The organism is Anatilimnocola floriformis (genome assembly GCF_024256385.1).
In the GTDB taxonomy this organism is placed as follows: Bacteria; Planctomycetota; Planctomycetia; order Pirellulales; family Pirellulaceae; genus Anatilimnocola; species Anatilimnocola floriformis.
On sequence record NZ_JAMLFW010000001.1, the window covers coordinates 2,017,658 to 2,075,328 of the forward strand.

Annotated in this window: 32 protein-coding genes (2 of these 32 running past the window's edge); 17 read left to right on the top strand and 15 right to left on the bottom strand. The window is 58.7% G+C overall.

The features are described from left to right. Both M9Q49_RS08060 and M9Q49_RS08065 read right to left on the bottom strand, forming a co-directional pair. On the bottom strand, window positions 1-99 hold the beginning of the coding sequence (locus M9Q49_RS08060) for a hypothetical protein (protein WP_254508205.1). 321 nt of this gene lie to the left of the window's left edge; 99 of the gene's 420 nt are visible here — the first part of the coding sequence; the start codon lies at window positions 97-99; its stop codon lies off the left edge, out of view. 63 nt (window positions 100-162) lie between these two features. Continuing rightward, window positions 163-522, bottom strand: coding sequence for a hypothetical protein (locus M9Q49_RS08065; RefSeq protein WP_254508206.1), 360 nt, complete (start codon window positions 520-522; stop codon window positions 163-165). 388 nt (window positions 523-910) lie between these two features. On the opposite strand from M9Q49_RS08065, the gene M9Q49_RS35385 reads away from it, so the two are divergent. The 6 genes from M9Q49_RS35385 (at window position 911) to M9Q49_RS08090 (ending at window position 4,041) form a co-directional block, all read left to right on the top strand. Then, window positions 911-1,039: a hypothetical protein gene (locus tag M9Q49_RS35385; protein ID WP_261365033.1), complete on the top strand. Its 129-nt coding sequence runs from the start codon at window positions 911-913 to the stop codon at window positions 1,037-1,039. Between the two features lie 100 nt (window positions 1,040-1,139). Next, window positions 1,140-1,625 (top strand): DUF2924 domain-containing protein, encoded by a 486-nt coding sequence (locus M9Q49_RS08070; protein ID WP_254508207.1) that lies wholly within the window; start codon window positions 1,140-1,142, stop codon window positions 1,623-1,625. Then, a complete protein-coding gene (locus M9Q49_RS08075; protein ID WP_254508208.1) occupies window positions 1,622-2,677 on the top strand; it encodes a recombinase family protein in 1,056 nt (351 codons plus the stop codon). The genes M9Q49_RS08070 and M9Q49_RS08075 overlap by 4 nt, the downstream gene beginning before the upstream one ends. Next, window positions 2,629-3,102, top strand: coding sequence for a hypothetical protein (locus tag M9Q49_RS08080; protein WP_254508209.1), 474 nt, complete (start codon window positions 2,629-2,631; stop codon window positions 3,100-3,102). The genes M9Q49_RS08075 and M9Q49_RS08080 overlap by 49 nt, the downstream gene beginning before the upstream one ends. Further along, window positions 3,099-3,458: a hypothetical protein gene (locus tag M9Q49_RS08085; RefSeq protein WP_254508210.1), complete on the top strand. Its 360-nt coding sequence runs from the start codon at window positions 3,099-3,101 to the stop codon at window positions 3,456-3,458. The genes M9Q49_RS08080 and M9Q49_RS08085 overlap by 4 nt, the downstream gene beginning before the upstream one ends. Before the next feature lie 55 nt (window positions 3,459-3,513). Further along, window positions 3,514-4,041: an ankyrin repeat domain-containing protein gene (locus tag M9Q49_RS08090; protein ID WP_254508211.1), complete on the top strand. Its 528-nt coding sequence runs from the start codon at window positions 3,514-3,516 to the stop codon at window positions 4,039-4,041. 208 nt (window positions 4,042-4,249) lie between these two features. On the opposite strand, the gene M9Q49_RS08095 is transcribed toward M9Q49_RS08090, so the two are convergent. Next, entirely contained in the window at window positions 4,250-4,831 is a 582-nt protein-coding gene (locus M9Q49_RS08095; RefSeq protein ID WP_254508212.1) for a hypothetical protein, read from the bottom strand. A gap of 177 nt (window positions 4,832-5,008) precedes the next feature. Between M9Q49_RS08095 and M9Q49_RS08100 the strand changes: the two genes are divergently transcribed. After that, window positions 5,009-5,272: a hypothetical protein gene (locus tag M9Q49_RS08100; protein ID WP_254508213.1), complete on the top strand. Its 264-nt coding sequence runs from the start codon at window positions 5,009-5,011 to the stop codon at window positions 5,270-5,272. A 576-nt stretch (window positions 5,273-5,848) separates the two neighbouring features. On the opposite strand, the gene M9Q49_RS08105 is transcribed toward M9Q49_RS08100, so the two are convergent. Further along, entirely contained in the window at window positions 5,849-6,136 is a 288-nt protein-coding gene (locus M9Q49_RS08105) for a GTPase (RefSeq protein WP_254508214.1), read from the bottom strand. A gap of 156 nt (window positions 6,137-6,292) precedes the next feature. Here M9Q49_RS08105 and M9Q49_RS08110 point away from each other — a divergent pair, with 156 nt between their 5' ends. After that, window positions 6,293-6,964, top strand: coding sequence for a hypothetical protein (locus M9Q49_RS08110; protein WP_254508215.1), 672 nt, complete (start codon window positions 6,293-6,295; stop codon window positions 6,962-6,964). Window positions 6,965-7,618: 654 nt separating this feature from the next. On the opposite strand, the gene M9Q49_RS08115 is transcribed toward M9Q49_RS08110, so the two are convergent. After that, on the bottom strand, window positions 7,619-8,302 hold the full coding sequence (locus M9Q49_RS08115; protein ID WP_254508216.1) for a hypothetical protein: 684 nt from the start codon (window positions 8,300-8,302) through the stop codon (window positions 7,619-7,621). A 125-nt stretch (window positions 8,303-8,427) separates the two neighbouring features. Beyond that, window positions 8,428-8,967 carry a hypothetical protein gene (locus M9Q49_RS08120; protein WP_254508217.1) on the bottom strand — a complete coding sequence of 180 codons (540 nt, stop codon included), beginning with the start codon at window positions 8,965-8,967 and terminating at the stop codon, window positions 8,428-8,430. Between the two features lie 270 nt (window positions 8,968-9,237). On the opposite strand from M9Q49_RS08120, the gene M9Q49_RS08125 reads away from it, so the two are divergent. Together M9Q49_RS08125 and M9Q49_RS08130 are read left to right on the top strand one after the other, a co-directional pair. Continuing rightward, window positions 9,238-10,122: an RNA polymerase sigma factor gene (locus tag M9Q49_RS08125; protein ID WP_254508218.1), complete on the top strand. Its 885-nt coding sequence runs from the start codon at window positions 9,238-9,240 to the stop codon at window positions 10,120-10,122. Between the two features lie 96 nt (window positions 10,123-10,218). Then, a complete protein-coding gene (locus M9Q49_RS08130) occupies window positions 10,219-10,545 on the top strand; it encodes a nuclear transport factor 2 family protein (RefSeq protein ID WP_254508219.1) in 327 nt (108 codons plus the stop codon). Between the two features lie 999 nt (window positions 10,546-11,544). On the opposite strand, the gene M9Q49_RS08135 is transcribed toward M9Q49_RS08130, so the two are convergent. The 5 genes from M9Q49_RS08135 to M9Q49_RS08155 form a co-directional block, all read right to left on the bottom strand. Next, window positions 11,545-13,023 carry a hypothetical protein gene (locus tag M9Q49_RS08135; RefSeq protein WP_254508220.1) on the bottom strand — a complete coding sequence of 493 codons (1,479 nt, stop codon included), beginning with the start codon at window positions 13,021-13,023 and terminating at the stop codon, window positions 11,545-11,547. A gap of 367 nt (window positions 13,024-13,390) precedes the next feature. Next, on the bottom strand, window positions 13,391-16,081 hold the full coding sequence (locus M9Q49_RS08140) for a FixH family protein (RefSeq protein WP_254508221.1): 2,691 nt from the start codon (window positions 16,079-16,081) through the stop codon (window positions 13,391-13,393). Between the two features lie 5 nt (window positions 16,082-16,086). Next, a complete protein-coding gene (locus M9Q49_RS08145; protein WP_254508222.1) occupies window positions 16,087-17,937 on the bottom strand; it encodes a vWA domain-containing protein in 1,851 nt (616 codons plus the stop codon). Next, complete coding sequence (locus M9Q49_RS08150; RefSeq protein ID WP_254508223.1) at window positions 17,937-18,815, bottom strand: DUF58 domain-containing protein; 879 nt, start codon at window positions 18,813-18,815, stop codon at window positions 17,937-17,939. The genes M9Q49_RS08145 and M9Q49_RS08150 overlap by 1 nt, the downstream gene beginning before the upstream one ends. 41 nt (window positions 18,816-18,856) lie before the next feature. Next, complete coding sequence (locus M9Q49_RS08155; RefSeq protein ID WP_254508224.1) at window positions 18,857-19,870, bottom strand: AAA family ATPase; 1,014 nt, start codon at window positions 19,868-19,870, stop codon at window positions 18,857-18,859. 108 nt (window positions 19,871-19,978) lie between these two features. Here M9Q49_RS08155 and M9Q49_RS08160 point away from each other — a divergent pair, with 108 nt between their 5' ends. Next, entirely contained in the window at window positions 19,979-31,204 is an 11,226-nt protein-coding gene (locus tag M9Q49_RS08160) for a DUF1583 domain-containing protein (RefSeq protein ID WP_254508225.1), read from the top strand. A gap of 9 nt (window positions 31,205-31,213) precedes the next feature. On the opposite strand, the gene M9Q49_RS08165 is transcribed toward M9Q49_RS08160, so the two are convergent. The 3 genes from M9Q49_RS08165 to M9Q49_RS08175 are packed head-to-tail and all read right to left on the bottom strand — an operon-like array spanning window position 31,214 to window position 36,277. Then, window positions 31,214-32,413, bottom strand: a complete 1,200-nt coding sequence (locus M9Q49_RS08165; RefSeq protein WP_254508226.1) for a hypothetical protein — start codon at window positions 32,411-32,413, stop codon at window positions 31,214-31,216. Window positions 32,414-32,430: 17 nt separating this feature from the next. Then, the gene (locus tag M9Q49_RS08170) at window positions 32,431-33,810 is read right to left on the bottom strand and encodes a DUF1552 domain-containing protein (RefSeq protein WP_254508227.1); all 1,380 of its coding nucleotides are present in this window, start codon (window positions 33,808-33,810) and stop codon (window positions 32,431-32,433) included. A 37-nt stretch (window positions 33,811-33,847) separates the two neighbouring features. Continuing rightward, complete coding sequence (locus M9Q49_RS08175) at window positions 33,848-36,277, bottom strand: DUF1592 domain-containing protein (RefSeq protein WP_254508228.1); 2,430 nt, start codon at window positions 36,275-36,277, stop codon at window positions 33,848-33,850. A 488-nt stretch (window positions 36,278-36,765) separates the two neighbouring features. Between M9Q49_RS08175 and M9Q49_RS08180 the strand changes: the two genes are divergently transcribed. The 6 genes from M9Q49_RS08180 (at window position 36,766) to M9Q49_RS08205 (ending at window position 55,530) form a co-directional block, all read left to right on the top strand. Next, complete coding sequence (locus M9Q49_RS08180) at window positions 36,766-49,491, top strand: autotransporter-associated beta strand repeat-containing protein (protein ID WP_254508229.1); 12,726 nt, start codon at window positions 36,766-36,768, stop codon at window positions 49,489-49,491. A gap of 181 nt (window positions 49,492-49,672) precedes the next feature. Beyond that, complete coding sequence (locus M9Q49_RS08185; RefSeq protein WP_254508230.1) at window positions 49,673-51,103, top strand: HlyD family secretion protein; 1,431 nt, start codon at window positions 49,673-49,675, stop codon at window positions 51,101-51,103. Between the two features lie 40 nt (window positions 51,104-51,143). Next, window positions 51,144-52,754, top strand: a complete 1,611-nt coding sequence (locus M9Q49_RS08190; RefSeq protein ID WP_254508231.1) for a DHA2 family efflux MFS transporter permease subunit — start codon at window positions 51,144-51,146, stop codon at window positions 52,752-52,754. A gap of 41 nt (window positions 52,755-52,795) precedes the next feature. After that, complete coding sequence (locus M9Q49_RS08195) at window positions 52,796-53,470, top strand: type 1 glutamine amidotransferase domain-containing protein (protein WP_254508232.1); 675 nt, start codon at window positions 52,796-52,798, stop codon at window positions 53,468-53,470. A gap of 204 nt (window positions 53,471-53,674) precedes the next feature. Continuing rightward, window positions 53,675-54,643: a catalase family peroxidase gene (locus tag M9Q49_RS08200; protein ID WP_254508233.1), complete on the top strand. Its 969-nt coding sequence runs from the start codon at window positions 53,675-53,677 to the stop codon at window positions 54,641-54,643. A gap of 44 nt (window positions 54,644-54,687) precedes the next feature. Then, window positions 54,688-55,530 (top strand): enoyl-CoA hydratase/isomerase family protein, encoded by an 843-nt coding sequence (locus tag M9Q49_RS08205; protein WP_254508234.1) that lies wholly within the window; start codon window positions 54,688-54,690, stop codon window positions 55,528-55,530. A 35-nt stretch (window positions 55,531-55,565) separates the two neighbouring features. On the opposite strand, the gene M9Q49_RS08210 is transcribed toward M9Q49_RS08205, so the two are convergent. Beyond that, window positions 55,566-57,671: the end of a trifunctional serine/threonine-protein kinase/ATP-binding protein/sensor histidine kinase gene (locus M9Q49_RS08210; RefSeq protein WP_254508235.1), read on the bottom strand. Its footprint extends 3,429 nt past the window's final position; 2,106 of the gene's 5,535 nt are visible here — the last part of the coding sequence; its start codon lies beyond the right edge, outside the window; it ends in the stop codon at window positions 55,566-55,568.

Below are 57,671 nucleotides of genomic sequence, written 5' to 3' on the forward strand. Positions count from 1 at the left end.
AGCGAAAAAGTAAGTTGCGCTGTCGCGTGTCATGATCTCGACGGTGCACTTCCTACCCCGTCCCTGCTTCTTGAACAGCTTTGAGATCTCGTCAGCCAACTTCGCTGTCTTAGTCTCAGGAGCAACCGGGGCCTTTCTGGGCAAGTCATCTCGTTGCCGCCATCAGGCGAGACGATCTACGTGGTGTATCACTTGTGCTCGATCGAAGACGCGGCGGTGCTCCAGCCAGACTTGGATCGCTCGCCCCCATGTGCCAAGTTCTTCTGGCAGGATCGCTTCGAAATCGTAAACGTTGCATAGAGGGGCGGCCGCGAAGATGGCTCGGATGCCGGAATCGCAGGCTAAGTCGGAAATGCTGCGAAGTACGCTCTCGATCTGATTCCGTTGCTCTTGTTGCAGTCCGTTCAGATACTCCATGGCGCGCTCTACTCGCTCGTTGCGTTCCAAGAGCATCCATGGAATCTGGCATTCCGAGTGCCCTAGCTCCGCGAAAACTTGCGCAAGCATTTCTTTTGGAGCCATTCGCAGTACCGTCGGTAACGTCCGAGTCATCTGATCTCCCTTTCACTACTTAGTTAGAAACGACCACCTTTCCGGTTTCGAAGAAGGAAATGCGCGCAACGCGACCACGCGTTGCCTCGATGAGAAAACGCTGGGTGAGTTGCACGCAACGATGCCAGAAACGCTCTCGTCAGTGAAAGCTCGGCATTTCAAGATCCCGCACGCCTGGCCAGTCATGGGCTCGGCTGTTAACCAGCGGGTCAGTTCAGGGACAAGTGCAGTGGACAGAATGCCAGACGCAAGATGCGACGCTAGCATTTTTCCGGAATTGTTTCCGCAGCGTCGTCAGTTCGCCGCGCGACCGGGTTTTTAACAAGGAGAGAACTCACTTCTTCCGCACGGAGGCCCTATGCTTTTCCTCGACCCGCCCCACGAACTCACGCCGGAGCAGCGTCTCGAAATCATCGCCGCCATCTTCGCCCGCGGCGTCCTACGCCTGGCTGAACTCGATCTCATTGACGAGTCCGAAGAATCCTGACCAGACCGCTTGATTGATGTTCCCGACAGAGCGTCACTGTGTCACCGGTTAACGGGCGGAGAGGTTCCGCCGTGCTGGAACTCAAAAGGAGACTACTTATATGGTGCGTGGAATCGAGGCCGAGTTGGCGGAGTTGCCGTCGCTGACGGTCGGCCAGCTCAGAGAGAAGTTCGTCGAGGTCTTTGGCGAGCCAACCAACAGCAGGCACAAGGACTGGCTGGTGAAACGGATCGCTTGGCGGATTCAAGCGAACGCATTCGGCGGCTTGTCGGAACGGGCGCTGGCGCGAGCGAAGGAACTTGCTAACGAAGCCGATCTGCGGATCATGGCGCCGAAACAAGCGAAGGCATCGGCGGGGTCGGTGACGAAGGTGGTGGCGTGCCCGGTCGACTCTCGCGTGCCGCCGCCGGGTTCGGTTATCTCGCGCGACTACAAGGGCAAGAAGCTGCTCGTCACCGTGCTGGTCGATGGCTTCGAGTTCGAAGGCGAGAAGTTCACGTCACTCACGGCGATCGCCAAGAAGGCTACAGGGCAGCATTGGAACGGCTTCGGATTCTTCGGTTTGCTCAAGGAGGGTAAGAAATGAAGAAGGTTCAAACGAAACCCGCGGTGATCCGATGTGCGATCTATACCCGTAAGAGCACCGAAGAAGGGCTCGAACAGGAATTCAACACGCTCGATGCCCAGCGTGAAGGTGGCGAAGCATTCATCAAGAGCCAGCAGCATGAAGGCTGGGTCTGTGCACCTGACCGATACGACGACGGTGGTTTCACTGGCGGGAACATGGAACGCCCCGCGCTGAAACGGCTGATGGCGGACATCGAAGCCGGGAAGGTCAACGTCGTCGTCGTTTACAAGGTCGACCGTTTAAGTCGTAGCTTGCTCGACTTCGCCCGAATGATAGAAGTGTTCGACAAGAAGAAGGTGGCGTTCGTCTCGGTCACTCAGCAGTTCAACACCGCGACATCCATGGGCCGGCTCGTGCTGAACGTGCTTCTTTCCTTCGCCCAGTTCGAGCGTGAGATGATCTCGGAACGAACGCGCGACAAGATCGCCGCGGCACGCCGAAAGGGAAAATGGGTCGGTGGCATGCCGCTACTCGGCTTCGACGTCGAGAACTCGAAGCTCGTGCCCAATCCTGCCGAGGTCGAGATGGTCCGCGAGATCTTCGGTCTGTACGCCGAGCAACAAGCGATGACGAAAGTTGCTCGCCAATTGAACGAGCGTGGCTGGCGCACGAAAACCTGGACCACGAAGAAGGGGCGCACCATCGGCGGTCTGCCATTCACGAAAGGGCGATTGTGGCAACTGCTCACCAACCCGGCCTACATCGGCAAGGTGAAGTACAAGGACGAAGTGCATCCCGGCGAGCATAAAGGGATCGTCGACGAGGGGCTGTTTCTGAAAGTACAGACGGCGCTGACGCGCGGCAAGCAAGATGGTGGTGCGTGCAGCCGGAATCGTCACGGCGCGCTCCTACGCGGGATCCTCCGCTGCAGCTGTTGCGACGCCCCGATGCACCACGTCTACACGAAGAAGGGTCCGAAGCAATATCGGTACTATGTCTGTGCTAAGGCGCAGCGGGATGGGTGGGATACGCGGCTGGCGAGATCGAGGGATTCGTCGTCGAGCAACTGAAGTCGCTGGCGGAATCCCCAGAACTGCTGGAGGCGACGCTGGCCCAGGCCCGGGCGCAGCAGGCCGCCGAAGTCGTCGACCGTCTGGGTGGCGAACTCCAGAAACTCAATCGCCAGCGGATCTCGGTAGAACAGGCGGTACGACGTAGCCCCAGTGACGGCGCAGCGGCGGAGAAACTCGCCGGGATCAAGGACACGATTCTCGCGAAGGAAACCGCCCTGTCGCGCGCCACCGCGGCCACGATCGACGAGGCTAGGGTTCGGGCCGCGCTGGGCGACTTTGACCGCCTCTGGCACGCGCTACCTACCCGCGAGCAGGTCCGCGTGATCGAGCTACTCGTAGAAACGGTGGGCCACGATGGGCGTGACGGCACCCTGGCGATTTCGTTCCGGTCAGTTCGCATCAACGAGGAGTCGGTGGCATGAAGGTGAAAGTGCAGTTCAAACGGCTGGCGAAGGGTAAGAAGAAGCTGGAGACGGTGCAAGAAACCAAACCTGTCGTTCGCGTTCCCCGGATCGCCAAGCTGATGGCGCTCTCGATTCACTTTGATCAGTTGATTCGCGACGGGAAGGTACAAGACCAGGCGCAGATCGCGGAGCTCGGACACGTGTGCAGGCCTCGTCTCACTCAGATCATGAACCTGTTGGCGCTTGCACCAAACATCCAGGAACAAATACTCACGGAGCCCGGCGCAATCACTGAGCGGCAACTTCGCCCGATCGCCGCAATGCCTTGCTGGAAAGAACAGTGCCGATTGTGGTCGTTGCTAAACTCAACCTAGTCACGAAAACTTCGGCATTCTCTTTGCAGCCAAAACTACCCAAAGGAGCAATGCCATGACCGATGAAACACCAGTTCCCGAGCGGATGTACAACGCGATTCAAGAAGGTGACTTGCTAACGTTCAAGTCCCTGTTCGAGCTGCATCCCGAACAGCGCCATTTACCTGATGGCCGAAGCATGTGGTTCTCCGACGCTGCTTCTGCCGGGAATCTGGATGTCATCAAGTTTCTGATAAGCACTGGCGTCGACATCAACGAGCCCGCCAATAGCGATTCGGTGGCGAGCCCAGAAGGTGTGGTCTATCGCGCCGCGGCTGATGGTCACTTGGAAGTAGTGCGGTGGATGCTGGACCAAGGGGCGAAGATCAACTTCAATGTCCATGGCAAAACACGGTGCTACGCCTTGATTCATGCAGCACGAGAGGGAAATTTGCCGATGGTCCAACTTCTGTTGGAGAAGGGAGCCGCGACCAATTCATGTTGGGCGGAAATGACCCCTCTCGACCACGCGATCGATAGCGGCAGCGATGAAGTAATCCAGATTCTTCGCTCAAATGGAGCTAAGCAGGCGAAAGAGCTCTAGTCGTTAGCGGGACCACCAAGCGGGCACCAAATTTCCAGGATGAAAATAGGCTTTTTGCCACTGTCCGCAAATGTCCGAAGTCGTTTGTTTTCAATGGGTTGCAGTCCACGGCCGTCCGCCTGTTTTTGCCCACTTTCAGGAATTTGGCGGTAAATTGGAGGATTTGAAAATGCTCTCATTTCGCAACCACCACGGGACTGCAATGTCGCTACGTTTCGTATCCGGGCAAAGGCTCGAAGCCTAACCCGGTCAGTTTTGCCGCTTCGATCGCTTCGCGAAATTCTGCTGAGACGATTGTCTCGGTGTAGCAAAAGAAGAAGTGCTTGCCAGCAATCTCGCGTGCCGAGAATGCGTACTCATCCACGTACATCACTCCGCCAGAATCATAGCGAGTGACTTGTGCATCCTTTGAAAGTTTCGCCGTCACCAGTGAGTGAAGCAGGTAGACCACATCTAGCCCTGGACCTCCTTTCACATTCACCGGCAAGGCTTCCACGGCGTCACCCAAAAATTCGGTGACGGTAGACAACGCCGCTGGCGTTGCAAAGTAGTTCCCCCCACCGAACATGAAGTCTCCTTGCTTCTTTTCCTTTTCAAATTTCGCGGAGAACCTTTTCCAAGTTTTCGCGAGCGGAGCGGTTTCAGTGAGTTGTGCGTACCGTTTGGGGCCAGTCGCGTCTTCGAGCGCGTGCCACGGGCTTTTGCCTCGCTTGTCGTAGCCAGGCGTCAGAAGTAACAAACGGGAACGCGAAGAGCTTTGTTTTGCCATTGTGTCGATCTCTTTCACCATAGATGCGAGGCGCAAAAGCGTACCACGAAACTCAACTCAACGTCTCAGGCCTTCGCGTTCAGTGCGATGACTGCCATACCGGCTAAGCAAAGCGCCGCGCCGGTGACGTCCCACAACGATGCCCGATCAAGAAGAGTAGCGAGCGACCAGTCTCAGCGAAATGGTTAGAATGCAGCCATGAAACGCGAGACCCGCGCACCCCTGATCGTCGCAATCGTACTGCTGCTCCTGCCGGTGCTGTACGTCGGCAGTTACTTCGCGCTGGTGGTGCCGGGCGGGGTTCCCGTCGCGGGGTCGATCGGCGGCGGTGCAATTACGTTTATTGAACACTATCGCGGGCAAAGCGGGTTCTGCAGTCGGATCTTCTGGCCCCTGGAGCAAATCGACCGGAGGGTGAGGCCGGTGGCGTGGGAGCCGTTGCCAGTCCTTGACCCTCGCTAAACCATTCCCCTTAATTCGGCCTTAATTTGGGGTTTCGCGTCTACGTCCACTTAATCCAGCACTGCCATTGCCCCGCTTTCGCATGACTCCGCTCGCTTCTCGGGCGCGGGTGACGCAGATCATGAATCTGCTGAACCTGGCTCCTGAAATTCAGGAGAACCTCCTTTTCTCAATCGAGAAATGCGGACTCACGGAACGGTGTGTTCGGGCAGCTAGTTGCCTGCCCAGACTGGAGTATGCAGCGGAAGCAAGCGGTTCGCCGCGTATCGAGTTCGGGCGATTCGTTTTCCGTCGCGCGTTACTGAATCACTCCCCGCCTTCGTGTGGCTTATCTCGTCAGCTTTGAAGCGAAAGCTGCTGGTGACAGAATCTGTCATAGCCTATCCCGCGATCCCTTCGACTTGCTGTCTGATGATTAAACTGAACCCGACTGATTTTCCACGCGCCAGCGCCCAACAGATCGAACGTTTCAAGCTGTTTCTCGACCGCAACTTTCCAGGATGGCGTGACGCATTGGTCGAAGAAACCGACACCGTGTGCATTTGGTCAGCCGCTGAGAATTGGCGACACGCGAAGCTATGGGGCGACTTCGTTGAGCTTTGGGACGATACCGACCACGTCGAAGGCCCAGACAACCTGCTGATGCATCGCATATGCAACGTGGATGGCGATATTACGCAAGTCGCAACCTGGCGCCGCGGCGATTGAGAAGCGGCGCGGCGGATTGCCCTGAAAAACACTGTTGATCAGCGTACTTTTGCCAACTCCCGTTCGCCCGGCGATGAGCACGTTGGCGTGTCCTCGCTCTCGCAGCGCTTCTTCGAGCGCATTCTTAGCGAGTCCGCCAAAGTTGATCATGTCCATCGTCGTAATCCAATGAAACGAAATTGAGGCCAGACTTCATTAGACTCGCCCGCCCCGAAAAAAGCACCAAGACTGTCGCCGAGGATCCGGAGCGCAGCGGCCACTCGCTCAGCTAAACTGAAAAGTGGTCGAACTGAATCAGACAGGAGCACTCACATGCGGCGAAAATCAACGAGCGGGATTGCGGGCGTTTTGATGTTTGCGATCGTTTGTCTGAGCGCGATCATCGCGGCTCGGGCGGAGGACTCTTCAGTTAAGGCGAGTTTGGTTGACGTGCGAGATGGTAAGCCGCCCTTAAAATTCCACGGTGTCCGGCTGACTATCGAGAACAAACAAGAGAGGCCGACCTGGATCGTGCTGCCTTACTGGGGCGAGCGATCGTTGCCTGCAAAAGGCATTTTTCCGCTCGATGAGCATGATGGTCCAGGGTTTGGCGGCAAGGGCTTCGTGGGCGAAGGCGGCTCGGCCGTCGAAGTTCTCATGTATGGAGGCGAAGGGTTCAGGGCGTTTCGTTTGCCAGGGAAGGGCTCACTTCAGCTTGACGGGTATGAGATCGAGTCGTGGAAAGAGATTGACGCCATTGATGTGATCGAAGCACGCGAGCTGAACGTGAATGGAAAGACGCCGCTGGAGAAATGGCTACCCTACGCGACCACGTCCGATACCAAAGTTAAGATCGGAAGCCAGCAGTTGAACGGCGATTGGAAGAACCTCGATTGGGATGCGAAGAAATCAAAATCTAGGACCGATTACCCGACAGAGAAGGTCGAAAAGGTCGTTGCGGAAGATTTTCGAGTCTTTAAGGTCAAGTTCGAGACGGTGAAGTAGCTTCGCGACTCTCGAACGGTAAAGAACTTCTTCACCGCGCCGCTACGAAATAGCAAACGCATCAGGCTCAGCAATGCCAACCGCCGCAGCAGGTGATTTTGATGTTCGACGACGGGAGGGTTTGCGAATGGGACAAGGCGCGTCACCGGAAGACATCCGACAGCTCACCCGGTACTCGTACACGCATCTGGCTGCGTGTCTGCCGTTCGTCGCGCTCGGCGGGTTCGGGGTACTCCCACCGTGGGTGTTCGCTGCTGTGTCCGCGCCGCTTGGAGCGATCGTCGGCTGGTTCACCCTTCGGCCGCCGCGCGCTGGGGTTCTAGCCGGTATGGCGGGCATGGCCGTGGCGGGAGTGGTGAGCGGCGGATCGGCTGCCCTTGGCGTCGTTCTCAAACCTGGCGTCATTACCAACCCTCGCCAAGCAATCGCGCTTAGTCCGGGGGCGGTGGTAGGGTGCCTGGTCGGCTGGCTAGTGTGGGATTCGCTCCGAGGATCGCAGCCTCCGGCAGGCGAGCAGTCTCCAGACTCCAAATAAGTAGCTCGATCTACAGCCAGCGCCGGCCGAGTACTCGAGTGGGGCGACTTCCGAACCCGCCGTTAGCCGCCCGCCCATACAGCAATTGAGAGTTTCTGCGATGTTGCTACAGGCCGTGGCTAACACGCCGGGTATAGGCTTCGATCCGGCCGGCCATCGCGAACAGCACCTGGAAGTCGACGAAGATGCTCCTCACCCATTGAACGGCAGCGCGCGTATTCAGCACTCGAGATCGCGGTTTTCCGCCGCTCGATTTCAGAGACATCGTCCGAGAGCAACTCGGCGATGAGCGGCCAGAAATTGATGTAGTCCGGGTTGGCCCGGTCCCCTCGAACCAAATCCGCAGCAACATCGTTACCTTGGCCGGTATACGAGTTCAAAACGGTCAGTAAGCGGTCACCTTCGCGCAACGCCACCGGACCGACCTCGCGATCTTGAAACCCCAGCACACAGACCGCGTCAGAATCGTCGCAGTAGCAGGCGATGCGCAGCGGCGAACTCGACAACACGATGGCGGCGCGCCCATCCCCGTGGAGCAGCATGTCTCGGATGAACTCACGCCGACCGAGCCCACCACCAAACAAGCATCGGGCGAAGCCGGTGGCACCCGTGGTGAAATAAAGGCTCGGGCACATCTGACGGAGTTTTCGATCGGAGAGTCGTAATCCCCCCGCGTTAGAAGCAAATGAGCCACCGTTGATCTGGCGCCGCAACTCCTTGGCATGCCAGTACGAGAACGCACCAAGCGCACCGAGGCCTTGCCCGAGTAGATCGTCCCACTGACCGCGAGGCCGGATACTCATACTAGCCCTCTTTGTCCCAACGATTAGGGTGATGGAGGTTTCCCGCCCTTCGCTCACTAGCTGTAGCCGACGACCAGAGTTCAAATCAAAAGGACCGTTGTCGCCCGGTCCAGTTCAACGTGTGGTTATGCGGCAAACAGCTCACGCCGTAGTCGCAGAAGCTCGGGACTCTGACTGACCTCAAACAATTTCGACCACTGGTGCTCCGAAAGAAATGACCAGTAGCCGGGTCGGAAGGGCCTGCAATTGACCGGCTGGCCGAGGGTGTGCCACACGTCGTCCGCGATCACGCAGTCTCGCTCGAGTATCCGCTGTCCGTTTCCGGTATCGAGCAGGAACTCCTGCAAGTCTTCCATTGCGTGGTGCGAGGCCAATCGGGCGGCATAAGCGTACGAGAACTGCGGTGCCGTCAGGAGGCGGTGATAGAGACGTAGCTCGGCTTCTTCCTGTTCGATTGCGTCTTTCTCGTTTGCGATCCCGTATCGATTCAACTCCCGCGAGTCTACGCTGATGCCCGTCACGCCGTAGACCTTCTCCAATCCTGCATGCCACACAGCCATGCGCCCGGTGACTAGGGTGTGCTGATGACCCTCGAAGTGGCGCATGAAGCATTGGGACGCCTTAACCGTTTTGCACTCAGCCCATAGCTCAAAGATCATCGCCATGCTTTATGCCAAAGACGCGGTCGTGCCGCATAACTACTTGACATGCTAACCTGTCCGCGCCCAACGAAGTGAAAACGATCTATTTGCAATTAGTTAAGTGCGTTACGCGCCGAATGTCAACGGATGAGTAAACCAGCAAAACCAGCAATTCTCGCGCAGCCTCGGTCGTCAGAGGGGCGTGATTTTGGGACTTTCTTGTCACAGTCGCCGCCAACATGTGTCTAAGTCGCTGGAGTAGTGTCTTTGCAGCCTTAGCCACGGAGCCCAGTCATGATCAACCCATTTTCGGAAACTGCCGAATCCAACACGACCGACGTTGAACTAGTCGACCAAGCGAATAGTGGCGACCGCGCGGCGCTGGAGCAACTCATCTTGCGGCACCAAGCGTGGATTTTCAACATTGCTGTCCGTATGGTGTTTGACCCGCACGATGCCGAAGAAGTGACGCAGGAAGTTCTGGTCAAGGTCATCACCAAGCTCAGTACGTTCGAAGGAGAAAGTAAGTTTCGCACTTGGCTGTATCGCATTGCTACGAATCATGTGCTGAATGTGAAGCGTCGCAAATCAGAAACGCAGGCGACAACGTTTGCCGACTACGGCGCGGCGATCAACAGCACGCCCGACCTTGAGTTGCCTGACCCTCACGGGTTGTCAGTTGATTTGCCGATCTTGGTTGAAGAAACCAAGAACAGTTGCACCATGGGCATGCTGCTCTGCTTGGATCGAAAGCAACGGCTAATCTTCACGCTGGGAGCGATCCTGGGCGTCAGCGATGCAGTGGCGAGCGAAGTCCTCGAAATGACCTCCGATAACTTTCGGCAATGCCTGGCCCGCGCTCGCCGGGATCTATACAGCTTCATGAATCACCAATGCGGACTAGTGAATAAGAACAATCCCTGTCGATGCTCCAAAAAGACCCGCGGTTTTATCGAGCATGGGCACGTCGATCCCGCCCGCTTGCTGTTCGTGCCGAAGAATGTGGAGCGCGTTCGGGAAGTTGCCGATGACACGGCCCACGAAATCGACGACTTCGTGGAACATCAGCACGTCGCCATTTTCCGTGAACACCCTTTTCTCCAGCCGGCAGATGAGATTGGCTGGGTCCGGCGGATCCTCCAGCGTCCCGATTTTCAGAGAATGCTCGGTCTCAACTGAGAAATCTCACGCCGAGTTGTCACAGTCGGAATTGGCGAGTGTCTCTGAGATAGACGGAGTGATGAGCTCCGCAAATTTCACACTGGAGAGACGATCATGACACTGCACTTGCCGCAACCCGTTGACGCCTATTTCACTGCCGACAAAGCCGATGGCGAGGCGGTTTCCAACTGCTTCACGGCCAATGCCGTTGTGAAGGATGAGGGCCACACGTATCAGGGCCAGGCCGCCATCAAGAAATGGAAGGACGATGTAGCAACCAAGTACACGTACACGTGCGATCCCTTCGCGTGCGAATCGCAGAATGGCAAGACCGTAGTTACTTGCCGGCTGCAAGGCAATTTTCCCGGCAGCCCTGCCGACCTTCGGTTCTTATTCCAGCTCACGGGCAACAAGATCGAATCGTTGGAGGTGATTCCGTAACGCGCTCTCTGGTTAGTAAATGCGTCCCGACCAGCACCCCGAGTTGGACAAAGCCGTTAACCAAATTCCAGGCGGCAACGGAGAGCGCAGAGAGTTTTCGCGAGAGTGGTGGCTGACGCGCCGGCGGACTAAAATGGGGAGCGCAGAACGGCGACGTCGAGAGATCGCTGCGGTCGCCGTAAACCCTTGCAGATACGCTAGTAAACGCGAACGGCCAGAGAAACTCTCTGGCCGGCGTGGTGCGTTAACCCGAGGGTAGCCACGGGTTAGGGATTTTGGAGAAGCTCCCCTAGCAGGACTCGAACCTAGGCCCCAGCAGTTAACAGCCAAATCACTTGGTGGCCACCCACGTCGGAACTTATTCCGTTTTTGTACTGCTTTAGCTCGCAGGTACCGCCGAAAACCGCTTGAAAATGAGAGTCAATGAAAGGGATTGAAATGGGGCGTTTTCGGGCCTAAAAATGCTGGAAATCCCCGGTAAATCTCGCGAAAACGCAGGCTCGTTTTCCTTGGCTGAAAATCCATGTGTCGCCGGTTCCATTTCGGTCACGTTCGTCGCCGGCTGCCTGCAATTCCTTCTGGGTTGAGCGCGGCCACTGTAGCAAAATGTAGTTAATTCACCTGAAGATTGCGAAATCTCCCGCAATTCCGAGCGGTACAACCTGAGTACTGCAGAACGACTTTCAGCGGTTATCTTCGGCAAATCAGTACTCAGCTAGGTTTCCTGCTACTTGTCATCCGCGAGCATCAGCACGATGTTTGGTGCACGACTGGCGGGCGGTTTCTCTTCGCAATTTGCCCCTCGAACAGACATCGAGAGGCAGCAGATGGTGAGGATGAGTGGCGCAAAAGAGCGTAGTAAACGACCAAGCATGAACCACCAGGCTGATGGAGAGAAACTGGAGAACGAGCGCCAGTATCTGTCGAGTGAATTGGCAGGTCAACGGTGAAGCCGCGACCTGGCAACTCGTTCGCAATACTCCCAGCTGGAAGATGCCCTTATTTCAATTGCGAACTAGCATCCGTCTCCGCGTCGTTCGGCCGGATCGATTCGAAGTAGCGACGGATGGTTTGACGATGGCCCAGCGGAATTGGTTCGCTGTCGAGCACGTCTTCGGAGATCTTTTTATACTTCGCATAGTTCTCGCGATATTCGCGCTGCGACTGCTGCGAGCCTTCGGGCGAGTGCGTCGTTTCGGTTTCGACTTCACCTTCGCCCGATTGTTGCCCCTTGATCTTTTCCTGCTTGCCGCCGAGCTTGGCGGTTCGCTCGCCGAGTTCGCCATCGCTCCCGGCCAAGCCCCAATTCTTGCCGCCGGGCTTGTTCGATTTGCTTTTGTTCTTGCTGGTGCTTTCGCACTCGCATTCGCCCTTGCATTCACCCAGGCAATTGCATTGCTTGGTCAGCAGATCGTGCAGCTTCTTGCGTTTCCCTTGTTTGCTCGCTTCGCCGGCCAGTTTTTGGCTTCCTTCAGAGAAACCCTTCCTGTCGTTGCCGAGGCCTGACGACATCTGGCTGAGGGCATTGCTGAGAGAATTCTGGCCGCTGCTATCGGCTTGTTTGGCGGCTTTTTCCAGCTTTTCCTTCACGGCTTTTTCGGTGGCGCGATCGAGCTCCGGAGCCTCGGCTTTGGCGAGTTGTTCGGCGGCTTTTTCGTACTGACCAGCCGACAGCGCCTGACCGGCCTCGGACAATTGCTCGGCAAGCGCGAGCGCTTCACCGACGGCTTGAAACTGTGCATCCATCGAAACGGGATTGCGTTTGGCTTGTTCGCTTTGCAACGCGGCCTGCATTTCGGAAAGCTTGGCGAGCGCCTCGCGCACGTCGGTGCCGGGCTGCTTGAGTTCCTCAATCGCCACGGCCAGTTCTTTGACGAGCTTTTTCAAATCCTCGTCTTTTTCTTTTTCGGCATATTGTTCGAGCTCAGTCAGCTCGGCGGCAGCGCGTTCTGCTTGAGCAATCACCACATCGAGCGGCGCTGGCTTGCTGGCCGTCGCGGGTCGATTCCAACCGCCGACGATCACGAGCGACAGCGTGGCGATGAAGGCCGCGGCGGCGTACGGAAGAACGCGCGGCATGTGCCACGGCACGACTTCGTGCGGCTTGATCGATTGCAGATGATCGAGCGCGTCGGCAAAGGCCAAGCGCTCGACGACAGGCAGATGCGAGCGAGCACTGAACTCGAGCGCCGTGCTCGCGCGATCCTTGAGTGCATAGCGGGCATCCACCGCGCTGGCCGCGTGTTGCCAATTGAGTTGCCAGCAGCAACCCACGATCGCAGCCGTCGCGCTGCCGACCAGCGGCAGTGCAACCGGAATCCAACCGGCCAACTGCCAGTCGAACAGCCAGTTGGCGGCGGCCAAAAACAGCCCCGGCGCCGAACCGAGCAGAAGTCCCCAGGCGGCCAGCCACGCTACCCGCACGAACTGCTGGCGGGAAAGAACAGGAGCCAGTTGCCGCTGAACCTTCTTGTCCATGACCATTCTCCTCGGATGTCCGCAGGTGGAACGAATATGGTTTTACCAGGGGGGTGGTTGAATGCCAACACAAAGCCGAGAAATCTCAGCCGTTTCGACCAGGGCTCGCGCGTCGCGACGCAGCCCCCCTTTCATACCCCCAGAATATTGCAGGCAATCGAAAGGCGTATTCGATCCGTAAGCCTTTATCATAATTATGGTTAGGGATGAAAATCGCCACAATATCGCGGCTCGAATATCGCACTTTATTCTAGTTAAATCGGGTGGTTTTCTGTTCGGGGCAAATCAATCCATTTCTGCGACCACCGGCCCTGTGCCGGTGGGGCGCTCACTGGCCAGCTACCCAAGCCCACGCTTCGCGACGACCTTACGATTTCACTGCCGTTCTCGCCGTCGGCCGTGACTGGCTTGACGTCTTTCCTCCGCGCACCTGAACCACCAACGGCCGCCGACCGAACAGCAAACTCAAATCAACCCGCCGCAGGAAGACGTCGAGCACCAGCAGCACCGCGGCGATCGTCACGAGCCAGGGCCACAGCGGTGTTGGTCGCAGGGCGGAACGCTCGGTCGGTTTGAACAACTCGGCTGCGGTCGGTGCGAACCGGCCACCCGAGACTTCGGCCAGTTGTTTGAGGAGCGGTTCGTTGGTTGGCTTCAATCGCAGCTCGTCGCTGTAGCCGACGTGCATGCCGCGCGACTGCCGATAGATCGCCTGACCGTCTTTCTTCTGGGCAATCTCCAGGTGATAAGCGCCGGTCAGCGGCGTGTCGACCGTGCCGGTGTAACGTCCCGGCGCGGTCTGAGCGAGCGTCAACTTTTGGTTGCCCAAGCGCGGGTCGATCAGCGTGAGTTCCGTTTCGGCTTGATTGAGAAAACGGCCCGCCGCATCGACGGCATCGAGCGTGACGAAGGCCTGGCCGCCGCGCTGCTCGACTTCGACGACGACGCCCTTGGCTTCGTTCTTGCGCATCGTATGGCGGACGATCTGAGCCCAGAACTTGGCAAACTCCGGCCAGGTCAGCCACTCGGCGGCCCAGCGCGTTTTGGCATCGGAAGTAAACGCAGCCGACATCCCCAAACCGTAGCGCCACCAAACGAGCAGCGGATCGCCTTTCTCGGTTGCCAGAATCAACTCGCACGTCGGCTTGGGCCGCGTCTTCACATAACCGAGCAGGAACGGCGCGTTCTCGACGTCGAGTCCCTTCAGCGCTTGCGTCGCGCGAATCACCTGCGGCACGAAGGGCTGTTCATCGATCGCGCTCTTACTCGCCGTCACGGTTTCTTTGGCAAAGATCTGCGGAATGTTGGCCGGGTCGTCGGTGAAGTAATACCGGCCGCTTCCCGCCTTGGCGACTTCTTCCAGCACATCGGTCGCGGAGTCTGCGCCCACGCCGACCGTGCTGACGGTGATTTTCATCTGATTCATTTCGGCAGCCAGGCCAGCGAAATCGCCCGGCGACGAAACACCATCGGTGAGAATGATGACATGCTTCAGCCGGGCTGTGGTTTGCTGCAGCATCTCGTGAGCCCGCTCCATGGCGGGATACATCGTCGTGCCGCCACTGGCTTCGATGCGACTGATGTCGTCGCTGATGCGACCTTTGTTGCTGGCCGATTGCATCTCGCTGATGGTGAACGTGTCGCCGTCGAAGGCCACCACGCCGATCTGATCTTTGCTGCCGAGCAGTTCGACGGCCGAGCGGGCCGCCGATTTGGCCATTTCCATCTTGTCGCCCGACATCGAGCCCGATTTGTCGATGACCAGCACCATGCCCAGTCCCGGCTTCTCCTTTTCCTTTTCAAAATCGCTGCGGACCGGCAACACTTCTTCGAGCACCGATTTGTAATAACCGCCGAGGCCGAACGACTGCTCGCCGCCGAGCATCATGAAGCCGCCGCCCAGGTCCTGCACATAGGTGCGGGCAATCTCCATCTGCCGCTGCGACAGCGCCGTGGCCGGCACGTTCGAGAGCATCAGCATTTCGTAATTCTGCAAATCGGAGAGATTGTCCGGCATGCCGGTCGGCGGCCGCACGTCGACCTGGATCTCTTCCTGCTCGAGCGCGGCGACCAAATCGCGAATCAATTTGGGATCGCTCTCGACGATCAAAACGCGCGGCTTGCCCGCCGTATAGATCAGGCCGCTCGCACTGTTGTTATCGAGCAGCGCGTCGCTCGTCAGGCCGCTGACCTGCGCGGTGAAGGCCGCCAGCCGTTCGCTTTCGATCGATTGCTGAAAACGAAAGCGGTTCTCACCCTTCTTGATCGTTTTCTTCTCATTCACGACTTGATGATCGCCACGAAAGACCTGAATCACTCCTTCGTCGTCGTGATTCGAATCGATCACCACTTCGACAAAGAACGGTTCGCCTTGGCGAACCTGAGCTGGCAGGTTCACGGCAGAGATTTGCGTTTCCAAATCCTGACGTGTCGGCAGCGGAACGGTCGAAACCGGCACGCCGGCGCGGAGCACGGTTTGCAGAGCATTCCCCAGCGTTTCGTTGCCGTCGGTGACGAGCACCACTTGCGGCACGTATCCGGGTGGCACGGCAGCGATCGCCGCTTCGACAACGGCAGCGATGTTCGTCCCTTCCTTTTTCGGAGCGGCCTGTTTTGGATCGGCCTGTTTTGGATCGGCCTGTTTTGGATCGTTCGCTTCTTTCGGGTCTTTGGCCGGTGGAGGATCGAGCGACTTCAGCTCCGTGCTCAATTGCCCCGGCGACATTTCAAACGGCAAGTAAGCCAAGCGATTCGCACCGGCCTGCGCGACGGCATCTTTGAGGAACGGCTCGATGACTTTGTTGGCCTCTTCGCCCACACTCAAACTGCGATCGACGCACACCACCACGAACTGCTCATGCGTGGGGCGCGAGAGCGTGAGCCCGGCCAGCGCGAGCAAAAGCAGCAGAACGATGATCGACCGCGTAACGAGCGACGTCTGCCGTTGCCAGCGCGGAAAATCGACCAGGCTGCGATAGAAGTAATAAATGAGAATCGGCAGCAGCACGATTCCCAGCAAGCGCCAGGGATGAGTCAGCTCGAGTGTGAAGTTGCTCATGGTTCCTAGCCGATCCACCGTCGTTGGTACAGGAACCATTCACCAATCGCCAGCAGCCAGGCCGCGGCGATGAGATAAAACCAAATCGGCCGCACGAAGAAGCTCGCCGCTGCAATGCCGGTTGCAGATTTCGCTTGCCAACCGGCAGGCACGCGCAGATCGCTTTCGGTTTTGCTGCTCAGATTGCAGGCGAGCTCTTCCAGCGGCGCGACAGGTGACGTCGAAGCTTCGATTACGGCGGGTTCGATCTTCCAAATACCAACTTCATCGAGCGGGCCGATCAAAACCTTCTCGACCTTCTCTGGCAACGGCCGCACTTCGCCGTTCGGAGAGCGCAGCACCGCCGGTTTGCCCGGCGGTAGTGTGACATTCGCAATCGCGCCCGAGACAACTGCTTCACGCATTTCACCAGCGGGACCTGCAAACCAACTGAGGGCGTTGGTCACCAGAATCGGGAACGTCGTGCGAAAAGTGAGATCCCCTTCGTCGAGGTTCACCGTCAGGACTAGTGCGCGGCGTTTTTCATCGATGTGCGCGAAGTACAGCGGATCACCACTGACCGCGCCGACCAAGGTCGTTGCTTCGGCGCGCGGCCTGAGCTGGCGCGCTTGCGGCAGGATGACGTTGTCGAGCCGCACGTGACGCATCAGCGGCGACTCGGAGTCTTGCTTGGTGACAATCGGGTTGGCGAGGGGTTCGCCCACTTCCCACAGGTCGCTCCCTGCCAGCGGATCGACGACGAATGAAGCTCCCGGCGGCAGTTCCTTCGGCACGAGGCGATGAAAGACATGCCAGACTCCCGGTTCGTAACTCGTCGGCAATTCCTTGGTCATTTTCAGCTCGACCAGCGGATTGGCTTCGAAAGCTTTTTGCAGAAACAGATTGCCGGGCGAGACGAGCAGAATTTTTTGCGTGTGCCGCGTCGGCAGAATGGCCTGCGCGCGATTGTCGGCGAGCAAAGCATCGGCCGTGGAGAGTTTGGCCACAAGCAAGCCGCCGGAGGGGGAGGTTTTTTCGAACGTGCGACTCCAGGTCTCTCCCGCCGCCAGCTTCAGCGGCAGCACATCGACCGGATTGTCGTTCAGATCGAGATCGAGTCGCGTCTCGGCCGGTTCGTCGGCAGCGTTGCACACTTCCACGAGAATTTCATAGCCCACCGGATCGAGCAAACTCCGCCGCACCTGAAACTGCGTGATGCCGATGTTCGCGCGCTGCGTGCCGATGGGCTGCAACTTCACGAGCGGATCGTCGATGAGTTTTTCCTGTTCCGCAAACCCGCCGTCGGAAAAAACGAGCACCTGCCCCGCTTTCGACTCGCCAAGCAGTCGTTTAGCGAGTTCGACTCCCTCGCTCACTCGCGTGGGGCCATCGGTCTTCGGAATATTCTGAATCGCGGCTTGCAATGTTCGTTCGTGATTCGTTAAACCGCACACGACGCGCGGATGCGTGCCAGCCGCGATGATCGCCATCTCGTCGTGAAAGCGGAGCGAGCTGACGTAACGCCCCGCGGCCTGCTTCGCGCCGGCGAGTCGCGTGGGAGCGATGTCGGTTGCGTTCATGCTCGCCGAATTGTCGATCACCACCACAATCCGACGCGCTTGCAGTTTCTCGCTCAAAAAGAACGGCTCGGCCAGCGCACCCACCAGCAACAACAGCCAAATGATCTGCATGAGCAGCGACAACCAATGCCGCAGGTTCTGCCACAGCGACCGCGGAGCTTTTTCGTCGAAGATCTGCCGCCAAAAGATGGTCGTCGAGACCGGCACCTGTTTGAGGCGGATCTTCAAAATGTAGAACACCACGATCGGAATCGTGAGCAATGCCCAAGCCAATGCCAGTGGTGCAGCGAGCGACATCAGCTGATCGCTCCCGCAGCCCGCATCATCTGCAAAATGAGTTGATCGAATGGAATCGCCGTGGTCGCTTGCGTGCAACCCATGCCATACGTATTGCAGTAGCGAGCGACGCTGGCCTGGTGCTCGACGAATAATTTCTTATAAGCCACCAGATTCTTCTCGGTGACCGTCACCTTGCGCGTCGAATCGTTTTCGACGTCAAACAATTCGACATCGCCGAGAAAGTCCGGATTCGCCTCTTTGAGATCATGCAGTTGAATGACATGCGGTTCGTAGCGACGATGCCGCAACTGATCGAAGCCCATCTCATAGCCGGCCGGCGCAAACAGATCGCTGACCACCACAGCCAGGCCGTTGCGCTGTTTGCGGCGCAGAAACTCCCGAATGGCCGCCGCGGGATCGGTCTCGGTCCCCTGCACTTCGAGGTTCTCGAGAAAATCGAGCAGCGCCAGAATCTGGGCCTTGCCGCGCGTGAGCGCAAAGTTGCCGACGATGCGATCGGTAAACGCCACGACTGCAATTCGGTCGAGATCGGCCAGCGCGATATAAGCCAGCGCTGCCGTCAGTTGCCGGGCCAGGTCGAACTTGGCTGGCTCGCCGAAGCCCATGCTCCGCGAGCAATCGAGCAGAAAATAAACGTGCAGATCCTGCTCTTCCTGAAACCGCTTCAGCAGGAAGTCGCCGTGGCGGGCGTAGACATTCCAATCGAGATAGCGGAGGTCGTCGCCGGCCACATACTCGCGATAGTCGGCGAATTCGATGCCGGAACCAAACTGCATGGTCCGCCGCTGCGCGAGCAACGAGCCACGAAAGACTCGTCGCGATACCAGCGACAAGTACTCCAGCTTGCTCATGAAGTCGGAACCGAACAATTCCACGCGGCGATTCCCGAAGAGAGGCGCGAGAAACGAAGAGCGAACTAGGCGGCCAGCGGAACGTCTTTGATCGATTGCAAAATCTTATGCACCACGTCGTCCGTCGACACACCTTCGGCTTGCCCCTCGAAATTCAAGATCAAGCGATGCCGCAGTACGGCGGGAGCCACATCGCGTAAATCGTCGCGCGAGACGTGATAGCGGTTGTCCATAATCGCACGAATCTTGGCGCCGAGGATTAAGGCTTGCGCGCCGCGCGGACTCGAGCCGTAACGGACGTAACGCTTGGTGATATCGGCGGCCAATTCGTGTTCGGGATGCGTTGCCATCACAATCGAAATGCCGTAACGGCGAACTTCGTTGGCAATCGGAATCTCGCGGACGAGTTGCGACATTTCCAGAATCCGCTCGCCGCTCAAGACTTGTTGCGCTCGCGGCTTCGCTTTTTCCGTCGTGCGATCGAGGATCGTTTCGAGTTCCGACGTCTTGGGAAACTTTACGAGCAGCTTGCAGAAGAAGCGATCAAGCTGGGCTTCAGGGAGCGGATAGGTTCCTTCCATTTCCAGCGGGTTCTGCGTGGCGAGCACAAAAAACGGCTCGCTCAGCCGATGCGTCGTGCCTGCGACCGTCACACTGTGTTCTTGCATCGCCTCCAGCAGCGCCGATTGCGTCTTCGGCGTGGCGCGGTTGATTTCATCGGCCAGCAGCACATTGCCGAAGATCGGCCCGGGTTGAAACTCAAAGCGTTTGCCGCCGCCGGGAGTTTCCATGACGATGTTCGTGCCGATCAAGTCGGCCGGCATCAAGTCGGGCGTGAATTGAATCCGCTGAAATTTCAGACTCAACGCATCGGCCAGCGTGCGGACGAGCAATGTCTTTCCAAGGCCCGGCACACCTTCCAATAGCACGTGTCCACCGGCGATGAGCGCGGTGAGCGTATCGTCGAGAATCTCGTGCTGGCCGACGATTACTTTATTAACTTCGTCGCGCAGGCGCAAAAAGTCAGCGCGAAAGGCATCGAGTTGACCACGCATTTGTTGCAAGTCGGAATCGCTCATCGTTGCCCTATCAATGATTGCAAGTGCCATGCTCATCGACTAAGAATCAAAGTCTTGCACTAATTCGCGCGAGTTTCAACTCGCCATTCATTTGTGAGAGGACTCATCATGCTCTCGCCCCGTTTTGGTTCGCAACTCTTATTTGCGGCGGCCTCGCTTACTTTTCTCGTTGCGTCGTATCCACATCAGCCTGTTGTCGCCCAAGACGAGGCGGCCGGCGAGGAAGAATTCGCCAAGCAACAGGCAGTCATCGAGCGGTACTTGTTGGTTCTCGAAAAGAATCCGCGCAAGAGCACCGCGCTCGACAAGATTTATGGCTTTTATGTCGAGTCGGGACAGCTCGAAGCGCTCGTCAAACGTTTCACCGATCGCACGACCAAGAGCGAGCAAGACCACAACGCCTGGATGATTCTCGGCTTGATCGAAGCCGAACGTGGCCGCGATGCAGTCGCAGTCGACGCTTTCACTAAGGCCGTGGCAACCTCAAAGACCGCGCTGCCGGCCTTTTATCTAGGACAGTTGCTGGTGCTGGTTGGTCAGCCCGAAAAAGCCGTGGAAGCTTTAGAACTGGCGATCGAGCGCAAACCACTCGCCACCGATCAACTGGAAGTGTATCGCGCTCTCGGCCGAGTCCACCAGCGTGCGCAGCGAACGAAAGAAGCACTGCAAGTTTGGGAGCGACTCGAAAAGCTGTATCCCAACGACGCCCGCGTGCAGGAGCAAATTGCTGCGACGCTGGTCGAAGAAGCCCAACCGGCCCTGGCGCTGCCGCGCTATGAAACGCTCGTCAAACTTACGAAGGACGATTACCGCAAGTCGGTCTACCGCATGGAAGTGGCCGATCTCAAGGTCAAGCTCAACCGCAGCAAGGAAGCGGTCAGCGATTTGGAAGGGCTCCTCGCGACGCTCAATCCGACGAGTTGGTTGCATCGCGAAGTCCGCCGCAAGATCGACGATGTTTATTTACGCACTGACGATCAGGACGGCCTGGCGAAGTACTACGAAGGTTGGGTGAATACTCATCCCGAAGATATCGATGCCATGGCGCGGCTCGCGCGGCTGCTGGCTCGTCAGGCCCGCGTGCCGGAAGCAAAGAATTGGCTCGACAAGGCGCTCAAGCTCGCTCCCACTCGCAAAGAGTTGCGACTCGCCTTTATCGAGCAATTGGTCGAGGACCAACGTTTCACCGAAGCTGGCCAGCAGTACGAACAGCTCGACAAATTGGATCCGAACAATCCGGACTACTTGCGCAACTGGGGCAAACTGATCTTGCGCGATACCTCGCGCACCAAAGAAGCCCGTCTGGCCGAGGCCGAGAAGATTTGGCGCCGACTGCTCGTAGCGCGCCCCAAGGATCCGCTAATTGCGACGCAAGTGGCGGATCTTTTTCGGCACAACGATCTGCAGCAGCCGGCCCTCGAGCTGTATCAAAAAGCAGTCGAACTCGCGCCCGATCAGGCTCAGTACCGCGAGTACTTGGGCGAGTTTTATCACCAGCTAAAAAAGCCTGCCGAGGCGGAAGCAACCTGGCGGCCGATCGCGGAAGGGAAGAATCGGAACGCCACCAATCTCGCGCGGTTGGCCGAGGTCTTTGCTTCGTTTGGTTACTTACCACAGGCTTTGCCGCCGATGCAGGAGGCCTGCAAACTCGATCCCAAAGACTTTTCGCTGCACGTGAAGGCGGCGCTGCTATATGTCAAAGCAGAGAAGCCTGACGACGCTCTTGCGGCCTTGTCGATTGCGGAAAAACTGGCCCAGAACGATGAAGAAGCCGAAGCGGTTCTCGTCGAGCAACTCAAGATCTATCAGCTTGATGAAAGTCTGACGAAACGGACCACCGATCTCGCCGCTGCGCAAAAAGAAAAGCCCACGGCGAAGGGCTTGTTCTTGCTCGCGCGATTTTACGAAACGTCGCGCCAGTATCCCGAAGCAGCCCGCGAGATTCAGGCCGCTCTGCGACTCGAGCCGCAATCCATTCGCAGTCTGGCTGCGGCTGCGCGGATCGACGAGCAAGCGGGCGAGTTGCAATCGGCGGCGGAATACAATCGCAAGCTCGCCGTCATCGATCGCCGCGGGCGTGGCGAATATCTGAAAAAGGTTTCGCAGCTCGAAGCCCAACTCGGCCGCACCGCCGAAGCACTGCAGGCCGGCCGCGACTTGATCGCTTCGGCTCCGGGCAATTCGGAGAACTACGAGTACTACGCCGAACTTTGTTTTCGCTTAAATCAGCAGGAAGAAGGTCTGCAAACGCTGCGGCGGGCGATGCGGGTGAATCCCACCGAGCCGAAGTTGCTCCTCACGCTGGCCGCAGCGCTCGCCAATCAGTTCCGTACTGACGAGGCGGTCGAGCTCTATTGGCAAGCCTTTGATAAGAGCAAAGACATCGAAGAGCGGATCAACGTCGTTCAAAAGCTCTGCGATCTTTATTTGCAGCAGAACCAGTTCGATCGTTTGCTCGAACGACTCGAACGGCAACGCCGCGATGCGGAAGAAAAACGCGAAGCCACCATTTGTCTCGCCCAGGCTTATCACTCGGCTGGCGATTTCGGCATGGCCAGGCAAGAGCTGGAAGGGCTGCTGTCGGAAAACACCCGCGATACGCAGCTGTTGCAGCAATTGTCGAAGCTCGCCGAAGCCGAGCGTGATTATGCCAGCGCGGTGAGGTATCAGGAGCAGTTGGCAAAAGTCGCGCCCGGCGCGGAGACGGAATATCGTCTCGCCACGCTGCTCGCCGACAACGGAACGTCGCAAGAGAGCGCCGCGATCATCGTCCGTTTGACTCGGCAAGAGGAAGATCCGGAAAAAGTATTGAAGTCGATTGATGGCTTGATCACGAACAGTCAGAAAGCGACCGCGCAGCTGATCATCGAAACCAAGTTGCGCGAGGATCCGAAGAACTGGGAACTGCTGTATCGCGAAGGCGTTTGCCTGGCCGAAAATCCCGCTGAAGCAGCCAAGCGTTTCGAAGCCATTCTCGCTCTGACGATCCCCGATACGACTCCGTCGGTTGGCGAGAAAGCTCGCCTGGCTAAGCAGGCCAAAGCGGCCGCGACAAATCCGCAGTACCTCGTGGCTCGCGCTTCGCGACTCGATCACTCCAGCAGCATCCGCAGCGCCATCGGCATCATGCAGGCCGACTATTACAGCAGCCAACCGCAGCGCGCATGGGGCCCCAGTTACGTATGGCAAGCCCGCATGGCGGCCGTTGGTTGGCTCTACAAGTTTGCCCTCGATGCCAGGCAGCAGCCGGAGCTTCTCAAACGCTTCGAAGATGCTGCCAGCGGCGTGAGTCCCGCACCGGGCGCCGCTTGGAATTGGCTCTACGCTTCGTCCATGGCGGGTGAGTTCGATCGAGTCGAGAGCTATGACAAATTGGTCGCCGCGAGTCGTGCCTTGGCCAAGGCGGGCGACCCGGCGGGGCAATTGCTATTTGCGACTAGTCTGAATCAATCTCGTCGGCCAGCTCGATCGAATCAGCCCAAGCAGCCGCAACAACCGCCGTTGTCGGCTGACGATTTGGAACTGCTGCTGACGAGTTTCGACTCGTTGTGGAAAACGAAATCTGCGGGGGGCGCGCTCGACTATCAAGTGCCGTACCTGGCAAACGGCGTGGCCAGAGAACTGAAAGCCGCCGGCCGGGCCGAAGAAGGCGAGAAGCTGTTGCAGCAGATCATCGCCACGGCGAAGACTCCCGGCGAAATAGCGATGGCCATGAGCATGCGCATCGAACTGGAGAACTCCGCTGAACTGCTGAAGATGTTCGACAACTGGGCCGCGCAGGTCTTGCAGCAACCCAAACTAGCACCGGCGAGCATGCACGACCAGTCGATCCATGCCATGTCGCAATTGATTGGTCTCGCCGGCAGCGAGAAAAAGTACGACGTGATCGTGGAAGTGCTCGATCACTACTTCAAATACAACGACGCCCGCGCCGGCAAGCAGCGTCAGGTAGCAAACCGCCGCAACACGCGCTCTCCTACTCAGAGCAACGGGTATTACTTCATCTGGAACGGCACTCAGCAGAGCGCTATCAACGCGGTATTTCCGGCAGCCAGCATTTATACCGACGATGCTTGCCTGCAGGTGCTGCGCAATGCCTTCGAAGTTTACAAACGCCACGACGTGCTGAGTGATCTCGAAGATTATCTGCGCAAGCGACAGACCGCCGCACCCGAAGCGGATCGCGTCAACTACTCGTTTGCGCTCATCGCGCTGCAAGCCTGGAACAACGAACGCGAAGCCGCCACGGCCGAGCTGATTGCCGCCAGTCGCTTGATTCCCCTCGACGTCAATGTGCGGATGCAAGTCGTCCGCGCATTGGCCGATACTAAGGACTACGACCAGGCCCTCGAAATGCTCAATGAGATGGTTCCGTCTGATCAGGATGCCATGCGCGAACGAGAGATGCTGGCTCTCGATATCGCGGTACGTGTGGGCGATCATGCTCGCGCGCAGAAAGCAGCCGAGCGGATGTTCGGCTTGCGGATGGATGCGGAAACGCAGGTCCAACTCGCTGGCCAAATGCGCCGCCTCGGAATGAACAACGAAGCCGATGCAGTGCTCGCTCGCGCGCAGCGGCAAGGCGGCAATCGACTGGCGGCGCTCGTGGCTTTGATGAGCTCACATCAAGCCAACGGCAAGGGGGATACGGCCTCGCAAATTGCGTATCAAATCCTCCGTCAGTCGCGCAAATCAGCGGCGGCTGCGCGAGGAGCGTTGCCGCGCGGCGCTTCGGTCGATGATCAATATCGCACGGCGGCCCTGCGGGTGCTCGGTTCCGCCGGCAAGCTCAAACAAATGATTGCCGACCTCGAACAACAGCTCAGCCGATCTCCCGACGCCACGCATCTGTACGACACGCTCGCCGAGTACTACGAGGCCGCCGGCGATCAAAAGCAGAGTCTCGACTTGATGGCGAAACGCGTGCAATTGCGCCAGGAAGATTACGTCCTGCGGCAGCAATACGCCAACAAGTTGTCGCTAGCCGGCAAGTTGAGCGAAGCTTGTGATGAGTACAAGATCGTGCTCACGAAGCATCCGCGTGCTCTGCGCGATCGCAACTACGACATTGCGTCGACGTTTCGCCGAGCCAAGCGCGAGCCGGAACTGCTGCAGCTAATTCAGAACATGGACTTCGTTCAAATCGGCCAGCCGTACGCCATCATCGACCTCGCCAGCAGCCTGCTGCGTGCAGATGAAGGGCCGGCAAACAATGCGGCGACGATCTTGCTGATCAAGAAAATGTACGTGGCATTTCCGGAGAATCGGCAATACATAATGTCGTACTTCGGCAACGGTAACGATAAGCTCTGGATGTCGCCAGAGCTTTACGAGGTCGGCAAGCAAGGGATAATCCCAGCTCCCAAACGGATCATGCAGGATCCGTGGGCCAGTCTGAGCCAGATCTATTCCTACAGCCCCGATGGCGAAGTCTTAGCCTCCTATCGTCGCGTGTTTGATACGGCTGCTTCGCTTCAGAAGTTGCCCGAACTGCGCAGCGAGTTTGTTGCCGCAGCAAAAGATAATCCCGACTGGAAAGCGGGGCCGGTCTTGATCGCGCTGCTCGACCTGCGCGCCGGCAAGATTGAAGAAGCACGCCAGGTAATCGAACCGCTCTTGGACTTGGGCGACGAGATGCCGGCGACTGCCAAGTGGATTGTCGGGCTGGAAATCGAAAAACAGCCGTCGCTGAAGAAGCTGGCAATCAAGCTTTATGAACAGGCGATGGACGATCCTTCGCGGCAAATGCTGATGAATGGTTTTGAATACAGCCCCGGCCCGCGTCTGGTACGGTCGTACGTCGCCGAAGGCCGCCGCGATGAAGCCCTACGGTTGATGAAGAATTCGGAGAAAGATTCTGACGACGATCAGTACGATCCCTCTTATGCTGCCTATCGGCGCATTTCACGACTCACCGAAACGGCGCAATCGTATCAACGCCTCGGCTTTGAAGTCGATGCCTTGCGACTCTATCGTCAGGCGGCGCTCTTCAATCTGAATGCCGCGAATTCGCCGTATACCTCCAACGTGGAGCAGTATCGCCAGCAGGCTCAGGAGAACATGACTGCGTTGCTCGAAAAGCTGGCGACTTCGAGCGATGCTAGTTTTATCAAGGAGCTCCTCCAGCCTCAGACCGCTCGCGAGAATGTGCCGACGCTCGACTTGATGATCGGCGTGCAGAACGACCAAAACGGCATTCCTCGGCTCGATAGCCAGTTTCTCAATTTGCTCACGCAACGGAAAATGGCGAGCGAGTTGCAGCTGGCGTTGCAAACGACGCTCGCCGAATTGCGCGCCAAGCATCCGGGTGAGCTGAGCGTGCTGGTCGCCACGGCGATGATCGCCATTCGCGGTTCCGATGCCGCTCAGGCGACAGCGGCACTCGCGGAACTACAGTCGGCCTTGGAGAAATCTCCGCTCGACGAATTGAAGCCCGGTCAGCGACCCAATGCTCGCCAGCGTGAGCAAGCGCAACGGCAACTGGGAATCTGGCCCGTAGCGCTCGAGTGTTTGAAGCAAAAGCCCCATGAGAACGTGGGCAAGTTCTTGGCAACGAGGGCTCTGGCGGCGGCCGAACGGCAGATTGAGCGCAGTTACCCGCTCGCGATTCTCCACGTTCGTTCCGAACAGGCATTTGCCGCGGGTGACCGGCCCGGCGCCGAAAAGTATCTAGCCGACATCCTGCAGATTGCCCTCGCTCGTCCCGGTGCTGCCAAGGACAAGATCGCCCCCATCACGCAGTCGCAATTCAGCCTGGGGATTGCCACAGCGCACGTTGCGCTCGAGCGTAATTTTCCAAATGTCGCGGCGCAAGCAATTCGCGAGATGCTGCGCGGCGGCATGCCAGTAACGGACGCGATCCAACCCAGTGCCGCCAGCCGGCGAGGCATCATGCCGAGTCCGGGCGATAGTAACGATGATGCGAGCCAGATTGCCAATGCCGTCGCCGACGAACTGACGAAGTTGTCGATGCACTGGCGGAAGAAGAAATTGCCACCGGCGGAAATGTACAGCGTGCTGCACGACATCGTCTTGCCCGCCGATCGAAAGGGAGTGATCAGTGTTTATCCGCGGCCGCTGAATAACTTTGCCGAACCGGAAAGCTTGGGCTGCGAACTGGCCCGCTGGGCGGTCGCCAGCGGCAACAGCAAGTTGCTGCGCGAGGAAACCGTTGCTCGCGCCGAATCGTCGAAAATCGCTGCCCAGGCCATGCAAACGTTTCTCGCAACCGAGAGTGGCGAACAAGCCGCGGCGCTCGCGGGGCTCGAACAGCTCAAGGCGAGTCTGACCGCTCAGCCGGGATCCGTCGGCATTCAACTGGCCGCCAATGCCGCAGCCGTGGCCCTGAAGCGGAAAGAATTGGAGCCGGCAGCAGTCGCCGTCTTGACGGTGATTGGAAACTTGCCGGAACAGCAATCGTCGCCCGTCTCGGCGAGCATGCTGCTACCCGTGCTGACACGTCATTACATTCGCAATCAGCAAATTGCCGAGCTGAAGACGTTATGCAGCACGTATCTGGATTCACGACAGCAGATCTACGCGCGGTACGGCAGCGGCGGATTGTATGAGCAGCGCAGCGATTTGACCCGTGTCGTGAATCACATCGCCCAGGCCGGAGACGCGCGGTTGACGCTCGACTACCTCGGGCGCTTTGCCGATCTGCCGAGTCCCACGCAATCGTACGGAGATGCTGGGTACGATCTGTCGCTCTTGCATCTCACCTGGCAGTTGCAGGCACTGCCTGCCGCCGAGCGCTACGTTCTCCTCAAAGAATGGACGTTGCCGACGGAAACTCGCCGCAGCGTGCGCTTCGTCGCCGGTTTCAGTGCCGGTTTGCAAGTGCCCGAAGTGTTCTTGCCGACAGAAATTGCTAAGCGCGGCCCCGCGCCGTCGATTGGCTTGCTCAGCAATTTCTCGCAACTGGTCAACACAGCCGAGGAACTCGGCAAACTCGACGAACTGAAACAGCTGACGGAACAAGCCATCGCCAGCAAACTGAAAAACGCCGAGGCGCTGGCCACGCTGGTGGCGATTGCCGGCAACGATGCATCGGTGAGCGAGCGTTTGAGCAAGCTCGAGGCGGTGGTTCGGAAACGCGTGAAGGACCTGGCCAAAAACGCGGCTCGCAATGAACTCATCGAAGAAGAACGGGGCACGGAAATGACGATCGTCATCGCCGCGCTGCAACAACCCAACTTCCGCGCCGCGGGGGCTGCGCTGGGTCAGGTGGTGCTCGCCGATAATCGCCGCGCGGGGCGTCCCGTTCGCGTCGCACATCTCTATCGTTGGTTAGCCCTCGATTCGATCGCGGCGTCCAATCCAGCCGAGCTCGCACAATTGCAAACTCCGGGGCTCAAGCATTGGACCGTCGGCAGGCCGCCGCAATTTACGAGCAACAACTATCCGCCCGCATGGTGGGCTGCTTTCGACCAGCAAATCTCGCACGTCACCGGCTTCGAATCCGACGGCTTGTATTTTAATTATCCACTCACCGGCACGTTCGATTTCACCTTTGAGGCCCACAGCTACGATTACTCGCAAGCCGAAATGGCCTTTGGCGGGCTGATTGTGAACCCGCAGTATTGGACGCGGACCTTGATCGTGCGTCCCCTCTCGCAGCACGAGACCGTGACGCGGCCGATCGCTGCCGACGGCCGAGAATGGTGGAACCGCTACCGCATTCAGGTTACCCCGCAGGAGATCCGTTTCTATTGCAACGACCATCTGGTGTATGTCGAACCAGATCCCAGCCCCACCTCTCCTTGGTTGCAATTGATGGCGTTCAATCAACGGCGCACGAACTTTCGCAACTTGAAATTCAGCGGCTCGCCGGAAATCCCCGCCGAGGTCTCGCTAGTGAGCGGCAATCGTATCGATGGTTGGGGCACGAACTTCGGTTCGTTGCCGCAGCGCATCGTGCCGCGTGAGCCCAAGCCAGCCGCCGATGGCACGCGGTCTGCGGTGCGATCTCGCTCATCATTGTCGGCGCCACAACCCGATTGGTTCGCCGATGAGGGAGTGCTCAACGGTCGTTTTCTGCCCGGCAGCGGCGAATCGAAGCAGTCGCATCTGTTTTATTATCGACCGCTCTCCGCGGGAGAATCGTTTAAATACGAGTTCCTCTACGAACCGGGAAAAACGCAGGTGCATCCTGTTTTGGGCCGGCTCGCGTTCATGCTGGAGCCGGAAGGCGTGCGGTTGCATTGGGTTCAAGCCATGGTCTCGGTCGCGGACCCGATTGATCTGGAATCGCTCCATTCCGTTGCTGCCGCGGCCGAGGCGAGAGCGTTGCCGCTGAAGCTGAACGATTGGAATTCGCTGGAAATGAAATTCGCCGGGGCCGAGGTCGTGCTGATCTTGAACGGCCAACTCATTCTGCAACGCACGTTGGAACCAGTCGTCAGTCGTTGGCCCGGGTTGTTCTACTATTCCGGCCGAACGGCTGCGAAGGCGCGCAACATTACCCTCTCCGGCTGGAAGACCGAGCTAACGAAGACAGAGTTGGCGAATCTGCTGGAAACGGAACAAGCCGACGCGCCGTCATTTGCGAAAAAGCGTTTCGTCCTGGTTCGCGAGGAAGAATTCGCCGATGAAGTGAACGAAGTGATTGCAACAGCCAAGCGCTTGCCAGCCGAAGAACGTTACTCGGCGCTGAAAGCCTGGGTGCTCCCGTCGCCATCGCATCCCTCGTTCCGTTTGCAGGTCGATTTCACCCCCGTCGATCAGCCCTGGCCGACGCTGGCAAATACGGCAGCGCTGCAGGGAGCGCGACAACACGTCGGCGGCGAAATCGTTTCGCCGGCGCTCGAATTGGTTCGCGTGGCGGCAGAACTTCGCAAGCTTGATGAGCTCGACGCGCTGGTGCGCGATGCGGATGCAACCGTGCCTGCTTCGGCACGCAATCGTCGATCGCTGCAAATCGCAATTGCGATTGCCCGTGGCGATGACAACGGCGCGCTGGCTCAGTTGAACGTGCTGCAGGAAGAACAACAGTCATTGGCAACTTCGGTGCGCGTGACTGAACGTTATGCAGAAACGCTCGCCGTGCTGGCCGCGCTCGAGCGGCCTGCGCTGCGGGCTGCAGCGCGGGGACTGGCGAATCAGTTGGTCGAAAGTCAGCAAGATGGACAGACGCTGCAATCGCAGGGGCTGTACTGGGAACGAATCGTCCGCGCACTTCGCGCCCGAGCGGCATGGCTCAGCGAACCCGCGCAGCCTACGAAGAATGTTGCACAGTGGATCCCCGTCAGCCAGCCGACGGCCGATACGCGCAGCCGTGGATTGCCTCCGGCAAACTGGAGTTTGCAGAAAGGGAAGGCCGAGTTCTTCACCGGTCACGGCTCCGATTCGATCTACTTCCAATCGCCGCTGAGCGGCAATTTCGAACTTCGCTTGCGGCGCACCAGTTACGGCTGGAAGGAGATTTATCCGTTCTATGGCAGCGTCGGTATCGACGTGTTGCACGATGGCGCGGGCATCTGGCGCAACTTGTCGAATCAAAGTCGCGAGCGCACGAACTTGCCCGCCAAGATCGAGAACTGGGGACCGCACATCGACTACCGGCTGGTGGTGAAGGATGGCGAGTACACCGCCTTCTTCAACGACAAGCAGGTTCACAGCGAACGGATTTTGCCGAGCGCCGATCCGTGGCTGTACATTCAGTCGTACGCCCCGCATTACAGCGGTACGGTTGAGAACGTACAAATCCTCGGCACGCCCACCATTCCCGAGAAGCTCGAACTGTCGACCGGCGACGACTTGCGAGTGTGGCGACACAATTACTTCGGCGACGCAGGCAATCCCGATACGAGCTGGGAAAAGAAGAACGACGAGATCACCGGCGCTGCGCTGACTGCGTCGAAGGGAGCGAACCTGCAAAGCCTGATTCGCTACCATCGGCCGCTGCTGGAGGACGGCACTGTCGAGTACGACTTCTACTTCGAAGCCGGCGCCGTCGAAGTCCACCCTGCCATCGATCGAGCAACCTTCTTGCTGTCGCCCACAGGCGTGAAGTTGCACTACGTGACCGATGGGCCCTTCAATCGGACTTCACTCCTGCCCGACAATGAGGTCGCATTGCCCGGGGCCAGCGATCAGGTGCCGTTGAAGAATAAGGACTGGAATCACGCCCGGCTCGACTTGGTGGGAGACACCATCCGTCTCTCCATTAACGACCAGCAGGTTGCGCAGTACCAGCTCGAAGCTACCAATCAACGGCACTTCGGTCTCTTCCGCTACAGCGATCGGACCAGTGCACGTGTGAAGAATGTCAGCTATCGCGGCAACTGGCCCAAGGAATTCCCTGCCGTTCAAAACCAATTCCTGGCCAAGTGAGTACGAGATTTACTCGCGGCCGTGGAACTGCTCTTCGCGCGGCAGGGCGTTGACTTTCCAGGTGGCGGGGTAGAAGCGGATCACGCGGTTCGGGCGAAAGCCGTCGAGCAGCTGACAGCACTTCACCTTGATCTGCACGCCGCTGCTGCCGGGTTCGATCGGCGTCTGGCCGAAATGCAGAATATTGCCGCCTTTGCGATCGTTGACGGGGTCGTACGTCATCAGGCTGTCGCGGGCGACGCAGATGCCACCTTTCGGCGCTTTCGGATCGTCTTCACGACTCGAAAACGGCCAGCCGTGTGGCTCTTCGTTGATCAACTTGAGCTCGTCGAACAGCTTGGCATCGACATTGCCAAAGAAGGTGATCGTGACGATCTGCGGCTCGTCTTCGACCGCGGTGATCCAACCGGGAAGTCCTCGCTCGCGAATGTGCGTCCGGTGAATTTCCAGTTGTTGTTCGCTAGCTAGCTTCCGCGCAGTCTCGTCGAGCCAAATTTCCAAAATGCGACCGGGACCGTAGAGCGTGGCCCAAGTGATGTTGAACTGCACCAGCTGACCAGGCTGCAGCGCATCTAGTTTTGCAAAGCCGCTCTCCTTGAAAACGCGCGTGCTCGCCGAGAAGTCAAACACCTTCGGCTTGCCGACAGCGTTGCCGCTTGCCTGCAACGTGACGGTCAGCTTCTTTTCGGCGAGATCGACAGCATCGATCTTCCACACTTGCTGCTGACTGGCGTAATGGCTGAAATCATCTTCCAGCTGAAAGCAGCGTGTGAAGGCCGCATCGTTCGTCACACGCCGATAAGCACCGGCGGGTGGCGGCGACTTATCTTTCGGATCTTTCAGATAGAACTTGCCGTGCAGGTGCGTGCCGAGAGGAATGTCCTGCAGCGCCGCCGGTGCGCCGTGATAAAAGATCGAGCCGTAAGGGAGCATCGCGGCATCGATAGGAAGATCGAAGTGGCCGGCATCCTGGCTGTCGTCGCGATCGACGCGCAGCCGAAACCGCCGCTCGGTGTGATCGGCCTGAATCAGCTCGCCTGAGATCGCATGCGCCGAACCAGCGGGCGGGAATTGGCCTTCGACAAGCTGAAACCACGGCAGCGCTTTGTCCCGGTTCTCATCGGTGCGAAACTTCGCGGGCTCGGCGGCGTTCAGCGCGGTAACGGCGAAACAGAGCAAGGCAAACAACGAAATGCGGCAGCTGATCATGATATTGGGCGAGGTACTTACTTTTCGATGGCAGAAATCGGGCTGACGCTGTCTTGGAATTTCTCGGTCTCCACATCCACTCGCTGCAGCATGTTGAGCAGCAGGTTGCTGAGGCGAGCATCGGTGTCGACCGGCCGCGAGCAAACGCGGTAATGGCCGTTGGCGTCGGCGACGTTGTATTGACCGATCTTCGGCAGGTTGAAGTCGACATGCTGGCCGTGCTTGTGACCCAGCGCGCGGCCGCCGGCGAGAATCGTCGGCAGGTTGGCGTTGCCATGGCTGTGGCCATACGCCATGCCGCTTCCCCACAACACTTGCGTTGAATCGAGCAGCGGCTGACCATCCTCGGAGTGGGCTTTGAGCTGATCGAGGAAGTAGCTGAGCTGGTCGACGAGGAACGTGTCGGTCTCGGTCAGGCGGCGGAGTTGCTCTGGGTCGCCGTTGTGATGCGACAAGCCGTGGCGGGCCTGCGAAATGCCGATATCGGGGATCGCGCCGCCGTTCGATTCGCTGCAGATCATGCAAGTGATCACGCGCGTCGAATCGGTGCGGAGGGCGAGAACCATCAGATCGTAGAACAGCCGGTAATATTCGCGGACCTGGCTCATGTTCAGCTTGCGCGTCAGTCGAGCTTCATCGGCGGGATCGATTTTGGGCTTAGGAATATTCAGCCACGACTCGGCCCGCTGAGTGCGCACTTCCACCTGGCGCACGGCGGTCAGATATTCATCGAGCTTGGTGCGGTCTTCGGCGCCGAGCTGGCGATTCACTCGCTGCGCGTCGTCGGCGACGGCGTCGAGAATGCTGCTGCGGCGATTCAAACGGCGGCTGATCGTGCTCTTGCTTTCCTTTTCCACGCCAAAGAGCATGTTGAAAATCGTGCGAGTATCGCGCTCGGCGGGAAGTTGAATGCCGTCGCGCGACCAGGCGAGGGAATGTCCTTCGATGGCGAGTTCGAGCGACGAAAATCGAGTCGCCGCTCCTTGCACTTCGGCCATCAACTGATCGGCTGAAACGCTATTGCGAAAAGCGCCGCCATCGCTGGGAACATCGGCGCCGGTCAGCCAGACTTTATCGCAATTGTGGTGCTTGCCGAGCACCTTGGGATGATGCAAGCCGCTGATCGGCGTCACGTCGGCCCGATGTCGTTCGAGCGAAGCCATCGGCTTCGAGAACTCAAAGTCTTTGCCGGCTTTTTCGATTTGCCAGGTGAGCGTATTCACGCCGTTGGGAATGTAGAGAAACACGCTCCGCTTCGGCTTGCTCTTGGCCGTTTCGGGAGCAGACCGGCTGGTCCCGGCCATGCAATTGAGGAGCGGCAGCGCGAGCGAAACGCCCGCGCCACGGAGCAATTGCCGGCGATTGAGATGCCAGCTGTTCCGATTGATGTTGGTCATGTTGGTTATCCGTAACGAGGTTGGGCGGGGAGGTTGGTTATCGTTTTTGAAACAAGTCGGAGAGGACAAACGCTTCTACCAGAGCGCGGAGGCGATAGTCCTGGGCACGGCTTGCTTTGGCGATTTCAGCCAAGGCTTCGCGATCTTCGAACGACACGCTCCGCCGCAAGCCGTAGGTGGCAAGCTTCTCGACGAACGCGGCATTGAAGGAGTCGAGGTCGGCGAGCAGCAGTTGCTTGAACTCTTCCGGCGTTTGGTAGGTCCGGCCATCAGCCATTTTGCCGGCAGGGTTCACCAGAGGATTGTCGCCGGTCCCTTCGACGGTCTCTCGTGTTCGCCATTGACCGATGGCGTCGTAGTTTTCAAAGGCGAGACCGAGCGGATCGATCTTGCTGTGGCAGGCAGCACAACTGGCGTCGTGAATATGCGCTTCGAGCTTTTGCCGCAGCGTTGCCTTCGGCGAATCGACCGGGTTCGGCGCGATCGGATCAACATTGGCTGGCGGCGGTGGTGGACTCTTGCCGAAAATCGCTTCCGAAACCCATTTGCCGCGATGCACCGGGCGATGTCGCGTGCCGTCGGAAGTGAGCGACAAGATCGAGGCTTGCGTAAGCAGGCCGCCGCGGTGACTATTGGCAGGGAGCGACACGCGCTCGAATTCGTAGCTGCCTGAACTCGGCAAGCCGTAGAACTGCGCGAGCCGCGCGTTCACCATCGTCCAATCGGAATGCAGGAACTCCCGCAACGTCAGACCACGATCGAGCACTTCGCGAAAAAAGGCAGTCGTCTCTCCAACCATGCTTTGTTCGAGCGACTTGTCGTAATCGGGATAGAGCTTCTTATCCGGCGGAAACATGCCGACCTTCCGCAAGTGAAGCCATTGCGAGGCAAACGATTGGCTGAAGCGTTCGGCTTTTGGGCTCGCAAGCATTCGTTGCACCTGCTTCGCGAGTTCGGTCTTATCGCGCAGCTTTCCTTGTTCCGCGAGCGAGAAGAGCTCGTCGTCGGGCATCGTGCTCCAGAAGAGATACGACAACCGGCAAGCAATCTCCCAGTCATTCAACGTGTTGCGGTTCGCGTTTTCATCTCCTTCGGCAACGAAGAGGAAACTCTTCGAGCAGAGAATCGCGAGCATGCCCGCTTTAACCGCATCCGGAAACTTTTCACCGGCGGCGAGTTCGGCTTTCACGATGCCGACGTAGCTGTTTAGTTCTTCGTCGGTGACTGGACGGCGGAATGCGCGCCGGGCCAGCTTCGATAGACCGCTGCGGACTTGCTCGAGGTTTCCTACCTCCTGGGGCCAATACTCATCGCGACGTTGCTGTTCTTCGGGAGTGATGAAGGGACCGCGGAATGAAACCGAATCCAGAATGAGAAACGAATAGCGCGGCCGGCCTTGCTCGTCGGTCAATTTCATTTGCCAAGGAATGCGCCCATCCTTGGTGCTGACGAAGGGCTTGTTGCCGTGGCGACCGGAACGGAAGTTGTTCGATGGTCCGGGAATGCTGTTAATCACATCGATGCTGGCATGGCCCTTGGGCAAGTGCGCGCGAAACGTCACCGTGATCGGCTTGTCTTCGGGAGCGATGATGTCCTGTTCGAAGAGCACGCGATCGAGTTGCTTCTCGTAGACGAACAATCGCGGTGCGCGACTTTTTTCGGCCTTGAGGCCGCTCAGCTTGAAGCTCAATTCATAGATGCCGGCCTCGGGCAAGTTCATGCCAGCGCCGCGAAAGATGTCGTTGTGCCACATTTCGAAGCGGACTTTGTCGAGCAACCCCAACTCGCGCAGTCGTTCGCGATGCTCTTCGTTGATTTCATTTTCGGGAACGGCCCGTTTGGTTACGTCGAGGAACGCCGGTGGCGATTTGCCGGGCTGCTTGACCGGATAGGCTTCGGCGAGCACCGTTTCGGCCGCGGCTAGATACTTTTCGACGTTCGACGGCGAGAGAGTCATTACCGAGCCGATCCGCTCGAAGCCATGCCATTCGGCATCTTCTGAAAAGCCGCCGGGATCGGTGGCGTCGAAATGCACACCGATCAGATCGCGGACCGTATTCACATATTCGTCGCGCGTCAGGCGGTTGTAGGAAACACGACTGCGTTTGGCCAGGCGAGCCCCTTCGCCTTCTTTAATGCGGGCGGCCAGCCATTCGACGATGGCGGCGCTTTCTTTCGCGGATGGGCGATTCTTCGCATCCGGCGGAGGCATTTCGCCAGAGCTGATTCGCTCCATCACTTCGGCCCATTGCGGCGTGTTCTCCTGGCCGACCTTGGACGACAGCTTGTCGATCCGGAAATCCGCTTCTTGCTTTTCAGGACCGTGGCAGCGAAGGCAATGAGCCCGCAAATAGGGCTGCAGATCGGCTTCAAAATTCGGGGCAGCCAAAAGAACAGCAGGGATCCAGCCAAACCAAACCGTCGCAACGGCAAACATGATTTGCCGCAAGCGGCGACTCGCACCCATACCAACTCCCATTATCTGCGCAACAGCACTGAGAAAATCGTCCGCTGTCACTCTACTTTCTACCACACGTCGCGCCAACTCAACGCTGAATTGCCCACCGCTACGCGGGCAGCTAAAGCCTTCATAGATCCCTTAACAACAATTTCTTCTACGAAATACTAGAAAACCGCTGGGCGTTTAGTTTACGATACCTCCACAGCCTCTCCATCCAATTCGGGGGCGCGTCGTGCCTAGCTGCGACTCGTTACCGTTTCGGCGGCTGTTGTTTACAGCCCCCTTCCTCGACTCGCGAGGTCGCACCGCGTTGTTCAGCCTCAATGAACAGCCGTTTCGTTGAAAACGAATTGCTCGTGAACGGGTTCCTCTGCGCTTGAGTTCCGCGAGTGCAGTTGAAATCGTTCACGACGCAAGGATGTGCCCGTGCGCGCTGAGAATTTTGTGTTCGGAGTTAATCGATGTCCCCTCTCTCCACCGATGCTCGGAAACCCATGTCACCACGTCGCCAGCCTGCCGCCAGCCCGAAACGTAACAGCCACCGTACGCTCAGTCGCAAATTGTTCTTTGAGCCACTCGAAGAACGGAGAGTTTTGACCGCCGCGAGCGCCGTGGTATCAGCCACTGCTCTGGCAGGCATGACTCAGCTGTATGCGGTGAATGACAACCAGTTCGATTTCAACGACGCTTACCTAGTCAACAACGCGGCGAGTATCCCGGTTGGATCGTTTGATCGGGTCGCGTACTACATCGAGCTCGGCCCGGTCGGTAACACGAAGTGGGTCTGGGTGTCGATGGACACCTTCAATAGCGATCCGCTACTCCTCGGCGTGCCGAAGGCCGGCTCGAACATCGTGCAGAACGGCACGGTGGTGCAGAACATGAAAGTGGAATCGAGCGCCGGTTCGGGCGTGACGCCCATTTCAGGCCCCGGCAACACGGGCATCATCGAGTTCTGGGCGAGCAACTACGGCCAGAATGGCGGCGGGCTGTTTGGTTCGAACGATGGCTTCTTCGATTGGAAGGATAGCGGCGGCACGACGGGGGGCGGTCACGGCGCGTTTCAGGTTTTTGCGTTCACGAGTCCCGCGCAGACGAGCGCGAACACAATCTTTGGCATTACCGCAAACGGCGGCGCCGGCATCGGCAATCAAAATACTCCCGGAACCGGCGATACCGACTGGACGTTCGGTAACGGTACCGGCACGTACGCCATTCGTAATATGGAAGTGTGGGTCGGCAAGGAAAATGCGCCGCCGACGATCACCAATCTGAGCGGCGACTCGCAAACTTATACGCCCGGCGTTTCGGGCGTGCAGGTGATCGATCAAGGGACGGCAGCCGTTGCTACCGATCCGCCGCCGGTTGGAGCCAACGGTTGGAACACGGGCAATTTGACGGTCAGCATTCCGGCCGGTGGTGTGCCGGCGGATGACAACCTGGGTATTCGGAACCAAGGGAACGGCGCGGGGCAAATCGGCTTTGCGGCGGGGACGGTCAGTTTCGGCGGCACCGCCATTGGCACGGCGACCGGTGGCACCGGTGGGACCAGCTTGGTGGTCACGTTCAATGCCAACGCGACGAGCGCTGCCGTCAGCGCGCTGCTGAGCAACGTCACGTTTTTGAACACCAATGTGGCGACTTCGGCGAGCACGCGGCTCACGCGGTTTGTGTTGACCGATGGCAATGGTTTGTCGAGCACGGCCAGCGATGCGTCGATTGCCATGAACGTGGGTGGCGCGGTGGCGACCTACATTTGGGACGGCAACAGCGACGGCGACGGCGACGGCATTACGTGGTCCGATCCGGCCAACTGGAATACGAACATCACGCCCGATGCCAACGACATTGCCATCTTCCGGACGGCTGATCCGGGGCCGGTGAACGTCGGCGCCAATACCTTTGTGGGCGAAGTCCGTTTCGACGGCGCGGCGAGTAACTTCACGCTGCAAAACGGCACGTTGAATACGAACCGCATCGATCAGCAAGCCGCCGCGACCGGCACGAACACGATCACTGCGCAGATTTCGTCGGTTGTCTTCACCGGTATTGTTTCCGGCGGTCAGTTGAACCTGGCCAACAGCGCGAACTCGGCGACGATCGGCGGCGGCACGTGGACGATCAATGCCGGCGGCAAGATCGTGACCACCACTGGCGGCACGAACACCGGCATTGGCAAAGCCAATGTAGACGCTAACGGCGGAACGATCGAATTCGCGGCTGGCGGTTCAGCGTCGGTGGCTTCGCTCAACGAAAAGTGGTATCCGAACGTCTTCGCCGATACGAACCTGATCATTGATGCGGTGGCAGCAAACAATGCCGATGCCTATTTGAATCTGACTCCCGACAGCACGAGTTCGCTGACGACGAACCTCGGCAATTTCGACACGAACGCGCTCATCGCTCGTTCGCCATCGAACTTGGCTCCGTTTGGGAATCGCTTCGGCGCGACGTGGACTGGCAATTTTACGGTCGGCGGCGCTAGTTCCATTCCCGCCGGCGATGTGTCGTTCGGCACGAGCTCGGACGATGGCAGCGCCATTTATGTCGACAGCAATAACAACGGCACTTTTGAGTCGACAGAGCTAGTCGTCGACAACCGCGGCGGCCACGGCAATCAATCGCGCATCGGCACGGTAAATCTGCCGGCCGGCACTTATCCCGTGTATATCGCGTACTACGAAAGCAGCGGCGGCGGCAACATGGAAGCCCGCGTCGCTGCGGGCAACGGCGTGGCTTATGCCTCCCAGACCATCATCAACCCCAGCACGCAAACCGGCGTCTGGTCGACGGTGGCCGTGGCCCCGGGCAATTTGACCAACAACATCCGAGTCCTCGCCAATTCGACGCTCATCCTCGGCGCGACCCTGCCGGGCTTGAAGTTGAATCAGTTGACGATGAACGCCGGCACAACCCTGCAAGTTCAATCGCCTGATGGTGGCCAGGATCTGGAATTTGCCTCGGTCGTGCTGAACGGCAATGCGGTGATCGATTCGACGAACAAGCCAGATATCACGCTGCGAAATATTTCGGAAACGGCTGCGTCCAGTCTGACGTTCTCGGGTACGGAAGTCGTCTTTTTGCCGACCGCGAATTCGTACACCGGTCTGACGACGATTAATTCCGGCGTGACTGTGAATGTGTCGTCGAACAATGCACTCGGTACGGCCGCGGCTGGTACCGTCGTGCAATCTGGCGCATCGCTACGTTTGTCAGGAGGCTTCGTTTATTCTTCGGCCGAGGCGCTGACTCTCAATGGCACAGGCTCAGCCATTTCGGACGCCGCGCTCAACAACCTGTCGGGCAACAACGACTATGCAGGCCCGATCATACTGGCGAGCGCGTCGAAGATTCGCGATGTGGCCGGCACGATGCGTTTGCTGGGACAGATCGATGCGGGGAGCAATAACCTGGAACTGCGCGCCGATGGCCAGATGGAAATCCTGGCCGGCTTGTCCGGCAGCGGCGCCATTACGAAGACGGGCGGCAATCGTACGATCGTGCAAGCCGCTGCGAATGCGGGAACCACGTTCAGCGGACAACTGAATGTGAATGAAGGCGTTTGGGATGCGCGGGCCAATAATGCGCTCGGTACCGCGGCCGGGGCGACGATCATCGCCAACAACGCCCGGTTGGATATTCAAGGCAACATCACGCTGGCGGATAACATCAGCGTTACCGGCAACAGCGGCGGTGCTGGCGGCATTCGCAATGAAAATGGCAGCAACGTGCTGAGTGGCAACGTCACCCTCACCGGCGCTACGGAGTTCTTTCTTAACGACACGCAGCTGACCATCAACAATGCCATCGCCGGCAATCAAGTGCTGACCAAGACTGGCGTCGGCACGTTGATTCTCAAGCAAGACAACAGCCTCTCGAATTTTCTGCTCAACGGCGGCGAAGTCCGCATCAGCACCGTCAACGGCTTGGGAAGCACGGCAGCAGTCAGCGTGGATGGCGGCGAAGCTTTGGAATTTGATGGTTCCTTGAACTACAACAGCGGGACCACGCTGCAGTCGATTTTTGTCAACAACGGCACGCTGACGGGAGTGAGCGGCACGACGACTCTCGACATTCCGATTACGCTCGGCTTCTTTTCTACGCTGACGGTGGGTGGCGCCGGCAATCTGGTGCTGCAGCGTTCGTTTGGCAACGGCAACTCGCCCATCAACACCAATGCGCTGAATCACTACGGCTTTCGCCGCGACGCTGGCGACGCCAATTTCAATCTGAACGGCAATGGCGGCGCGTTGAACGGCTTGAATCCGACCGCGGCTCCGTCGTACACAGGGCAGGCGTTGTTGACCTCGGCGCTCAACTTTCCAAACGAAGCTTCGTTTCTCGCTTCGGGCGTATTCAACTTCAACATCGCCGGTTATCAGGACAATTACGTCAACGTCTGGGTGGGATATCTCAACTCGACGGAAATCGGCAACTGGCAATTCCAGCGCACGTTGCAAGACGACTGGACCGGGATGTGGGTCGATATCAATCAGAACGGCGTTTTCGAATCGACGGTCGCTGGGCTGGGGTCGGACCGTGGCGAGCAACTCGCCTACAACGATGGCAACGTGAAGACCGTCAATCTGACGAATCCGCTGGGTACTGGGCGCTATCTGGTTGCTTTCACGCAGTTGGAAGGCGGGGGCGAAGCGAACGCGGCGTTTCAATACAAGAGTCCTTCGGGAGCGAGCCTGCAAATCATCAATCCGGGCCTGGCCGCTCAAACGGGCTTGTGGTCGCCGCTGGCTCCGGCCCTGCCGACCAACAGCGTGGTCAAGACAGGCACGGGTACAGTCAGTTTGCTGGGGAATAATACGTACAACGGCCTGACGACGGTGAACGCCGGTACGTTGATCGCGGGGAACAATGGGGCGTTGGGCTTGAACAATGCGGGCACCGTCGTGAACGACGGCAGCACGCTGGCGTTTTCGAGTGCAGCCGGAATCACGATTTCTGGCGAAGCCATCACCGCCACTGGCGCGGGCGCTGCTGGTCAACCGGGCGCGATTGCGAACATTCTGGGCAACAACACCTACACCGGGCCGATCACGGCAGCTGTTGTCAGCGCGGGAAATCTGGGGATCGGTTCCACCGCGGGAACCCTTACGCTCAATGGCACGATCGATCAGAAGTTCTCGCAAGTCAGGTTCAATGGCGCTGGCAACTTGCTGGTGAATAGCGTGATCAGCGGTAACGGCGCGGACTCGCTGGCGTCTGGAATTCAAGAAACGATTTACAAGAGCTTTTCGTTTCCGACGAACAACGACGACGCTCAGGACAATATCGAAGGGATTCGGAGCACGGCCCTCGGTCCACAGGATGCCCGCGGCATTTTGCTGGGCGACTTGACCTACGTCAACAACGACGCAGTTGCGGCGCGGGCTTTGGCGCTGGGAGCTACCAGCTTTCCGAACAATACCGGCTGGACGATGATGTGGATTACATCCTTCACGCCCAACGAGAGTGGCCAATGGGGATTCCGCTTCAACACCGTTGATGATGACGCTTCATTCTGGCTGGATACGAGCGGGGCGGCTGGCGTTTTTGAACTGACCGATCGCTTTTACAACCGCGCTTGCTGCGGCGCTAGCGGCGACATTCTGACGCCGACATCATTGGTGGCGGGGCAAACGTATTTGCTCGGAATTGTGGCTCGCGATTTCAACGCCGGCAACTTCACCAACATGCAGTTCAAGTCGCCCACGGCGGCTGGAGTTACCGGCGGCAACTGGGTGACGATCAACGCCACCAATTATCCGACGACGTTCCGCACGATCACTGTCGCGAACAATGCCGTGGTGAAGAATGGCACGGGCACCGTCACGCTGGCCGGCGCGAACACCTACAACGGCGCGACGACCGTGAATGCCGGTACGTTGGTAGCTGGCAATGCTACGGCGCTTGGCACGACATCGCCTGGCACGACGGTGGTCGCTGGTGCGACTCTGGGGCTGACAGGCGGCATTACGCTGGCCAACGAACCGCTCACGCTCAATGGCACGGGGGCTGTGGGCCAACCGGGTGCGCTGGTCAACATCAGCGGCAATAACACGATTTCTGCGGCCACGCCGATCAACGTTGTGCAGGCGAGCGCCGGATCGGTGGGCATTGGTTCGGTCAACGATCCAGGCACGGCGTTTATCGACACCTTGACCATCGCCGCGCCGATCAACTTGCAGTATTCCAAGCTGATTGTCGACGGTACGGGCGATACCGTTCTTAACGGCGCGATCAGTGGCATCGGCGCCGACCTGATTGCGGCTTCGTATTCCGATCAGGTGTTGACCGACGCTCCTCAGGTCTACTACAGGTTTGAGGAAACCAGCGGCACGACCATGGCCAATAGCGGCACGACGGGCGCCGTGAATAACGGCACGGTCTTTGATGCTGCCGCCACTACGATCAATGTTGCCGGGCCCACCACGCAACTCGGGCGGGCGGTGCGCTTTAACAACAGCGCCAACACCGGCATCACGACGCCGTTCTCGCTCAACGGCTTCACGAATCAGTTCACCATCGAAGCCTGGATTCGTTCCACAAACAGTCAGGATGGTCGCAGCGGCATTGCTGGGCAGAACGATTCGTTTGAATTCGGCTTTGCCGACGCCACGCACTACGACATGTGGAACCCCAGCGGTGGTACGTTCCAAGCCAATTACAACACGGCGGACAATGGCCAATGGTTCCACGTCGTCGTGACCGGTGATGGCTCGAATCGTCGCATCTATGTCAATGGCGTGCAGGTCGCGGTCTCGGCGACCGCCACCGGCGACTACGGCGATTCCGGATTCTTCTTCAACATTGGTGGTCGCGGAATTCAAGACGCCGCCGGCAACGGCTGGGATGGCGACATCGACGAAGTGGCTGCTTACAACACGGCTCTGTCGCCGGCGCGAGTTCAGGCCCACTACGATGCGCGCAATGCGCAAACCATTCTTGCGACCAATAACCTCGTCAAGAATGGAACTGGCAAGCTGACCTTGGCTGCCACAAACACCTACAACGGTCCGACTACGGTCACAGCGGGCAATTTGGTCGTCAACGGCTCGATTGCAACCAGCGCGACGACGGTGCAAACGGGCGCCACGCTATCCGGCTCGGGAACCACCGGCTTGCTCACGGTCAATGCGGTGGGCACACACGCGCCAGGTAATCCCGTGCAGATCCAGACGACTGCCGGCAACTACGTGGAGAACGGCGCGCTCCAAATTCAAATCGCAACTCCCAGCGGCAATGTCGCCGGGACCGATTATGACCAAGTGCGTATCACCAGCAACGGCAGCGTGGCGCTCGGCGCTACGTCGACGCTGGCGGTGAGTTATACCGGCACTCCGGGAACATTTGCCGCTCCGGCTGGGCAAGTCTACAAGATCATCGACAACGATGGCACGGTGCCAGCTGATACGACCGGTACGTTCAGCGGACTCGCCGAAGGCGCGATTTTCAATATCGATGGCCGTCCGTTCCAAATTCAGTATCACGGCGGTGATGGCAACGATGTCGTGCTGGTCGCGCAAACCGTGGTCCCCACGACGATCTATGTGAATGACCAGTTCACCGGCAGCGGCGCGGTCGACGGCGACTTGGAAACGGCGGGCGTGCAATCGGCGACGATTGGCACGACAGCGTTCGCTTCGGTTGCAGCCGGCCTGGCGGCTTGGCCGGGATACGTCGGCACGATTGTGGTCAACGGCGGCACTTATGCTTCGGCGCTGCTCGCCGGTGGCGGCGATGTGACGCTGCAATTGGTGCAGGATCTGACTGCGGGCGAGTTGAATGTGACGTTTAACAATCTGAGTGGCGATGCCACCGATAAGATCATCACGCGGTTCAACAACGTCGCCAATGCAAATCTGATTGTCACGACGGGCTCGTTTGCGGGCGTAATCTCGGGCACGGGTGGAATCGTCAAGAATACGACTGGCACGGTCACGCTGACCGGCGCGAACACTTATGACGGGCTGACCGATATCTCGGCAGGCATTCTGCAGATCAGCACTCCAACGGGCCTTGGGTCGGCGGTTGGCGCTACGACGATCACGAGTGGTGCGCAGCTACGTTTGAGCGGGGGAATCACCGTTGCCGGCGAGTCGGTAACTATCAATGGCGTGGGTGACGTCGGCCAGCAAGGTGCGCTCAACGGGCTTTCCGGCAACAACACTTGGGCCGGACCGGTCATCATCGGCACGACGGCCACGAACAACCGTGTGGGCTCGACGGCGGGCACGCTGACGCTCAGCGGTGTGATCAGTGGTGGTCAGGCCGGTACGTTCGGTGGGCTCACGGTGCGCAACGGCGCGGGTGTGACGGTCGTAACTGGCGGCAGCAATACGTATCTGGGCGACACGACGATCGTGGTCGGCACGCTGCGGATTGCCGGCGGCAACGATCGGTTGCCGACGGGAACTCGTCTCGCGGTTGGCAACGTGGCCAATGCCTCGCCAGCACAGTTTGATTTGAATGGTTTCAATCAAACCGTCGGTGGGCTGGGCTCGATCGACTCCAATATGGTGATCGAGGTGACAAATACCGGCGTCGCGGCAACCTTGACGGTGAATCAAGCCGCCGGGACCGACGCTTACAACGGCGTGCTCACTGGCGCCTTGAGCCTGGTGAAGACAGGGGCAGGAACACTCACCCTCGGCAGCGCTGGCGGCAATGGATCGAACACCTACACAGGCACGACGCTCGTCTCCGGTGGGCGGTTGAACCTGGCGAAGACGGCTGGCCAAAACGCGATTCCTGGCAATCTCGATATCACGACCGGCGGCATGGTTTCGTTCGGCGCGAGCAATCAGATTATCGATACGGCTACGGTCACCGTCAGCGGTGCCGCGAGCGTGTTCAACGGTTCGGGCTTCAACGCCGGACAGCTGGGCGGTTTGCAGGAGACGATTGCCAATGTGACCGTCACTGGCGGCACCTTCCAAACCGGCAGTTCGTCGACGTGGAACATCACGGGTACGGGCTCCTTCACTGGCGGAGCCGGCAATACGATTTTCCTGGGGAACAGCGGCACGTCGATTTCGTTCGGCACGCTGAGTTTGACTGGCATGACGGCCACGCCCGGCGCGGCCGTGCAGGTGAACAACAGCTTTGCCATCTATGGTGGCGGTCCCTCGATCGGCACCGTGACGGTGGGCGCTGGTGGACTGACGCTCAACGGCAGCGTGCTGAATTTGCGTCGCAGTGCGACTGCCGGACAACCGGGCAGCCGACTGGTGCTGAACGGCAATGTGACGGCCAACGGAACATCAGGGATTATTCTCGATGCTCTCAGTGGTACCGTCGGGGCAAGCGATGTGGAACTGAGCGGTTCAGCAGGAGCTGTCAATCGTACGTTTGACGTCGCAACTGGTGGCGTGCTGACGGTGAGCGCGAACATTACCAACGGCGCGGCCACACCGGGATCGATCACCAAGGTTGGTGCAGGCACGCTGTTGCTGAGTGGCGCGAATACGTTTACGGGAACGACGGCGGTCAATGTCGGGACCACGCAGTTGCAAGGTGGCGCTGCGATTGCAGATGCCGGCGGCGCAGTAAGCGTGGCCCTAGGTGCTACGCTGCAACTCCTGTCGAACGAAACGGTGTCGAGCTTTGTCGGCGCTGGTGATCTCGTCGGCACGAATGATTCGACTCTGGCCCTCGGCGCTTTCGCGCTGACGACCACAGGCTCGGCAGCAATCGCCAATGTGACGAGCAGCGGCGGTTCAGTCATTGCAGGCACCACCATCACCGATACCGATGACGACAACAACGTCACCGGCACCGGCATCGTGCTGCAAGCTGGCGCGGGAGTCGGCACGGCGGCCAATCCGATCGAAACGACGCTAGGCAATCTCGAAGCGAGTGGTGGAACGGGCGGCGTGTTCATCGCCAACACCGGTAACCTCATCGTGGGTGGCGTGAGCGCTGCCGTAGGCGTTTCTGCGAATGGCGACGACGTGGTGCTCACTTCGACTGGCAGCGTGACCGTTGCCGAGAACATCACCGTGACGGGCGCTGGCAATGAAGTGATCATTACCACCACGGATGCAGCCGCGGCTGGGCAAGACATCATCGTCAACGCGGCGGCGACGATCAGCAGTGGGGCGTCGGGCGTTACGCTCAACGCGGGCGACAATGCCACGATTAACGGCACGCTGGTGAGCGCGACTGCCATCATCGTGAATGTTGACTTCGGCAATGCCGACCCTGGAGTTGGCGGCGGGCTGACCTTTGCCGGCGATGTCGATGCGCCGCTGGCGACCTTCAACGGCTCGACCGATACGGCGGGCGACACGTTTGACGTGCGGCCTGATCAAGATGTGGCCGGTGTGCTGACGCCGATTCAGATCTTTGGCCTCGCTCCGACTGCCAATCCCAATGGCGATACGTTGAACCTCAATATCATTGGCTTGGGTATTCCGACCTTGGTGCTCGGCCCCGGCAACCGCAACGGCGTCTTCAGTTTTGGCACTGCGGCTGCGGGCGTGCAGTACAACAACATTGAAAATGTCGGCACCAGCCCGGCGCAGCCGTTTCATGTCGTGCTCGATATGAAGTTCTCAGGATTTGAGGATGGCGCGGCTGACTTGATCGTTGCTCAGCTGAATGCGGGCAATAGCCTGTCGCTCGACGTGAATGGCAGCAACGTGTTCGCTGGCCCGAGCAACATCATTCAATCGCTTACGATCATCGGCTCGGCTGACAACGATACGCTGCAGATCAATGAAACGGCTGCTGGCTTGCCGCGCTTTGCCGGCGCGGCCCCGACGGTGAATAACTCGAGTCTGGGTGGCGGTGCGAGCGCTGGTTCCCACTTGGGAAGTGCAGCCGATCTGCTGCTCGAGACGCTGCAGAGCGCAAACGGTCCCTGGGATGCAGGCGACGTCACCATGCATTTCGATGGCGCTGGCGGCACTGACACGCTCGCGGTGAAATTTACTTCGCCGAACAATACGGGCTACTTCAGCGACACCAACGATGCTGGCAACAGCGGCAACCTATCGGCAGCGACCGGCGTGTTCCCAGCCATCAATGTGCCGTCGTTGTTGATGTCGTTCGCCAACATCGAGCCGATTCAACTCACCGGCGCGGGTGGTTCGTTGCTGACCGACGCGAGCGGCACGGCAGCGACTTCGTCCCTCACGCTCACCGACATTGGTACACAGACTCAGATCGTGGGCGACGGCGGTTTCGCGCCGACATCATTCACCGGTTACAACGCTGTGGCGGTGGTCGGCGGCAACGGTGCTGAAACGTTGAATCTCGTCAGCGTCGACAACGCCGCACTGGCCTCGGTCGCGCTCTATGGCGGCAATACCAATAGCCTGCTGGGGATTCCCGGCGGCGATGCCTCGGCTGACACGCTGCGTGTGCAATCGCTGCCAGCCGGAATCGCGGCTACGCTCAACGGCAACGCCGGCAGCGACTTGTTCCAGCTATTCGACTCCACGAACACCGTCGACAATATCGCGGGGACCGTCACGGTCGATGGCACGGACGGCAGCATGGCGGGTAACACCGACACGCTCACGATTATCGACACGGGCGATGTGACCGGCGACAGCGCGCTCATCGGCGCGGTGAGCCCGGGGACATCGGCAGATTATTTTGTGGATGGTATTTCGAGCGCCGCCACGATGGACGTCGTCTTCCGGAATATCGACGTGTTGAATTACACCGCAACCGCGGGCGCCGACACGATTGACGGCCGATTTGTGAGAACGGTCCCGGCGAGCGACCTCGATACCGTTACGTTGAATGGTTGGGTGGGCGCCGATCAGTTCCTGTTGTTTACTTCCGATCAGGCCGGCGGCAGCGGCGCCGGAGTAACTCCGACGGGTGTGGCCAGTGGTGTCGGCGTGATTAATCTGAACGGCGATGCTCCAGGAAATCCCAACGGGATTGACGGCAACGATATCTTCGGGCAAACCCCGCCTGGACTTTTGGGAACGGGTGCAGGGAACGTTGGACTCGCGGTGCCAGACACCGTGCGCAGCATTCGCCCCAGCGTCAGCACGGCGATCTCGGTCAATGGCGGTCAGCCGACGGGCCCGGCCTTGCCGACAGGCGACACGATCGGCGACGTACTGAATCTCGACCTCTCTTCGTTGCCGCCGAGCGCCGCGCTCGTGCTGCCGACGGCATCAGGAGCGGTGGTGACCGCAGGATTGCAGCCGTTGACGTTCGCTCAGATTGAAGACCTCAATCTGGTCATCGATCATCAACTCGCCAACGTGCAACTGGGCGATACGCTGGTGGTTGGTTCCAGCGGTCAGGACTTGATTCAATTCACTCAAGCCGGCACCGCCAGCAACCCCAATCTCACACGCGTGCGGGTGAATACTCTGGTCGTCGATTTTACGGCCACCGGAAAGACGTTGACTTACGGCGGGGCCTCGAACGACTACCTGACGCAAGCCAATGTCATTCTGCCGGCAGAAATGCACGGCGGCGACGGCGACGATTACATCTCGGGCGGCATGGGGAACGATTTCCTCGTCGGTGATTTAGGGAATGATCAAATCAATGCCAGCGGCGGCGACAATGTGGTTTGGGGCGACAGCCTGGTGGCTGGCGATCCTTCTCCGCAGAATTCTGCCGTGGGTGGCAATGACATTCTCAGCGCACTCGGCGGCAATGACTACTTCTATGGCGGCGGCGGCAATGACCAGGTGAGTGCCGGCGGTGGCAATGACTACATCAACGGCGGCCAAGGGGATGACTTGCTCGATGGCAGCAGCGGTGATGACCGCATCTATGGCGGCTTGGGTAACGATGTGCTCGGCGGTTCGGAAGGAAACGACCTGCTGAGTGGCGGCGGAGGAAACGACAACCTGCTGGGCGGCGTCGGCAACGACGTGCTGATTGGTGGCACTGGCGCCGATAACCTCGACGGCGGCAGCGGCAACGATCTCCTCATCAGCGGCAGTGTCGATAATGAAAGCAGTTCCTGGACCAGCATTGGTACGGTGAACGACTTCAGCGCCACCACTTACTCCAATTCTGCCGACAACGACGCGGCGTTGCTGACGCTGCTTAATCAATGGAGCATGACCGGAAACCGCAGCAGCCTCGGCACGATCACGCACGACGGCGCCAACGATGATCTGTATGGAGGCACCGGTGACGACGACTTCTGCTGGGAAACGGCAGATGTGCTCCCCGCGTTGACTCCTTCCGACTTCAACGCCCCCGGCATGAACAGTGACGAACGCTTTGGACCGACCTAGCCGTTGGTTCAGCCATTGAGACAAGAGAAGGTGCCGGGACAGCAAGCGAGTTTGCGCTGTCCGGCACCAGAACCCGATACTTAGGTCCAATAGGCATCGCGCTGTTTCTAACCTTCAATATCTCCCGGCCGAACAACAACATCGCAGATCGATTGTTGTTGATTCGCCAGGAGAACAAAGGATGGAAACTTCCAAAAATGCCGGTTCTGCAACTCGTCCTCCGTCGTCTGGCTGGCGTCGGTGGATGCTCTTAGCGGGAGTGGTGATTGGCGTCGGAGTGGGCGGATATGTCTTATTTCCGCTCGTGCTCACCGCGCTGAATACCGTTTCTACCGACGACGCCTACGTCAACGGCCACGTGACCTTTATCGCACCTCGCGTGGCGGGCCATGTGAGTACGGTGCTGGTTGATAACAACCAGCGCGTGAGAAAGGGCGACTTGTTGGTTCAACTCGACAAGGAGCCTTACCAGGTTCAAGTGAACATCAAGAAGTCTGCGCTGATCGCCGCGAAAAGCGAGCTGACAACCGCGCTGGCCGAGGCCCGCGGCCTGGCTGCCCAGGCCCGCCGCAGTCGCTTCAAGCTCGATCACGCGATGGAAGAGGTGCGGAATCAAGTCGAGCTGGTGAAGTCGAACGTCGCGCAACTGAAGGTTGAGGAAGCGAATCGCGTGCTCGCGGAGCAGGATTACGCCCGCGCCGAACGACTCGTGGAAAAGAACGCCATCAGCAAACAGGAGTTTGATAAGTACAAGGCGGTGCTCGAAGTTTCGAAAAATCGCGTGACCAGCGCCGAGCAGACGATTCAGCAGACTCGCACGAATCTTGGTCTTCCCATCAATTACCAAAACCCCTTGGAGGTGCCAGAGGATCTGGATGAGACATTCTCGACGGTCCAAGAGGCGCTCGCCGGACTGTACGGCAGCATTACGCAGTTGGGCTTTACTCCGCCGAGTTGGAATGCGACGCCGACGCAGGTGAAGGCTGCATTTTATGCGCAGGATCCGGATAAGAATCTGGATCGCATTTTCGAACGGCTGATTCCCGCATCGCCGGCCGTCAAACAGGCCGAGGCCAAGGTCGCCCAGGCCCAGGCCGATCTGGCTCAGGCTGAATTGGAGCTTCGCTATTGCGACATTCTCAGCGATATCGATGGCCAGGTGACGAGCCGCAATGTGAATTCAGGAAATTATGTCCAGGTGGGTCAAGGCCTGCTCGCCGTGCGCTCGCTCACCGAAATCTGGATCGATACGAACTTCAAGGAAACACAGCTAGCGGATCTGCGCATCGGCCAGCGAGTGCGCTGCGAAGTCGACATGTATGGCAGTCGGCGGGAATTTACGGGGCGTATTACCGGCTTCACCATGGGGACGGGCACTACGCTTTCGTTACTCCCGCCGCAGAACGCCACCGGCAATTTCGTCAAGATCGTGCAGCGATTGCCCGTCCGGATCGAGCTCACGGATTACGACCCTGAAAAAACTCCGCTGTTCATCGGCCTGTCGGTTGTGCCCTACGTGTACATCAAAGAGCGGCCGATGGGGCCGCATGCCGGCGAAGTCTTGCAACCCTTTGCCACGCTGCCGCAAGTGGCAGCCGAAGCGAAACCATAACGCACGCCGGTCGGCAAAAAAGGCAAAGGGAGCACGCCTCATGAGCACCATCGCACTTGCGCCGGTGGCTGTCGGTCGCCCGGCAATCCAGGCCTGGTTCGTCGCTGCCGCGGTGATCATTCCGACCTTCATGGAGGTTTTGGATACAACCGTGGCGATCGTCTCGCTGCGTTACATTGCGGGCGACTTGTCGGCGGCAGTGGTCGACGCCGAATGGATCCTCACCAGTTATCTGGCAGCAAACGCCACCATCTTGCCGATTTCCGGCTGGCTTTCGGCCCGCCTCGGCCGCCGCAACTATTTTCTCGGCTCGATCGCAGTCTTCACCATTGCCTCTGCTTTATGCGGCATGGCCACCAGCCTGTGGCAGATCATTTTGTTTCGCGTGATTCAAGGGTTGGCCGGCGGCGGACTGCAGCCATCCAGCCAGGCGATCTTGATCGACAGCTTTCCGCCCGAGAAGCAAGGGACGGCAATGACGATGTTCGGCATCGCGGCGTTGACGGCGCCGGTCGTCGGTCCGACGCTCGGTGGTTACCTGTCTGACTATCACAATTGGCGTTGGATCTTTTTCATCAATATTCCGATCGGCTGCTTCGCATTTGTGCTGTCGTACTTCACCGTCAAGGATCCCGAATATCTCCAAGAGGAGCGAGCGCAGCTGAATCGCCTGCCCCTTAATTTCGACTACGTCGGCCTGGCGCTATTGGCACTGGTGATGGCTGCTTGGGAAGTGTTGATCACCAAGGGACAAGAGTGGGATTGGCTCGCCGATCCGTTCGGAAAAGTACAGACGCTGCTGCTGGTGATCTTGGTAGGAGGGGCAGGCCTGGTCGTGTGGGAGATGCGCAGCAAAAACCCGGTTGTCAATTTTCGGCCGTTGGGCGAACGCAACTTTTGGTTGTGTTGTCTCATCATCTTCTTCGCCTACTCGGTGCTCTACGGCGTGAGCACCACCTTGCCGGGGTTGCTCCAGACGCTGTTTGGTTACGACGCCTATCACTCCGGGCTGGTGATGTCTCCGTCAGGCCTCGCGTCGGTCACCATGTTGTTGATCTGCGGCGCGCTGCTCGGTCGCGGCGTCGACGCCCGCTGGATGATCGGAGCGGGCCTGCTCGTGGTGGCGATCGGCGGGTATTGGATGTCGGTGATGAATCTCGAAATCAGCCCGTGGCAAGCGATCTGGCCGCGTGTGGTTTTGATCGCCGGCTTGGGAATGGCTTTCGCGCCGATTAACGTGGCTGCGTTTCTTTACACGCCGCGGCATTTGCGCGCGGCGGCGGTGGGATTATTCGCACTGCTCCGCAACGAAGGTGGTAGCTTCGGCACGTCGATGGCCCAGACCGTGCGGGTCCGCCGTGATCAGTTCCACACGTGGCGCGTGGGAGAGTTTCTCGATCCGTTCAACCCCGCCGTCAATTCTTACTTGGAGCGAGCGCAGGCTTTTTACTTTCAGCAGACCGGCGATGCGCCATTGGCGCGACAAATGGCGTTGCAGAGTCTGGCCGATCTGCGGGCACAGCAAGCGTCATCGTTGGCCTTCTTCGATGTCTTTCTGGTGGCGGCTGTGCTGGCGCTGTTGCTGGCGGTGCTCGTGCTACTCATGAAACGCTCGGTGGCCGAAAAGGGCGCCCATATCGGCGCGGAATAGATTCTCAGTTCATCAACACGCCATATTCAAGGAGCATTTCGATGAAGATTCTCATGGTGCTGACTTCGCACGACCAGCTGGGAAATACGGGACGCAAGACCGGCTTTTGGCTGGAGGAATTTGCCGCTCCTTATTTCACCTTTCTCGACGCGGGAGCTGCCGTTACGGTCGCTTCGCCCAAAGGAGGCCAGCCACCTCTCGATCCGGTCAGCGACACGCCCGAGGGCCAAACCGAACTGACGCAGCGCTTCAAGCAAGATTCTGCCGCTCAGAAGGTGCTGGCGAACACGGTGCGACTGCCTGACGTCAAAGCCGCAGACTACGACGCCATTTTCTATCCCGGCGGACATGGGCCAATGTGGGATCTGGCCGAAGATCCTCGTTCCATCGCGCTGATCGAGGACTTTTACAACTCCGGCAAGCCGGTCGCCGCGGTCTGCCACGCGCCAGGCGTGCTGCATCGTGTGCAGTTCCAGGGACAGCCAATCGTCAAAGGAAAACGCGTGACGGGTTTTACGAATGGCGAAGAGGAAGCCGTCCAGCTCACCACGATCGTCCCTTTTCTTGTCGAGGATGAATTGAAGCGCCTCGGCGGCCTCTTTGAAAAAGAAGCCAACTGGGTCCCCTTCGTCATCACCGACGGGCGGCTCGTAACTGGCCAGAACCCGGCGTCCTCGCAGGCGGGAGCCAAAGCGTTGTTGAAGCTGCTGCCGTGAATCTCGCTATTCCGATCGTCGATCAGCAACAGAAAGCAGGAGCAAACGATGTCACAAGATCCACATTCAACGCCGAACGCGCGACGACGGAGTTCGATCGCCCGACTAACCCGCTGGACCGTAATCGGCATCGCATGCGCAGCGGCTGTGGGCGCCGTTGCGAACCTCGGCGGGTGTTTTAGTCAGGGGCCTCTGACACCGGCCATGTTCATCGACCGTTTCGAACAGATTGACGGCGTGCATGCTGGGTTCCGACGCAATTATGCAAAAGGGATTGGCGTTGCCGGTTTCTTTGAGAGCAACGGTAACGGTCTCCGCCTTTGCCAGACCACTATTTTCGAACCGGGACGCGTGCCGGTGCTGGGACGATTTTCGCTCGACGGCGGCAGGCTAAACCAAGCCGATCTGCCCACGACTCGGCGCGGTCTTGGGCTGCAGTTCTCTCCACCCAACGGCGAGGAGTGGCGCACGGCGATGATCAATTTTCCCTTGTTCCCCGTTCGTACGCCGGAGATTTTCTTTGAGCGCCTGCTCGCGTTCAAACCAGATCCCGCGACCAGCGCGCCCGATGCGGCTCGGGTGAAAGCATTTGAAACGCGTCATCCTGAAACGATCGAAGTGCTCAAGAAAATCGCTGCCGAACCGCGCTCGTCGGGATTCGGCAACACCACTTTCCACGGCTTGAACACGTTTCTCTTTACGAACGCGGCCGGCAAGACTACTCCGGTGCGTTGGCTGCTGAAGCCAGAGCAACCTTTTGAGCCTGCCGGCGGCGCGCGGGCAGAAAAGAACTACCTGTTCGACGAACTTATTGCTCAAGTCCAGCAACAGCCGATCCGTTGGCGGTTGATTGTCATCGTGGGAACGGCCAGCGATCCCACCAGCGACCCAACTCAAGCCTGGCCGGACGATCGCGAGCAAGTCGACGTCGGCACCTTGACGCTCGATCGCGTCGAAGCGGAAGAAATGAGCGCCGCAACCGATACCATTTTCGACCCGCTGATTTTGCCGCCGGGCATGTCCCCTTCCGATGATGCGATTCTCGGCATTCGTTCGTCGGTCTATTCGGAATCGTTTACTAGACGCATCCAAGAGAAGAAGCAACCGAGCGCGGTCACTCCCGCCGACGTGAAACAGAATCTGCCGAACAAATCCACCCACCCCGTTCCTTAGTGCAAATGTAGTCAGCGCACGCTAACTCACAGGAAGAATGATCGATGACAAACACCACCTCCAAACGTATCCTGCTCACGCGGCGGTCGCCCGAGTATTGGCGAGTGACATTCAATTATCCGCCACTCAACATCTTTGGCCCGGAATCGATTCCCGAACTCAGCGAGATCGTCACCGCGCTCGAGTCCGACGCACAGGTGAAGGTTGTCGTCTTCGACACTGCCGTCGAAGGCTACTTCCTGACCCACTACGATTTTCTCGCGAGGCCTGAGGATACGACGCAACTCCCGCCGGGCCCGACGGGATTGCAACAATTGCCAGACATGCTCGTGCGGCTCAGTCGCGCGCCTGTCGTTTCGATTGCGAGTATCCGTGGGCGGGCCACGGGCGTCGGCAGTGAGCTCGCACTGGCCAGCGACATGCGCTTCGCCAGTCGTGAGAAGGCAATCCTGTCGCAATGGGAAGTAGGCGCTGGCTTAGTGCCCGGTGGCGGCCCGATGGCTCGTCTGCCGCGCTTGATCGGACGCGGGCGGGCCTTGGAGGTGCTGCTCGGGGCGGACGATATCGACGGTGATCTGGCCGAGCGATATGGCTACGTCAACCGTTCGTTTCCGGACGCGGAACTCGATGGTTTCGTTGATGGCCTCGCCACAAGGATTGCCTCGTTCGATAAGCAAGCGATCGCGGAGACGAAGCGACTGGTCAATGCGAACAGTCTGCCCGCCGACGTGGAGATTGCGCCCGAGTGGGGCGCGTTTCTGGGCTCGCTGGGCCGACCTGCCGCGCAAGCGAGACTTCGTATGCTCTTCGATCGTGGCTTTCATCAACCGGGAGACGTCGAATCGCGATTGGGGTATCACGTCGGCCAACTCGGCGCAGCTGGCTAAGTTGAGGCCGACTCTCCGCCGCCGCAACACGCGCGCTAGGCAGACCGCGTCGGATGCTTCGAGCGCGCTGGCAGCGAGAGCGTCGGTTGCGAGGGAAGTGCAAAGCAAAAACTGGCGCCAGGCCCATCGTGCGGCGTGGTCCACAGTCGCCCGTCGTGGTTTTCGACAATCGAGCGGCTGATCGACAGTCCCATCCCCAGGCCGCCAGCCTTGGTCGTGTGAAAGGCCTTAAAGACGCGCTCGCTGTTTTCACGACTGAGCCCGATGCCAGTGTCGCAAACGGTCGCCATCACTTCGTGCCGCTCTTCGCTGTACTGAGTGCGAATGATCAGTTCACGGCTTTGATGGTCGACCGTCGACATCGCTTCGATGGCGTTTAAGATCAAATTGAGCAACACCTGCTGCAATTGCACTCGGTCGCCCAGTACATTCGGCAGATCGGGCGACAAATCCAGTCGCAGCCGAATCCACTGTTTCTCGATTTCGCTGCGTGCGAGCGCGATGACTTCGCGGACCGTTTCGTTCAGATCGAGTGGCTCTTTGGCCAGATCGGTTTTCTTGAAGAGTTTTCGGATCCGGTCAATGATCTCTCCAGTGCGATTGCCATCGCGAATGATGCGCTGAATTGCCTCGCGGGCTTCCTTGAGACTCGCCGAGTCGTCTTGAATTTTCGACAGCCAGCGCAGGCAAGCGTTTCCGTTGATCACGACACCGGCAATCGGCTGATTGACTTCGTGCGCGATCGATGCGGCTAACTCTCCCAAAGTGGTGACTCGCGTCGCGTGAGCCAATTCTGCCTGCGCCTGGCGCAAGGCCTCTTCGGTACGTTTCTGATCGTCGATGTCGGTCGTGGTGCCGACAAATTTCAGAACTTTTCCGGCCGAATCGCGCAAGACGACTGCTTGCTGCAGGTGCCAACGATAGGCTCCATCCTGAGCGCGGAGCGAACGCGTTTCCATCGTGAAACCTTGTTCCGAATGCACGCCCTCCCAAAAGATCTTGGCTGCCATTTCCCGATCATCGGGGTGAACCGCCGTCATCCAAGCTTCGGGATGTGAGCGGATGAAGTCGAGCGTTTGACCAGAGAATTCCAGCCAATTGTCATTCACGAAATCGGGCGTTCCATCAGGCTTGAGCGTCCAGGCAGACACGGGCAAATGCTGTAGCAGGCCAACCTGGAGTTGCAGATCGGTAAGCAACGCCGCATTTTCCAAAGAGATGGCGGCTTGCGAAGCGAGCACGTCGAGGATTGCCGCTCGGTCTGGAGTGAACGCGTGCGACGCCAGATTGTTTTCCAGATAGAGCGCGCCGATGACCTTGGTTTGTTTGAGAATCGGCAGGCAAAGGACGGACTTGGGGCCTTTGTGCCGGATGTATTCATCCTCAGACTGACTCTGACTGGACGACGCATCATTGAGGATTACTCGCTCGTGCGTTCGCAAGACGAACTGCAGCGTCGACTGAGGCAGATCCGTCGAACTGACCCGCTCGTGACGAATCGAAATCTCCACGCTGTCATGCCAGGAATTCGCTTCGGCTTCGATGTACGGTCCATCCGCGTGCAACAAGATCAGTAGCCCTCGTTGAGCACCCGCATACTCAACGGCCAAACGCAGCAGCTTCTCGATGAGGCTCGGCAGATTCATCTCGCTGGAGAGAGTCTGAGAGGCTTTGATGACGGCCTCCGCATCCATTTGAATGACGGGAGTATCGATGGTGGAACTGGCCACGTGCGCAGCGAAGCCCGCGCGAAGTTGCGAGAAGCGGGCCTCGAGTTGATTCACCTTGCCCCGCGCACCCCATTGCTCGTAGCAGGCGCGAGCGTTCTTTAGATAGGCATCGGCAATCGTGGCAAAGCCTCGCGACCTGTAAAACTGCGCCGCGAGTTCGTTGGCAATCGCCTCATTGTGAATGAAGCCGCCCACGTGCGCGGAAAGAATTGCCTTTTCGTAGAGATGCTCTGCCTCGAGTGTCTGGCCGGTGAGCCGCGCGATTTCGGCATTCACCAACGCGATCCGATTTTCAAAAATGGTGGGGCAATGTTCGGCCCATATTTCGAGTTGCTGCTGGTGTTCGCGTAAGGCAGCCCAGTGCTGCGGCTGTTCGTCCACCGTAGCTGTTTGCCACACGGCGGCGTGGGC

Excerpts from the sequence above, each read along its gene's own strand:
- M9Q49_RS08065 (WP_254508206.1), bottom strand. The coding sequence starts at position 522 with ATGGCTCCAAAAGAAATGCTTGCGCAAGTTTTCGCGGAGCTAGGGCAC.
- M9Q49_RS35385 (WP_261365033.1), top strand. The coding sequence starts at position 911 with ATGCTTTTCCTCGACCCGCCCCACGAACTCACGCCGGAGCAGCGTCTC.
- M9Q49_RS08070 (WP_254508207.1), top strand. The coding sequence starts at position 1,140 with ATGGTGCGTGGAATCGAGGCCGAGTTGGCGGAGTTGCCGTCGCTGACG.
- M9Q49_RS08075 (WP_254508208.1), top strand. The coding sequence starts at position 1,622 with ATGAAGAAGGTTCAAACGAAACCCGCGGTGATCCGATGTGCGATCTAT.
- M9Q49_RS08085 (WP_254508210.1), top strand. The coding sequence starts at position 3,099 with ATGAAGGTGAAAGTGCAGTTCAAACGGCTGGCGAAGGGTAAGAAGAAG.
- M9Q49_RS08090 (WP_254508211.1), top strand. The coding sequence starts at position 3,514 with ATGACCGATGAAACACCAGTTCCCGAGCGGATGTACAACGCGATTCAA.
- M9Q49_RS08095 (WP_254508212.1), bottom strand. The coding sequence starts at position 4,831 with ATGGTGAAAGAGATCGACACAATGGCAAAACAAAGCTCTTCGCGTTCC.
- M9Q49_RS08100 (WP_254508213.1), top strand. The coding sequence starts at position 5,009 with ATGAAACGCGAGACCCGCGCACCCCTGATCGTCGCAATCGTACTGCTG.
- M9Q49_RS08105 (WP_254508214.1), bottom strand. The coding sequence starts at position 6,136 with ATGGACATGATCAACTTTGGCGGACTCGCTAAGAATGCGCTCGAAGAA.
- M9Q49_RS08110 (WP_254508215.1), top strand. The coding sequence starts at position 6,293 with ATGCGGCGAAAATCAACGAGCGGGATTGCGGGCGTTTTGATGTTTGCG.
- M9Q49_RS08115 (WP_254508216.1), bottom strand. The coding sequence starts at position 8,302 with ATGAGTATCCGGCCTCGCGGTCAGTGGGACGATCTACTCGGGCAAGGC.
- M9Q49_RS08120 (WP_254508217.1), bottom strand. The coding sequence starts at position 8,967 with ATGGCGATGATCTTTGAGCTATGGGCTGAGTGCAAAACGGTTAAGGCG.
- M9Q49_RS08125 (WP_254508218.1), top strand. The coding sequence starts at position 9,238 with ATGATCAACCCATTTTCGGAAACTGCCGAATCCAACACGACCGACGTT.
- M9Q49_RS08130 (WP_254508219.1), top strand. The coding sequence starts at position 10,219 with ATGACACTGCACTTGCCGCAACCCGTTGACGCCTATTTCACTGCCGAC.
- M9Q49_RS08135 (WP_254508220.1), bottom strand. The coding sequence starts at position 13,023 with ATGGACAAGAAGGTTCAGCGGCAACTGGCTCCTGTTCTTTCCCGCCAG.
- M9Q49_RS08140 (WP_254508221.1), bottom strand. The coding sequence starts at position 16,081 with ATGAGCAACTTCACACTCGAGCTGACTCATCCCTGGCGCTTGCTGGGA.
- M9Q49_RS08145 (WP_254508222.1), bottom strand. The coding sequence starts at position 17,937 with ATGTCGCTCGCTGCACCACTGGCATTGGCTTGGGCATTGCTCACGATT.
- M9Q49_RS08155 (WP_254508224.1), bottom strand. The coding sequence starts at position 19,870 with ATGAGCGATTCCGACTTGCAACAAATGCGTGGTCAACTCGATGCCTTT.
- M9Q49_RS08160 (WP_254508225.1), top strand. The coding sequence starts at position 19,979 with ATGCTCTCGCCCCGTTTTGGTTCGCAACTCTTATTTGCGGCGGCCTCG.
- M9Q49_RS08165 (WP_254508226.1), bottom strand. The coding sequence starts at position 32,413 with ATGATCAGCTGCCGCATTTCGTTGTTTGCCTTGCTCTGTTTCGCCGTT.
- M9Q49_RS08170 (WP_254508227.1), bottom strand. The coding sequence starts at position 33,810 with ATGACCAACATCAATCGGAACAGCTGGCATCTCAATCGCCGGCAATTG.
- M9Q49_RS08175 (WP_254508228.1), bottom strand. The coding sequence starts at position 36,277 with ATGGGTGCGAGTCGCCGCTTGCGGCAAATCATGTTTGCCGTTGCGACG.
- M9Q49_RS08180 (WP_254508229.1), top strand. The coding sequence starts at position 36,766 with ATGTCACCACGTCGCCAGCCTGCCGCCAGCCCGAAACGTAACAGCCAC.
- M9Q49_RS08185 (WP_254508230.1), top strand. The coding sequence starts at position 49,673 with ATGGAAACTTCCAAAAATGCCGGTTCTGCAACTCGTCCTCCGTCGTCT.
- M9Q49_RS08190 (WP_254508231.1), top strand. The coding sequence starts at position 51,144 with ATGAGCACCATCGCACTTGCGCCGGTGGCTGTCGGTCGCCCGGCAATC.
- M9Q49_RS08195 (WP_254508232.1), top strand. The coding sequence starts at position 52,796 with ATGAAGATTCTCATGGTGCTGACTTCGCACGACCAGCTGGGAAATACG.
- M9Q49_RS08200 (WP_254508233.1), top strand. The coding sequence starts at position 53,675 with ATGTTCATCGACCGTTTCGAACAGATTGACGGCGTGCATGCTGGGTTC.
- M9Q49_RS08205 (WP_254508234.1), top strand. The coding sequence starts at position 54,688 with ATGACAAACACCACCTCCAAACGTATCCTGCTCACGCGGCGGTCGCCC.